This window comes from Mesorhizobium sp. WSM3879, assembly GCF_002294915.1.
In the GTDB taxonomy this organism is placed as follows: Bacteria; Pseudomonadota; Alphaproteobacteria; order Rhizobiales; family Rhizobiaceae; genus Mesorhizobium.
Genome location: NZ_NSFZ01000009.1, coordinates 166,045 through 221,440, shown reverse-complemented (window position 1 = coordinate 221,440; position 55,396 = coordinate 166,045). Strand labels below are relative to the sequence as shown.

At 64.6% G+C, this 55,396-nt stretch carries 55 protein-coding genes, 1 tRNA gene and 2 pseudogenes (2 of these 58 running past the window's edge); 35 read left to right on the top strand and 23 right to left on the bottom strand.

Annotation, left to right across the window (positions count from 1 at the left end; genetic code table 11):
* From CK218_RS21250 to CK218_RS21235, 4 genes are all read left to right on the top strand, one after another.
* Nucleotides 1-4,355, top strand: the 3' portion of a protein-coding gene (locus tag CK218_RS21250; protein ID WP_095828781.1) for a DUF4347 domain-containing protein. The gene continues 697 nt to the left of window position 1, outside the view; 4,355 of the gene's 5,052 nt are visible here — the last part of the coding sequence; its start codon lies beyond the left edge, outside the window; its stop codon occupies nt 4,353-4,355.
* Nucleotides 4,356-4,667: 312 nt separating this feature from the next.
* Nucleotides 4,668-6,899 (top strand): peptidase domain-containing ABC transporter, encoded by a 2,232-nt coding sequence (locus CK218_RS21245; protein WP_245435124.1) that lies wholly within the window; start codon nt 4,668-4,670, stop codon nt 6,897-6,899.
* A gap of 80 nt (nt 6,900-6,979) precedes the next feature.
* Entirely contained in the window at nt 6,980-8,386 is a 1,407-nt protein-coding gene (locus CK218_RS21240; RefSeq protein WP_095828780.1) for an HlyD family type I secretion periplasmic adaptor subunit, read from the top strand.
* Nucleotides 8,387-8,429: 43 nt separating this feature from the next.
* Nucleotides 8,430-10,157 carry an SEL1-like repeat protein gene (locus CK218_RS21235; RefSeq protein WP_095828779.1) on the top strand — a complete coding sequence of 576 codons (1,728 nt, stop codon included), beginning with the start codon at nt 8,430-8,432 and terminating at the stop codon, nt 10,155-10,157.
* A 44-nt stretch (nt 10,158-10,201) separates the two neighbouring features.
* Here CK218_RS21235 and CK218_RS21230 read toward each other — a convergent pair whose 3' ends face one another.
* Nucleotides 10,202-10,534, bottom strand: a complete 333-nt coding sequence (locus CK218_RS21230) for a hypothetical protein (protein ID WP_095828778.1) — start codon at nt 10,532-10,534, stop codon at nt 10,202-10,204.
* 425 nt (nt 10,535-10,959) lie between these two features.
* On the opposite strand from CK218_RS21230, the gene CK218_RS21225 reads away from it, so the two are divergent.
* On the top strand, nt 10,960-11,388 hold the full coding sequence (locus tag CK218_RS21225; protein ID WP_066999225.1) for a hypothetical protein: 429 nt from the start codon (nt 10,960-10,962) through the stop codon (nt 11,386-11,388).
* Between the two features lie 64 nt (nt 11,389-11,452).
* On the opposite strand, the gene CK218_RS21220 is transcribed toward CK218_RS21225, so the two are convergent.
* From CK218_RS21220 to CK218_RS21210, 3 genes are all read right to left on the bottom strand, one after another.
* Nucleotides 11,453-12,955, bottom strand: a complete 1,503-nt coding sequence (locus CK218_RS21220) for a PAS domain S-box protein (RefSeq protein ID WP_179294559.1) — start codon at nt 12,953-12,955, stop codon at nt 11,453-11,455.
* 322 nt (nt 12,956-13,277) lie between these two features.
* Nucleotides 13,278-14,447, bottom strand: a complete 1,170-nt coding sequence (locus tag CK218_RS21215) for an NAD(P)/FAD-dependent oxidoreductase (RefSeq protein ID WP_066999231.1) — start codon at nt 14,445-14,447, stop codon at nt 13,278-13,280.
* Between the two features lie 131 nt (nt 14,448-14,578).
* A complete protein-coding gene (locus CK218_RS21210) occupies nt 14,579-15,550 on the bottom strand; it encodes an NAD(P)H-dependent oxidoreductase (RefSeq protein ID WP_095828776.1) in 972 nt (323 codons plus the stop codon).
* Between the two features lie 287 nt (nt 15,551-15,837).
* On the opposite strand from CK218_RS21210, the gene CK218_RS21205 reads away from it, so the two are divergent.
* The 5 genes and pseudogenes from CK218_RS21205 (at nt 15,838) to CK218_RS21185 (ending at nt 18,943) form a co-directional block, all read left to right on the top strand.
* Nucleotides 15,838-16,143 carry an ETC complex I subunit gene (locus CK218_RS21205; protein WP_066999298.1) on the top strand — a complete coding sequence of 102 codons (306 nt, stop codon included), beginning with the start codon at nt 15,838-15,840 and terminating at the stop codon, nt 16,141-16,143.
* 117 nt (nt 16,144-16,260) lie between these two features.
* Nucleotides 16,261-16,337, top strand: a tRNA-Arg gene (locus tag CK218_RS21200).
* 303 nt (nt 16,338-16,640) lie between these two features.
* Nucleotides 16,641-17,300 carry an FkbM family methyltransferase gene (locus tag CK218_RS21195; protein ID WP_143749671.1) on the top strand — a complete coding sequence of 220 codons (660 nt, stop codon included), beginning with the start codon at nt 16,641-16,643 and terminating at the stop codon, nt 17,298-17,300.
* Nucleotides 17,301-17,630: 330 nt separating this feature from the next.
* Nucleotides 17,631-17,882, top strand: a pseudogene (locus CK218_RS31490) (DapH/DapD/GlmU-related protein); the annotation flags it as partial.
* Between the two features lie 95 nt (nt 17,883-17,977).
* Nucleotides 17,978-18,943 carry a glycosyltransferase gene (locus CK218_RS21185; RefSeq protein ID WP_095828775.1) on the top strand — a complete coding sequence of 322 codons (966 nt, stop codon included), beginning with the start codon at nt 17,978-17,980 and terminating at the stop codon, nt 18,941-18,943.
* A gap of 447 nt (nt 18,944-19,390) precedes the next feature.
* On the opposite strand, the gene CK218_RS21180 is transcribed toward CK218_RS21185, so the two are convergent.
* From CK218_RS21180 to CK218_RS21170, 3 genes are all read right to left on the bottom strand, one after another.
* Nucleotides 19,391-19,633 (bottom strand): DUF982 domain-containing protein, encoded by a 243-nt coding sequence (locus CK218_RS21180; RefSeq protein WP_066999301.1) that lies wholly within the window; start codon nt 19,631-19,633, stop codon nt 19,391-19,393.
* 476 nt (nt 19,634-20,109) lie between these two features.
* A complete protein-coding gene (locus tag CK218_RS21175; RefSeq protein ID WP_059186167.1) occupies nt 20,110-20,355 on the bottom strand; it encodes a DUF982 domain-containing protein in 246 nt (81 codons plus the stop codon).
* Nucleotides 20,356-20,470: 115 nt separating this feature from the next.
* Nucleotides 20,471-20,689, bottom strand: coding sequence for a hypothetical protein (locus CK218_RS21170; protein ID WP_245299680.1), 219 nt, complete (start codon nt 20,687-20,689; stop codon nt 20,471-20,473).
* A 424-nt stretch (nt 20,690-21,113) separates the two neighbouring features.
* Here CK218_RS21170 and CK218_RS21165 point away from each other — a divergent pair, with 424 nt between their 5' ends.
* On the top strand, nt 21,114-21,473 hold the full coding sequence (locus CK218_RS21165) for a metalloregulator ArsR/SmtB family transcription factor (protein ID WP_066999308.1): 360 nt from the start codon (nt 21,114-21,116) through the stop codon (nt 21,471-21,473).
* Nucleotides 21,474-21,999: 526 nt separating this feature from the next.
* On the opposite strand, the gene CK218_RS21160 is transcribed toward CK218_RS21165, so the two are convergent.
* The 5 genes from CK218_RS21160 to CK218_RS21140 form a co-directional block, all read right to left on the bottom strand.
* On the bottom strand, nt 22,000-22,806 hold the full coding sequence (locus CK218_RS21160) for an ABC transporter permease (RefSeq protein WP_095828774.1): 807 nt from the start codon (nt 22,804-22,806) through the stop codon (nt 22,000-22,002).
* Between the two features lie 4 nt (nt 22,807-22,810).
* Nucleotides 22,811-23,644, bottom strand: a complete 834-nt coding sequence (locus tag CK218_RS21155; RefSeq protein WP_066999251.1) for an ABC transporter permease — start codon at nt 23,642-23,644, stop codon at nt 22,811-22,813.
* Nucleotides 23,645-23,667: 23 nt separating this feature from the next.
* Entirely contained in the window at nt 23,668-24,780 is a 1,113-nt protein-coding gene (locus tag CK218_RS21150; RefSeq protein WP_095779108.1) for an ABC transporter substrate-binding protein, read from the bottom strand.
* 68 nt (nt 24,781-24,848) lie between these two features.
* Nucleotides 24,849-25,943, bottom strand: coding sequence for an ABC transporter ATP-binding protein (locus CK218_RS21145; protein ID WP_095828773.1), 1,095 nt, complete (start codon nt 25,941-25,943; stop codon nt 24,849-24,851).
* A 390-nt stretch (nt 25,944-26,333) separates the two neighbouring features.
* A complete protein-coding gene (locus tag CK218_RS21140) occupies nt 26,334-27,230 on the bottom strand; it encodes a LysR substrate-binding domain-containing protein (protein WP_066999260.1) in 897 nt (298 codons plus the stop codon).
* Between the two features lie 82 nt (nt 27,231-27,312).
* On the opposite strand from CK218_RS21140, the gene CK218_RS21135 reads away from it, so the two are divergent.
* Complete coding sequence (locus CK218_RS21135) at nt 27,313-28,899, top strand: amidohydrolase (protein ID WP_179294558.1); 1,587 nt, start codon at nt 27,313-27,315, stop codon at nt 28,897-28,899.
* A gap of 32 nt (nt 28,900-28,931) precedes the next feature.
* A complete protein-coding gene (locus CK218_RS21130) occupies nt 28,932-29,864 on the top strand; it encodes a dimethylarginine dimethylaminohydrolase family protein (protein ID WP_095828772.1) in 933 nt (310 codons plus the stop codon).
* Nucleotides 29,865-29,970: 106 nt separating this feature from the next.
* Here the strand turns inward: CK218_RS21130 and CK218_RS21125 are convergent, their stop codons facing one another.
* A complete protein-coding gene (locus CK218_RS21125; protein ID WP_143749670.1) occupies nt 29,971-30,465 on the bottom strand; it encodes a hypothetical protein in 495 nt (164 codons plus the stop codon).
* A gap of 56 nt (nt 30,466-30,521) precedes the next feature.
* Between CK218_RS21125 and CK218_RS21120 the strand changes: the two genes are divergently transcribed.
* Nucleotides 30,522-31,961 carry an FAD-binding oxidoreductase gene (locus CK218_RS21120; RefSeq protein WP_095828771.1) on the top strand — a complete coding sequence of 480 codons (1,440 nt, stop codon included), beginning with the start codon at nt 30,522-30,524 and terminating at the stop codon, nt 31,959-31,961.
* 14 nt (nt 31,962-31,975) lie between these two features.
* Here CK218_RS21120 and CK218_RS21115 read toward each other — a convergent pair whose 3' ends face one another.
* Nucleotides 31,976-32,176, bottom strand: a complete 201-nt coding sequence (locus CK218_RS21115) for a hypothetical protein (RefSeq protein WP_066999275.1) — start codon at nt 32,174-32,176, stop codon at nt 31,976-31,978.
* A 137-nt stretch (nt 32,177-32,313) separates the two neighbouring features.
* Between CK218_RS21115 and CK218_RS21110 the strand changes: the two genes are divergently transcribed.
* From CK218_RS21110 to CK218_RS21095, 4 genes are all read left to right on the top strand, one after another.
* Complete coding sequence (locus tag CK218_RS21110) at nt 32,314-32,574, top strand: hypothetical protein (protein WP_066999278.1); 261 nt, start codon at nt 32,314-32,316, stop codon at nt 32,572-32,574.
* Nucleotides 32,575-32,577: 3 nt separating this feature from the next.
* A complete protein-coding gene (locus CK218_RS21105) occupies nt 32,578-32,838 on the top strand; it encodes a hypothetical protein (protein ID WP_127334995.1) in 261 nt (86 codons plus the stop codon).
* A 123-nt stretch (nt 32,839-32,961) separates the two neighbouring features.
* A complete protein-coding gene (locus tag CK218_RS21100) occupies nt 32,962-33,441 on the top strand; it encodes a class I SAM-dependent methyltransferase (protein ID WP_095828770.1) in 480 nt (159 codons plus the stop codon).
* A 73-nt stretch (nt 33,442-33,514) separates the two neighbouring features.
* Entirely contained in the window at nt 33,515-33,730 is a 216-nt protein-coding gene (locus CK218_RS21095; protein WP_095828769.1) for a hypothetical protein, read from the top strand.
* Here the strand turns inward: CK218_RS21095 and CK218_RS21090 are convergent.
* The 3 genes from CK218_RS21090 to CK218_RS30725 all read right to left on the bottom strand — a co-directional run bounded on the left by CK218_RS21090 (nt 33,727) and on the right by CK218_RS30725 (nt 35,485).
* Nucleotides 33,727-34,431 (bottom strand): SOS response-associated peptidase, encoded by a 705-nt coding sequence (locus tag CK218_RS21090; protein ID WP_095828768.1) that lies wholly within the window; start codon nt 34,429-34,431, stop codon nt 33,727-33,729. The two genes, CK218_RS21095 and CK218_RS21090, sit on opposite strands and share 4 nt — an antisense overlap.
* Before the next feature lie 106 nt (nt 34,432-34,537).
* Nucleotides 34,538-34,756: a hypothetical protein gene (locus tag CK218_RS21085; protein WP_066999287.1), complete on the bottom strand. Its 219-nt coding sequence runs from the start codon at nt 34,754-34,756 to the stop codon at nt 34,538-34,540.
* A gap of 582 nt (nt 34,757-35,338) precedes the next feature.
* Nucleotides 35,339-35,485 carry a hypothetical protein gene (locus CK218_RS30725; protein ID WP_082954140.1) on the bottom strand — a complete coding sequence of 49 codons (147 nt, stop codon included), beginning with the start codon at nt 35,483-35,485 and terminating at the stop codon, nt 35,339-35,341.
* A gap of 232 nt (nt 35,486-35,717) precedes the next feature.
* Between CK218_RS30725 and CK218_RS30720 the strand changes: the two genes are divergently transcribed.
* The 4 genes from CK218_RS30720 to CK218_RS21060 all read left to right on the top strand — a co-directional run bounded on the left by CK218_RS30720 (nt 35,718) and on the right by CK218_RS21060 (nt 39,167).
* Nucleotides 35,718-35,876: a hypothetical protein gene (locus CK218_RS30720; protein WP_156751168.1), complete on the top strand. Its 159-nt coding sequence runs from the start codon at nt 35,718-35,720 to the stop codon at nt 35,874-35,876.
* A 242-nt stretch (nt 35,877-36,118) separates the two neighbouring features.
* Nucleotides 36,119-37,186 carry a type III polyketide synthase gene (locus tag CK218_RS21070; protein ID WP_095828765.1) on the top strand — a complete coding sequence of 356 codons (1,068 nt, stop codon included), beginning with the start codon at nt 36,119-36,121 and terminating at the stop codon, nt 37,184-37,186.
* A complete protein-coding gene (locus CK218_RS21065; protein ID WP_095828764.1) occupies nt 37,183-37,917 on the top strand; it encodes a methyltransferase domain-containing protein in 735 nt (244 codons plus the stop codon). The genes CK218_RS21070 and CK218_RS21065 overlap by 4 nt, the downstream gene beginning before the upstream one ends.
* Nucleotides 37,914-39,167 carry an NAD(P)/FAD-dependent oxidoreductase gene (locus CK218_RS21060; protein ID WP_095828763.1) on the top strand — a complete coding sequence of 418 codons (1,254 nt, stop codon included), beginning with the start codon at nt 37,914-37,916 and terminating at the stop codon, nt 39,165-39,167. Before CK218_RS21065 ends, CK218_RS21060 begins: the two co-directional genes overlap by 4 nt.
* A 29-nt stretch (nt 39,168-39,196) precedes the next feature.
* Here CK218_RS21060 and CK218_RS31185 read toward each other — a convergent pair.
* A pseudogene (locus CK218_RS31185) lies at nt 39,197-39,350 on the bottom strand (SAM-dependent methyltransferase); the annotation flags it as partial.
* Nucleotides 39,351-39,585: 235 nt separating this feature from the next.
* Here CK218_RS31185 and CK218_RS21050 point away from each other — a divergent pair.
* The 4 genes from CK218_RS21050 (at nt 39,586) to CK218_RS21035 (ending at nt 44,224) form a co-directional block, all read left to right on the top strand.
* Nucleotides 39,586-40,065 (top strand): DUF2231 domain-containing protein, encoded by a 480-nt coding sequence (locus tag CK218_RS21050; protein WP_245435123.1) that lies wholly within the window; start codon nt 39,586-39,588, stop codon nt 40,063-40,065.
* A gap of 282 nt (nt 40,066-40,347) precedes the next feature.
* Nucleotides 40,348-40,596: a hypothetical protein gene (locus CK218_RS30715; protein WP_179294557.1), complete on the top strand. Its 249-nt coding sequence runs from the start codon at nt 40,348-40,350 to the stop codon at nt 40,594-40,596.
* 507 nt (nt 40,597-41,103) lie between these two features.
* Nucleotides 41,104-42,690, top strand: coding sequence for a tlde1 domain-containing protein (locus CK218_RS21040; RefSeq protein WP_245435122.1), 1,587 nt, complete (start codon nt 41,104-41,106; stop codon nt 42,688-42,690).
* A gap of 292 nt (nt 42,691-42,982) precedes the next feature.
* The gene (locus tag CK218_RS21035; protein ID WP_095828762.1) at nt 42,983-44,224 is read left to right on the top strand and encodes a glycosyltransferase; all 1,242 of its coding nucleotides are present in this window, start codon (nt 42,983-42,985) and stop codon (nt 44,222-44,224) included.
* Between the two features lie 3 nt (nt 44,225-44,227).
* On the opposite strand, the gene CK218_RS21030 is transcribed toward CK218_RS21035, so the two are convergent.
* On the bottom strand, nt 44,228-44,983 hold the full coding sequence (locus tag CK218_RS21030; protein ID WP_095824652.1) for a DUF4239 domain-containing protein: 756 nt from the start codon (nt 44,981-44,983) through the stop codon (nt 44,228-44,230).
* Nucleotides 44,984-45,200: 217 nt separating this feature from the next.
* On the opposite strand from CK218_RS21030, the gene CK218_RS21025 reads away from it, so the two are divergent.
* From CK218_RS21025 to CK218_RS21010, 4 genes are all read left to right on the top strand, one after another.
* Complete coding sequence (locus CK218_RS21025) at nt 45,201-45,986, top strand: ThuA domain-containing protein (RefSeq protein WP_095828811.1); 786 nt, start codon at nt 45,201-45,203, stop codon at nt 45,984-45,986.
* A gap of 89 nt (nt 45,987-46,075) precedes the next feature.
* Nucleotides 46,076-47,134: a Gfo/Idh/MocA family oxidoreductase gene (locus tag CK218_RS21020; RefSeq protein ID WP_095828761.1), complete on the top strand. Its 1,059-nt coding sequence runs from the start codon at nt 46,076-46,078 to the stop codon at nt 47,132-47,134.
* A gap of 142 nt (nt 47,135-47,276) precedes the next feature.
* Nucleotides 47,277-48,269 (top strand): adenosine deaminase, encoded by a 993-nt coding sequence (gene add, locus CK218_RS21015; RefSeq protein WP_066992837.1) that lies wholly within the window; start codon nt 47,277-47,279, stop codon nt 48,267-48,269.
* A 78-nt stretch (nt 48,270-48,347) separates the two neighbouring features.
* Nucleotides 48,348-48,749 carry a GFA family protein gene (locus CK218_RS21010; RefSeq protein WP_095828760.1) on the top strand — a complete coding sequence of 134 codons (402 nt, stop codon included), beginning with the start codon at nt 48,348-48,350 and terminating at the stop codon, nt 48,747-48,749.
* A gap of 40 nt (nt 48,750-48,789) precedes the next feature.
* Here CK218_RS21010 and CK218_RS21005 read toward each other — a convergent pair whose 3' ends face one another.
* Both CK218_RS21005 and CK218_RS21000 read right to left on the bottom strand, forming a co-directional pair.
* Entirely contained in the window at nt 48,790-49,512 is a 723-nt protein-coding gene (locus tag CK218_RS21005) for a 3-keto-5-aminohexanoate cleavage protein (RefSeq protein ID WP_095828759.1), read from the bottom strand.
* Between the two features lie 26 nt (nt 49,513-49,538).
* Nucleotides 49,539-49,997, bottom strand: a complete 459-nt coding sequence (locus CK218_RS21000) for a helix-turn-helix domain-containing protein (RefSeq protein WP_095828758.1) — start codon at nt 49,995-49,997, stop codon at nt 49,539-49,541.
* 105 nt (nt 49,998-50,102) lie between these two features.
* On the opposite strand from CK218_RS21000, the gene CK218_RS20995 reads away from it, so the two are divergent.
* Nucleotides 50,103-50,690: a dihydrofolate reductase family protein gene (locus CK218_RS20995; protein WP_095828757.1), complete on the top strand. Its 588-nt coding sequence runs from the start codon at nt 50,103-50,105 to the stop codon at nt 50,688-50,690.
* 86 nt (nt 50,691-50,776) lie between these two features.
* On the opposite strand, the gene CK218_RS30710 is transcribed toward CK218_RS20995, so the two are convergent.
* A complete protein-coding gene (locus CK218_RS30710; protein WP_179294556.1) occupies nt 50,777-50,920 on the bottom strand; it encodes a hypothetical protein in 144 nt (47 codons plus the stop codon).
* A 184-nt stretch (nt 50,921-51,104) separates the two neighbouring features.
* A complete protein-coding gene (locus CK218_RS20990; protein ID WP_095828756.1) occupies nt 51,105-52,349 on the bottom strand; it encodes a cytochrome-c peroxidase in 1,245 nt (414 codons plus the stop codon).
* 207 nt (nt 52,350-52,556) lie between these two features.
* Here CK218_RS20990 and CK218_RS20985 point away from each other — a divergent pair, with 207 nt between their 5' ends.
* The 4 genes from CK218_RS20985 to CK218_RS20970 all read left to right on the top strand — a co-directional run.
* Nucleotides 52,557-52,979 (top strand): OsmC family protein, encoded by a 423-nt coding sequence (locus CK218_RS20985; protein WP_095828810.1) that lies wholly within the window; start codon nt 52,557-52,559, stop codon nt 52,977-52,979.
* 5 nt (nt 52,980-52,984) lie between these two features.
* Nucleotides 52,985-53,512 carry a hypothetical protein gene (locus CK218_RS20980; protein ID WP_095828755.1) on the top strand — a complete coding sequence of 176 codons (528 nt, stop codon included), beginning with the start codon at nt 52,985-52,987 and terminating at the stop codon, nt 53,510-53,512.
* Nucleotides 53,513-53,598: 86 nt separating this feature from the next.
* On the top strand, nt 53,599-55,029 hold the full coding sequence (locus tag CK218_RS20975; protein WP_095828754.1) for a patatin-like phospholipase family protein: 1,431 nt from the start codon (nt 53,599-53,601) through the stop codon (nt 55,027-55,029).
* 79 nt (nt 55,030-55,108) lie between these two features.
* On the top strand, nt 55,109-55,396 hold the beginning of the coding sequence (locus CK218_RS20970; protein WP_095828809.1) for a 2OG-Fe(II) oxygenase. 456 nt of this gene lie beyond the right edge of the window; 288 of the gene's 744 nt are visible here — the first part of the coding sequence; its start codon is at nt 55,109-55,111; the stop codon falls past the right edge of the window.

Here is a 55,396-nt window from a genome sequence, read left to right as displayed (position 1 = left end):
CTTATCAAATTTACACCAGCGGCTTCGAGCTATACGGTACGCTAACGCCTGCCGCCGGTAATACTTACAATTTTGCGACCGACGCTGGTAACAATGGTGACAATGGCGATACATTCAATGGGGGCAGTCTCGCCGTCACGAGTCAAGTAGGCCCGACCGGCCCGGCTGGCGCGACCGGCCCCACGGGTGCGACCGGCGCCACGGGCGCGGGTGCAACGGGCGCGACCGGCGCCACCGGAGCAACAGGCGCCACGGGCGCAACCGGCGCGGGTGCAACAGGCGCGACGGGCGCTACCGGAGCAACGGGCGCCACGGGCGCAACCGGCGCGGGTGCAACAGGCGCGACGGGCGCCACCGGAGCAACGGGCGCCACGGGCGCAACCGGCGCGGGTGCGACGGGCGCCACGGGCGCCACGGGTGGAACGGGCGCCACCGGAGCAACTGGCGCGACCGGTGCTACAGGTGCGACTGGCGCTACGGGTGATACTGGAGCCACGGGCTCGACTGGCGCGACCGGAGCAACAGGCGCTACCGGCTCCACCGGCGATACAGGTGCAACCGGCGCCACAGGCGCGACTGGCGCCACCGGTGATACCGGCGCCACTGGCGCTACAGGCGGTACGGGTGCGACTGGCGCTACGGGCGCCACCGGCGATACCGGAGCAACCGGCGCCACAGGTGCGACCGGCGCCACCGGCGATACCGGAGCAACGGGCGCCACCGGCTCGACAGGTGCGACCGGCGCAACCGGCGCCACAGGTGCGACCGGCGCCACGGGTGATACCGGAGCAACGGGCGCGACCGGTGCGACCGGAGCAACCGGCGCCACAGGTGCGACTGGCGCCACCGGCGCCACAGGTGCGACCGGAGCCACCGGCGATACCGGGGCAACGGGCTCGACTGGAGCAACCGGCGCCACAGGCGCGACCGGCGCCACCGGTGATACCGGAGCAACCGGCGCGACCGGCTCGACGGGTGCAACCGGCGCCACAGGTGCGACCGGCGCCACGGGTGATACCGGAGCAACCGGCGCGACAGGTGCGACCGGCGCCACCGGCGCCACGGGCGATACCGGAGCAACGGGCGCGACCGGAGCAACCGGCGCCACAGGTGCGACCGGCGCCACCGGTGATACCGGAGCAACGGGCGCCACCGGCGCGACGGGTGCGACCGGAGCAACCGGCGCCACAGGTGCGACCGGCGCCACGGGTGACACCGGAGCAACGGGCTCGACGGGTGCGACCGGAGCAACCGGCGCCACAGGTGCGACCGGCGCGACCGGCGCCACCGGCGATACCGGAGCAACGGGCGCCACCGGCGCGACGGGCGCGACCGGAGCAACCGGCGCCACAGGTGCGACCGGCGCCACCGGCGATACTGGAGCAACCGGGGCCACTGGCGCGACCGGCTCGACTGGAGCAACGGGTGATACCGGAGCAACGGGTTCGACCGGGGCCACTGGGGCGACTGGAGCAACCGGCGCCACTGGTGCTACGGGCGATACCGGCTCGACCGGCGCTACGGGTGCCACAGGCGCAACCGGTGCAACTGGCGCTACGGGCGATACCGGCTCGACCGGAGCAACCGGCGCTACGGGTGATACCGGAGCAACGGGCTCGACTGGAGCAACCGGCGCCACAGGTGCGACCGGCGCTACGGGTGCCACAGGCGCAACCGGTGCAACAGGTGCAACTGGCGCTACGGGCGATACCGGCTCGACCGGAGCAACCGGCGCCACAGGTGCGACCGGCGATACCGGAGCAACGGGCGCCACGGGTGCAACAGGTGCAACGGGCGCGACCGGCGCCACCGGCGATACCGGAGCAACGGGTGCCACCGGCTCGACAGGTGCGACCGGCGCCACCGGCGATACCGGAGCAACGGGTGCCACCGGCTCGACAGGTGCGACCGGAGCAACCGGCGCCACAGGTGCGACCGGCGCCACCGGCGATACCGGAGCAACGGGCTCGACGGGTGCAACAGGTGCGACCGGAGCAACCGGCGCCACAGGTGCGACCGGCGCTACCGGCGATACCGGAGCAACGGGCTCGACGGGTGCGACCGGAGCAACCGGCGCCACAGGCGCGACCGGCGCTACCGGCGATACCGGAGCAACGGGCTCGACGGGTGCAACAGGTGCGACCGGCGCTACGGGTGCAACGGGTGCGACCGGCTCGACTGGAGCAACCGGCGCCACTGGCGCGACCGGCTCGACTGGCGCAACGGGTGATACCGGAGCAACGGGCTCGACAGGTGCGACCGGAGCAACAGGTGCGACCGGCGCCACCGGCGATACCGGAGCTACAGGCGCCACCGGCGCGACGGGTGCAACAGGTGCAACCGGCGCTACGGGTGCGACCGGCTCGACAGGCGCAACCGGCGCCACGGGTGCGACAGGAGCAACTGGCTCGACAGGTTCGACCGGAGCAACAGGTGCGACTGGAACTACCGGTGCCACTGGAGCAACGGGTGCGACTGGAGCTACCGGAGCTACCGGCTCGACGGGTGCGACCGGAGCCACCGGTGCGACTGGAGCAACGGGCTCGACTGGAGCGACCGGCGCTACGGGTGCCACGGGCTCGACCGGCGCCACGGGTGCGACCGGCGCGACTGGAGCAACGGGCTCGACCGGAGCAACCGGTGCGACCGGAGCCACGGGTGCGACTGGAGCAACTGGCGCGACTGGAGCAACGGGTGCGACAGGTGCGACCGGCGCTACGGGTGCGACCGGCTCGACCGGCGCCACGGGTGCCACCGGCTCGACTGGGGCGACCGGCGCTACCGGAGCTACAGGTGCGACCGGCGCCACGGGTGCCACTGGCGCTACCGGCTCAACTGGAGCAACGGGAGCAACCGGCTCGACCGGAGCGACCGGCGCTACGGGTGCAACCGGAGCTACCGGCTCGACGGGTGCAACCGGAGCAACCGGTGCGACTGGAGCAACGGGCTCGACCGGAGCAACCGGTGCGACCGGAGCCACGGGTGCGACTGGAGCTACCGGAGCAACTGGCGCGACCGGAGCGACCGGCGCTACAGGTGCGACCGGAGCCACAGGTGCCACGGGCTCGACGGGTGCGACCGGAGCCACCGGCTCGACCGGAGCAACGGGTGCTACCGGCGCGACTGGAGCAACGGGTGCGACAGGTGCGACCGGCGCCACGGGTGCGACCGGCTCGACCGGCGCCACGGGTGCCACCGGCTCGACTGGGGCGACCGGCGCTACCGGTGCAACCGGCGCGACCGGAGCAACGGGTGCGACTGGCTCGACCGGCGCTACAGGTGCGACCGGAGCGACAGGTGCAACCGGCGCCACGGGTGCGACTGGAGCAACCGGAGCTACCGGCTCGACGGGTGCGACCGGAGCCACCGGTGCGACTGGAGCAACTGGCGCGACTGGAGCGACCGGCGCTACGGGTGCCACTGGCTCGACCGGACCAACCGGCGCGACTGGAGCAACGGGTGCGACTGGAGCTACCGGAGCAACGGGCTCGACCGGAGCAACCGGCTCGACCGGAGCGACCGGCGCTACGGGTGCAACCGGAGCAACCGGCTCGACAGGTGCGACCGGAGCCACCGGTGCGACTGGAGCAACGGGCTCGACCGGAACAACCGGTGCGACCGGAGCCACCGGTGCGACTGGAGCTACCGGAGCAACTGGCGCGACTGGAGCGACCGGCGCTACGGGTGCCACGGGCTCGACCGGTGCGACCGGAACTACCGGCTCGACCGGAGCGACCGGCGCTACGGGTGCAACCGGAGCAACCGGCTCGACAGGTGCGACCGGAGCCACCGGTGCGACTGGAGCTACCGGAGCAACTGGCGCGACCGGAGCGACCGGCGCAACGGGTGCAACCGGCTCGACGGGTGCTACTGGGCCGGGCGGCGCAACGGGCCCGACCGGAGCGACGGGCCCCGGCGGCGAGACCGGTGATCGCGACAAAGGCAACAACGGCCATGGCAATGATCCTGACCACAACGACAGCAGCAATCCTGGGAAGGGACATCCCAAAGATGGCACTGATGCCGATGGCTCGCCTGGCCATCGCACCGCCGCGGTCACGGCCAACTCGCTCGGGCTCAAGGACACGACGCAGTTCCTGCAATCCGGCTCGACCGACAGTGATGCCGTCAGCCATGCGTCGTTCCGTCAGCTTGTCAGCCAGGCCGCCGGTTCGGTGACGACCGACCTCCTGAATGTTCTCACCACGATCAGGGGATTTGGTCAGAACCAGAACAAGCCGTTGGGTGCAAGCACCGACCTGACCTCGGATCAGAACAAGCAGGGTGCCGGCTTCGCCAACAGCGACGACACGGTGAAGAAGGCGCTGAAGGACATTCTGAAGCCGCATGACTGAGCATGAGTGAAGAGGAATGGCGACCGGACAGACGACGATAGAAGCCGGTCCAAAGCTGAGAAGCGGGCGCGCGGGCTTTGCCGAAAGGCAAGGCCTGCGCGTTCGGCCTTTCCGAGTGGTTAAGGGGCTCGCGCGACCGACCGCCGTGGAGTATCATCAGCGCCACCAGAGATTCCGGCGGGACTGGTCCGCCGCGGGCAATGTCGAACCACCGCCTGCCTACCCGAAGGCGAGTCCATGGTGAACGTTCCTGGGAGTGCTGAAATCCAGCCTGTGGAGCTGCGTGCCGGGACCGCGGCCGACCCGACCGGCATGCCCGGCGGCACCAGCGAAACGGGGCGGAGCCCCGGTGGCCCCGCCGAGTTCGACCAGGTCGGGCCGCGCCTCAAGGCGATGCTCCGGGTCGCCCGCTATCACGGTATCGAGCTCGATCCGAACGAATTCAGGGCAGCGAGCGCAGGCCCGTTTCCAAGCGCTACCGACCTGTCGGAATGGGCGCAGAACGGCGGCATGTGGTCCCGGGCAGTGCGTGTTCGCTGGTCACACCTGTTGCGCTTTCAAGATACCGGACCGGTCGTTCTCTTGTTCAGCGACGGCGGCGCCGGTCTCCTCACCGGGGCGAGCGCCGAGCGCAACGTGGTCTTCCTCAAAAGTCCGGAAGCGCCCGACGATGGTCCATCCACCGCTGTCGACGAGTTGCGCCTGTCGCAGGTGTGGACGGGCGAGGCGGTGCTGCTGCGAAACGCGCGATCCTATGTTGCCGCGGATGCGCCTTTCACCCTTCGCTGGATCGCCGAACTGGTGCGGCTCGAAAGCCGGCCGCTTCGCGACGTGGCCATCGCCTCCTTCACACTCAGCGTTCTGACCATTTTGCCGCCGCTCATCGTCATGACGGTGGTCAACAAGGTATTGCAATTCAACAGTGTCTCGACGCTGATACTCTTGTCGGCCATCGTCGCTGTCGTCTTCGCATACGAGACGCTCCTGGGCCACGCGCGGCGACTGATCATCAACGTCGTCGGAGCCCGCCTGGACACCAAGCTGCAACTGCACGTTTTCAGCCGGCTGCTGCGCCTGCCGCTCGACTATTTCGAGCGCCATCCCGCTGGCGAGACAATGTACCACCTCGCGCAGGTCTATCGGATCCGCGAGTTTCTGACGGGCAAACTGCTCGGCACGTTCCTGGATCTGATCACCCTCTGCGTGCTGCTGCCGGTGATGTTCTATATCAACGTGACGCTTGCCTGGATCGTCGTTGCCTGCGCAGCGGTGATCATGCTGATCATCCTTGCCTTCCTGAAGCCGCTGCGCCGAAGGTACCAGCGGGTGATCGAGGCCGAGACCTGGAAGTCGGCGGCGCTGGGCGAAACCGTTGTCGGCATAAAGACCGTGAAGGCGCTTGGGCTCGAGCCGCAACGCAAGGCGCTTTGGGACCAGCAGGTGGCGGAGGCGGGAAGCGCGCGCCTCTCCTTCGGGCAGTTCGCCAGTTGGCCGCAGACCCTGGTTACGCCCATTGAACGCGTAATGGTGCTCGGCACCATGCTGATTGGCGCCTATCTCGCGATGAACGACAGTTCCGGCTATATGGTCGGCGGTCTGTTCGCCTTCATGATGATCTCCCAACGCGTCGCGCAGCCGCTGGTCGGGTTGGTGCGGCTGATCGAAGACTACGAGGAGGTGGGGGCGGCAATCGGCGAGGCGGCATCCGTCCTTAACCGGCCGTTGGAGACGAGTTCGAACTCCCTCGGTCTGCGGCCAAGGCTCCTCGGCGAAGTTACGTTCAGCGATCTGACGTTCAGCTACATCGGTACCAAGACGCCCGCCCTCGACCGGGTCAGCTTCCACATTCCGGCTGGGACCATGTTCGGCATTGTCGGGCGGAGCGGGTCGGGAAAATCGACCATCGCGCGGCTGCTGCAGGGGATCAACCGGGATTACAGCGGGTTCCTGAAGCTGGACGGCGTCGACCTCAAGGAAATCAACCTGCGTCATCTTCGCCAGGGGCTCGGCGTGGTCCTCCAGGACAATTTCCTGTTCCGCGGGTCGATCCGCGACAACATCATCGCCGGGCGCGCAGGCTTGACGCTGTCCGATGCCATGCGTGCCGCGCATCTGGCCGGCGCGGAAGAATTCATCGAACGCATGCCGAACGGATACGACACCTACATCGAGGAAGGTTCGCCCAACCTTTCGGGCGGTCAAAAGCAACGGCTGGCGATCGCGCGCGCCCTCATCCACGATCCGACCATCCTCATTCTCGACGAGGCCACCAGTGCTCTCGACCCGGAAAGCGAAGCGGTCGTCAGTGCCAATCTCATGCGCATCGCCAGCGGGCGCACCATGATCATCGTCTCGCATCGGCTGTCCTCGCTCACCGACTGCGACCAGATCCTGGTCATGGAGCAGGGCAAGGTTCTCGACGTCGCTTCGCACACCGTCCTGCTCGAACGATGCGCGCTCTACCGCCAGCTGTGGTCGCAGCAGAACCGACATTTGGACAATCGTGGCGGCCGGCCGGCGGCCGTACCGCCGCGATTGGTTTGACGATGTGGTGCCGCAACGGGATCGAGATTGAAATGGTGGTTCTCGCCAAAGATGAGTTGGATAACAAGGTCCGGTAAGCCATGAGTAGCACCTCGCTCACCGTCCGCCAGGCTCGCTGGGGCCGAGCGAAAACGAACGATCCGACGACGCCGGCCATACTCGAGTTCCAATGGCCGTCGACAGCAGTCTCCAATGCGCCGATTCCTCGGGCGGCGCGCGGCATCGTATGGATGATTTCGAGCCTCGTGATCGTCTTGATCACCGTGGCAGGACTGATACCGGTCGACCAGGTCGTGACGACGAGGGGGCTCGTGGTTTCACAATCGCCCAACATCATCGTGCAGCCGCTGGAGACGGCGATCGTCCGCTCGATCGAAGTGCGCGAGGGACAGCATGTGCAAGCCGGCCAATTGCTTGCACGTCTCGATTCGACCTTCGCCTCGGCAGACCTGCAGGCCCTGGCGATGCAGGTCTCTACGCTTGAGGCCGAAGTGGCACGGTTGAAGGCGGAGGCCGACGGCAAGGAGTTCAACTATGACGGCCTCGACCCCAGCTGGACCCTGCAGGCCTCGATCTTCGAGCGCCGCAAGGCGGTCTACGAGGCCAAGCTGGAGAATTTCGATCGGCAAAGCGATGAACTCAGTTCGGTGATCTCGCGCGCGCAATCTGATGCCGCTGGCTACCGGCAGCGGCTCTCCGTCGCGGCATCGATAGAACAGATGCGCAAGCAACTGGAAGAGAGGCAGGTCGGGAGCCGCCTCAATACCCTGCTAGCCGAGGACAATTCGGCCGAAATGTCGCGCGCGCTCGGCAACGCCGTGCAGACGGCGGAAGCTGCCAGGCGCCAGCAGGCTGCGGTGGCCGCCGATCGCGCCGGCTACATTCAAGGCTGGCGCGCGGAAGTCTCGCAAGGTTTGTCGGAGGCGAGCTCTCGCATGTCCGACGCTCGCGAGCTCTTCAACAAGGCAAAGCTGCGCAAGCAACTGGTCGAGCTGAAAAGCGAAGGAGATGCCATTGTCCAGTCCGTGGCAAAAGTGTCGGTCGGCTCGGTCCTGCAGTCGGGCGAGCGCCTGATCACGCTGGTGCCCGCCAAGGCGCCGCTCGAAATCGAGACAAATGTCGTCGGCCGAAGCAGTGGCTTCGTCCACGTTGGCGATCCCGTCGTCATCAAGTTCGACACCTTCCCCTATTCGCAATACGGCCTCGCTCACGGCACCGTGCGCACGCTCAGTCCGGATTCCTTCTCCGCTCAGGAGAAAGCCCGCGATCCAGACAGTTCGCTGGCAATGCTGCCCTCGAACACAGAACCGTTCTATCGGACGCGCATTTCCATCGATCAGGTCGCGCTGCATGACGTACCCGCCGGGTTTGCCCTCACCCCCGGCATGCCGGTGACCGCCGATGTTCAGGTCGGCCGGCGCACGGTGCTCAAATATATTCTTGGGGTGATGCTCCCGATCGGTCAGGAAGCGATGCGCGAGCCGTAGTCCGCAGCTCGACAGGAACCGGAGCAGTCAAAGGCTGGCCTCGATGACAATTCTGGATCGCCTGACTGGTTTGGCTAGCCCGTCCCTAGCATTGCGCCGGGCGATCCAGCTTTCTGAAAATGGCAAGCCCACGGAGGCCTTTCCGCTCTTCGCCGCGGCTGCGCGTGCGGGCATCGGTCATGCCGAGTATCGGGTCGCGCGTTGCTATCTCGAAGGTTCCGGCGTGCCGCCGAGCCGGGCAGAGGGGACGCGCTGGCTGCGGCGAGCAGCGGATCACGAGAGCGCTGATGCGCAGGCGCTCCTCGCCGCGCTCTACGTGACCGGGATGGCGGCAGCCGAAGCTGACAAGGGCTCCGAATCGGAACGCCTGTTCTTCGAGGACACCACGAGCGAGCCAGACTTTGCGTCAGCGCTCGACCTTGCCACGAAGGCGGCCGAGGCGGGCTCCGCCACCGGCCAGGCACTCCTCGGCTACATCCTGACCAGCGGTCCCGAACCAATGCGCGATGCGGATGCGGCCTACAGGTGGTACGAGCGGTCGGCCGCGGCCGGCTGCGCCGAAGGAAGCCTTGGTTTTGCCCTGTCGCTGGCACGGCGGGGTTTGTCGGCAGACCGGTCCAGGATTGCCGATGAGGTCCGGCGGGCGGCGGACGCTGGCTTGCCGACGGCAATCTATCTTCTCGCGATCCTGACCGAACACGGCCGCGGCGTCGCAGGCGACATTGCGGGTGCGGCGCGATTATACCAGTCAGCTGCGGAGAAAGGGCTTCCTGCGGCCCAATTCCGATTGGGTCTGGCGCTTATCGACGGAAGCCTCGGCGATCAGGATCCTGTGACCGGAGAGGCCTGGATACGGCGTGCGGCATTGGCGGGCAACGTCGAGGCGGCGAATCTTCTCGGGGATCGTAACGTGAAGAGCCGGCCGCCGGACTTTTCAGAGGCGGCAATTTGGTATCGTCGTGCGGCCGAGGGGGGTCACCAGGCCGCCGCTCGCGCGCTGGCCTCTCTCTACCTGACGGGAAACGGTGTCGCCAGGGACGAGCAAGAGGGGGCGCATTGGCTGCGCACCGCCGCAAGCAGCGGGAACCGGGCAGCGCAAGTCGATCTGGCCAATCTTGTTCTTCAGGGAGCCGGCGAGCCGGACGATATCACGAGCGTAGCGGGGTGGTTCGAGGCGGCCGCATTATCGGGCGACCTTATCGCCGCCTTCAATCTCGGGCTGTGTTTCGCCAAAGGCGTCGGCGTGCACCAGGATGAAACTCGCGCCGCGCAATGGCTGAGGCGCGCGGCTGAAGGCGTGGCTGAGGCTCAGTACATGTATGCGCGCATTCTCAGGGACGGGCGCGGCGTGGCTGCCGACGCGCAACAGGCTCGTGCCTGGTTTGCCCAAGCGGCCGAAGGCGGCATGCTCGATGCGCAAGTGGCACTTGCTGAGATGCTGCTCAATGGGAGCGGAGGCAAACGCTCTCCCGAAGCCGCAATACAGCTGTTCCGACGGGGTGCTGCCGACGGCCATGCCGGCGCAATGTTTGCTCTCGGCGCGCTGCAGAGCTCCGGCGAGGGACTGCCGGTCGATCACGTGGCGGCGCAGAAATGGTTTGCGGCCGCGGCCGAGCGTGGGCACGGGCAGGCCCAACTGATGCTCGGCCGATATTTCTCGAAGGGCCTAGCCGGAGAGCACTACCCGGCAGTCGGCCGCCTTTGGCTCGAGCGAGCGGCGGCGCAGGGTCTTGAGGAAGCGGCCGACGAACTTTCCGAATTGGCCGGCTGAGGCATTCATTGCCAAGGCTTAGCACCGGCATCGGCCGCGCCCGACTACTGCGCGCCGGGCGTCCACTCAGGCAGCGGCGCAAGGCTGTGGTTGAACTGTTTCCACCACATGGACTTATCTATCTCGCAGCAGGCGAGAAGCAGGGCGTGCGCCTTCTCGAAAGCCTGGGTCGCGATTTCATCAAACGTCATCTGCGCGTCGTACGGGACCGACACCACGAGTTCCTGACCGGTTTGCGTGCCGCCTTCGTCGACCTGAAGATAAAGCCAAACGACAAAATGCGCGCCCTGGCCACTCGCGTCGGCGTTGCCGATCTTGATACGGTCGATGCCTGCTGCAGTGACTTTCATGCCGAAGTCCTTCACTTTGGGATTCATGGAATTCCAGAAGTTCGCAGCAATCAGAAAGGTTCCGGGACCGCTGTTGCTATGGTGAAGCATTGATAAAGAGGTACCACCTGGCTACCGGGCGGGACGCAAGCGGCTCACGCGCGCTCAACCTCGGTCCGAACCCTGGACGTCCGATCGTCGCCGACGCAGAAGCGGTCGTTCGACCATGCGCGTTGCAATGGACGCTGACGGCGCGATCTAAGACAATCCAGCGTCTTGCCCTACCGGCGGCGCCGTATGATGACGAGCCAGGAAGCAAAGCTTCGCGCTCGCCCCCGTCGACCCATCAACCGCGCCGCGAAGGCTTGTTAGCGGTCATTGCAACGCACTGCGATGGCACGCGTTTTATTGATTGGCAGAGCGGTGACCCTTGTGAGCACCGCTTCATAGGCTGACAAAACGGAGGCGATTAGGTGGCTAAATTCAAAGAAGCCCTTGAGCGCGGCAAGAAAGCTCCTCGCCATGAAGAGGAGGATGCGAATGCCACGGTGCCGGATTTCGGCACCCAAGCCAGGGCCTGGCTGGACGATGTCGTTGTTGCGTCGTTGGTAGCGGCCAAGGCAGAAGTGTCGGGCGAGATGACGATCGACATAGACACCGCTCCGCGGGGCCGTGACAAAGCGCTGACGCCCTCTGTTCGGTTTCGAATCTACCGAAAGCCGGAAGTGAAAAACACCGCCGGAAGGGTATTCACCGTCAACGTTCACGTCAGTGGGGAGGTTTCGGTTTCTTCACCCGGTATGGTGGCTGAGGATGTTGGAAATATAGGGAACAGGTCCGGCGAGAGGTTTCGCAATTTGGTTGTCAAGCTGATCGAAGACGCTGCTAGGGACTTGAGCTAGCCCGACTGTCATGCTCGATTGGTCGACCCGGCCGAGATCCCACCTCAGCTCGGCCTTCTGGTCGTCAGGCAGAAAATCTTTCACCGTCAAGCGTGACTTCGATAGTGACGCCGGCCGGGTCCCAGTTTCGCTCGACTTGGCCAAGCTGGCTCGCGGCGACGCGGACCAGGCGGCTCCCGAAACCTTCTTCTTCGGTTGCGACGGGAGGTGGTCCTCCAACCTCTCGCCATTGAATAAGCACCTTGCCGTCCCGATTGGCGCAAGCGATCTCTATTGAGCCGGCGGCCGCCGAGAGGCTGCCATGTTTGGCGGCGTTGGTGGCGAATTCGTGCAGCAGGAGGGAAAGTGGCGTGATCATTGCCGCGGGCACGGGAATATCGATGCCGGTGATCGCGAAGCGGGGATGCTCATCGGCCGCATGGCGGTATGGCGCGAGGATCGCGTTCACCAATGTATGCAGGCTCGTGGAGACCTGAGCAGAGCGGCCACCAGACGTGAGCATCGTCAGCGCATGCGCCCGCGCCAAGGCGCCGAGGCGGTCAGACACGATCGAGGCGAGCGCCGCCGGCGTTTCGGCGGCCGAAGCGCTCAGCTTGACGATCGAGCTTGCGATGGCGAAGAGGTTCTTCACACGGTGGTCCATCTCGCGGAGCAGTATCTCCCGCTGCTCTTGCGCGCGCAGCCGCTCGGAGATGCCGCGGGCGATCTTGGAGGCACCGACAATTGCGCCTGACGCGTCCGCGATGGGGGAAACGGTCAAAGAGATGGGAACGATGCTGCCGTCCTTGCGCAGGCGAACGGTCTCGAAATGCTCGACATGCTCTCCATCTCGAATGCGCGCCAGAATATCCCGGTCCTCGTTCCGGCGATCGGGCGGTATCAACAACATGAGCGAACGACCGACAATTTCCGCGCGGGGGTAGCCGTAGAGCCGCTCGGCGCCACGGTTCCAGTCCGTGACGATGCCGTCCGGATCCGTCGCGATGATCGCATCATCCGAGGATTCGACAAGCGCGCTCAGCCGCGCCGCAGTGGTTTCCGCCTGGTCCCGTTCGATCGCAAACCCGAGCTGGCGGGCAATGGTCAACGCAAGTTCGCGTTCACGATCGGTGAAGCTATGGGGTGCTGGGTAGTAGACCATGAACTTGCCGATGAGCTCGCGGGAGCTGGCAAGCGGGATAAAGGCCAGCGCTTCGATGCCTTCGCCGAGGACCGTGTCGATGAGTTGCTGAGATTCACCGCTGAAACGAATATCCTCGACAAAGATGGGCTCGGCGTCGCGCTGATCGGTTGTCCACGGCGTGTGGCCGTTGACAGCCTTGCGGTATTCTTCAGACAGTGAGCGCCACGCGACGAAGCTCATGACGCCGTGGTTGTCAAATCTCAGGATCGAGGCGCGCGACGAACCGAGGGCGTCGCATATGGCATCGAGGGCCGCATCGTAGATCTCGACGAGGCCATGGGCGCGGTAAAGTCGGTCGGTGAGGCGAAAGAGGACGGTTTGCTCGCGGGCAATATCGCCGTCGGCTTGCTCACGCTGGCCGCGCCCTGTGGCCGTAACACTCATAGCCCCTTGCTGCATCGAGTCCTTGACCCAACCGCCTAACGCAGCACCGCGTCGATCGCCCCCTTCGACCGCCGGGTACGATCCCCGACCATGCCCGACAATATGCGCTTTGCGCGGTTTCGCAATAGGACTTGTCGCGTTGCGGCGCGGCGGCTGGTGTCGCCGACGAGCCGCGAGCGGCGCGCGTCTAGCGGCTTGAGCCAAATGGCAATTCGCGATCCCAAATCAGGTGCCTACCAGGCCGCGCCGTACTCCGACGCTCGCGGCATTTAAAGCTTCCGCGGCCGGCCCAAAACGGAAGCCTCGCGCGCAGACTGGCGCCTCAGCGCCTTTGCTTGGCAATCCTGCCGGCGATCGCCGCGCCCTGGATGCGCGCATTGGCGAAGCAGCCGCGAATGCTCGGCCGCATGCCGGTGAACCAGAGGCCGGGCAGTTTCGGGTCGTTCGCCGGGCCGTTGAACAGCGGCACCCCCTTGGCATCGAGCACCCCGAGCCTGCCCACCATCGCCTCCAGCCCGGTGCGGTAGCCGGTGGCGGCAATGACGATGTCAGGCGCGATCGACTGGCCGCTTTCGAGAACGACGCCGTCGTGCCTGAATTCCTTGACCTGCGGCACGACGATGATGCGGCCGGCCTTGATCGCGTCGACCGCACCGTCATCGGCGGCGATCGCCGTATAGTCCGAGCCGAGGCGGCTGGCGCCGCCCGACGGGGCGGGGGGCAGGCCGTACCTCCCGAGATCGCCGAAGACCAGCCGCTGCGTCGCCGCCATCACCGCATCGGCGAGCCGGGCAGGCAGTCTCGCCATGACGGGCGAGAAACGATGCACGGCGATCTTGCCGATGCGCTTGGGCAGCAGCGACGGCCCGTTGCGCGCCGAGAGCCACATCTGCCCGGTCTCGACCCCGGAAAGATGGTTGAGCGCGTCGAAGCCGGAATTGCCGGCGCCGACCACCAGCACTTTTGTCCCAGCATAGTCGCTCGCCCGGCCGAAATGCGCCGAATGGACGATCTTGCCCGAAAAATCCTTCATGCCTTTCCAGGCCGGGATAAAGGGTTGTCGGTCGCGCCCGGTGGCGATCACCACGTGGCGCGCCGCTCGCGGTCCCGTGCTGGTCTTCAGCAGCCAGTGATCGCCGCGGAAATCGATTTCCTCGACGACGACGCCGAAGGCGATCGGCAGCCGGTGCGTCTGGGCGAAGTCGTTGAACAGGCGGATCACCGCGCTGCGGTGCGGAAAGGCGGGCGTGCCTTGCGGAAATGAAACGCCGGGCAGCGTTGAGAGGTCGCGATGCGTGTTGAGATGCAGGTTCTCATGGCGGTGGTGCCAGGGCTCGGCCAGCCGCCCCTCGCGCTCGAGGATCTCGGTGGCGATCCCGGCTTCGATCAGGGCGTAGGCCGCCGCCAATCCGGCCGCGCCGGCACCGATCACGATCGCGCCTTCGAGGATCGCCGGCTCGCCGGTCCAATCCGACGAGATTTCCGCTTCCATGCCCATTCTTGTCTTTATCGTCGTCATGGCTCTCACGTGCCACGGCCATGTATCCGACATATGCCGCTGACGAGGCAATGGGAATAGGCCGTGGTTGCAAAGAGCCCGGCATTGTGTCGCGGATAGGGAGATTATCCGTTGGCGGGGTCGGCGTGGCGATGCACCAGCTTGAAGGCGCCGTCCTCCAGCCGGAACACTTCCGTCACCCGCAAGGTCATCTCGGCCGGCTGTCCGTTCTTGCCCATGCGCGCCTTCGCATGCTGCAGTCCAGTCCAGAAGGCGAGATCGCCGCTCGCGGAGGCCTGCAGCACCTCGATGTCGGTGCTGCCGCCTTGGTGGAAGCTGGCGGCGTCGCGCTCGTATCGGCCGGCAACGGCATCGGCGCCTTCGAGATGGTCGCCGCGCGGCGAAAAGAAGGTGGCCGGCTCGCTATGCGTCACGATTGCCTTCAACGACGTAGCATTGCCGTTGACATAATCCTCGGCGATCTTCTCACGCTGCTTCATGAAGGCGTCGAAGGACGAGCCGCCCGGCCGCACGGTTCTGATCCACGTCTCCAGCGCCTCGATGAAATCTTTCAGGAGGGCGGCCGTGTCGCTGTTCTTAACCGCGCCGCTGTCGTCGAGCAGCTCGGCGACATTTCCGATATAAGCCTCCGGCTGCTGCATCACCGGCATGTCGAGGAAGACGAAGGTCTGCCTGAGTGCCTGGTTGGAACCGAAGGCGCCGATCTTGCCCGGGCTGACGCTGACGACGCCGGCGGGCAGGCCTTTGAAGACGCTCTTGCCAGAGGGGCGTGAGCCGACGTCGAGGGCGTTCTTCAGGCAGCCCGGGATCGAACGGTTGTATTCCGGCGTGACGAACAGCACCGCGTCGCATTCCCCGATGGCGGCGCGGAACGCCGACCAGGCGGCAGGCGGCGTCTCGCCGTCGAGATCCTGATTATACAAAGGCAGCTCGCCGATCTCGATGAAGCGGCAGCGCAACGAATCCGGTGCGCGGGCCGCCAGCGCCTTGGCGATCTTGCGGCTGTAGGATTGGGCCCGCAGACTGCCGACAAGCAGGGCCAGCTGCAGGACGGGATGTTCGGTTGTCATGGTCATGGCGGACTGTCCAGGCTTGTTGACGGGGATCGCGACGCAAGGCGCACAGGGCGACGGCCCGCGACCTTGGACCTTTGGTCGGAGCGGTTGTGCTGGTCGCCTCTCTTTTCGGTTAATGTCCGGGCTAGCGCGAGGTTCCGCCCTCCGCTGGCCGAGCCCTGGCTGCGTATGGCCTTGCCGCCGGCGCCGTTGCACAGTATTGACGGGCTGGTGCGCGGTCGAGGGTTCCGGCCTTTTGGGCGCGCGGCTAAATGATTGCCCGGTCTTCGGGCGGCAAAGAGGTGGCCATGTCCGCGCGCATTTTCAGCCCAGCCAAAACCGCGATGCAGTCCGGCAAGGCCAAGACCGGCCACTGGGTGCTGGAATTCGATCCAGCCCAGCGCAAGAAGATCGACCCGCTGATGGGTTACACCTCGTCCGGCGATATGCTGAGCCAGGTGCGGCTCACCTTCGATACCAGGGAAGAGGCGGTCGCCTATGCCGAGAAGCAGGGCATTGCCTATCGTGTCGAGGAGCCGAAGGAGCCGAAGCGCCGGCAGATTTCCTATTCGGACAATTTCCGCTATGACCGCAGGACGCCCTGGACCCATTGACCAATCCGAGCAAAAGTGCACAGCGGTTTTCCGTCCGGAATTGCGTAACAAAATCGGAGCGGATCATCCTTTTAGATCGATCCGCATAGTCGCATCAGCCGGCTCCGGCCGGCCAGCGGTCCCGTAGCTCAGCTGGATAGAGCACCGGCCTTCTAAGCCGATGGTCGCAGGTTCGAATCCTGCCGGGATCGCCATTAATTTCAACCACTTAGCACTTCCTGGCTAAAAGGTTCCAACTCGAAAAAAGAACCGATTTCCAACTTTCAATCCGTTTCGCGGTTGCGGCCGAGGCGGCGGCGAGTTCGCGCTGAGTGCCTCCTTCGACACCCACCGAACGGTCGATGATGGCATGAAAGCGATCGTTCCCGAGGTGATCGCCCACCGCCGATGACCTGAATGTCTGATCCAAGTGGAAACACGGCGCCTTGACGAATTTGGATGCTTGAAGACGCGCGCGGTGCCCAGTATATCCGCGCCGAAGGGCAGACGGACTTAGAGTGTTACAGGAAAGTTATCTCGAATTTGTATTGCGCTGGCATCTGTATCGCAGATGGCATCGTCCGCCGCGTCCGAAGAGGCAGGCTGAGTTCGACTTTCATCAGCTGATGAAATCCCTTCCGCGCCATGGCCTTTTCATCGACCTCGGGGCCAATGTAGGCGACGTTACCCGGCACGCTCTCAGCTACGGCATGAAGGTAATCGCCTTTGAGCCGGACCCTAGGGCTCTCAAGATCTTGAAGGGCCGGTTCGGCAATGACGAGCGGGTAACGATCATTCCAAAAGCGGTAGGCGGCTCCGCGAGGACGGCAATCCTTAATCAGAGGCCCGACACGAAAAATGTCCGGATGACCGAGTGGTCATCTCTGTTCGAGGTGCCCGAGCACGCGAACGGCCCCGCCGTTGAAGTCGAAGTGATCGATCTCGTGCAGTTTCTGAGAGGGATCGAGGAACCGATTGCCGTTATTAAGATGGACATTGAGGGTGCGGAAGCGGAATGCATCGAGTCCATGCTCGATGACGGCATCTATCGGTCCATCGGTCATGTTCTGGTGGAGACGCACGAAAGGCTTTCGCTGGATTTGGCCAATCGGATCGCCGTGCTTCGCGACCGCATCAGTAGAGACGGGATTACCAATATAGACTTGGGCTGGGGCTGATCTCAGGCTGAGAATCACGAGAGCTATGGCTGGCTCATTTACTGCTAAATCGCAGAAGGGCTGCGGGGAGCTCTGCATATGTCTATCTTTTCCAAATGGTTGCGGGATGCCAGCTCTAAACTTCCGGAGAATGTTGCTATCGGCCGCCACACTTACGGCGTGACGTGGCGAAAGGTTCTGTTCCCATCGAAGGAATCACCTTTGCAAGTAGGGGCCTTCTGCTCGATCGCGGGTGACGTGCTTTTCATGTGCTCCGGTCAGCATTCGACCGGCAGCGCCACCTCATTTCCAATCCACAGCCGGATACTGAACCAACCGGAGCCGATCGGAAATGGCGGCAAACCAGGCGGCATCACGATCGGCAACGACGTCTGGATCGGCCACGGCGCCATAATTTTACCAGGAGTTGAGGTCGGCGATGGCGCGGTGGTAGGCGCCGGGGCGGTGGTCACTAGGGCCGTGCCGACCTATGCGATCGTAGGCGGGTCTCCGGCCCGGCTCATCAGATATCGCTTTTCGCAAGACGTCATCTCGAAGCTGCTGGCAATCCGGTGGTGGGAGTGGGAGGACGATAAAATAAAAAGAGAGGCGGGCGCCCTCACTGGTCCCATCGAAACTTTCATCGAGAAGCATTTTGTGACAGGCACCAGGCCTAAATAGGCCTACAAACGGTTCAAATGACCAATTCGTGTTTTTTTCTGGCGGCAGATGCCAAGTACTTTCCGTATGCATGCCTAGCAGCGCGCAGAATTCTCGACGTTTCGCGCAAAACGACGCCTGGTTTCATCATGCATCTCGGGGCAAATGAGGACGATGTCCGCATTGCGTATCGGTTGCTGAAAGACCGTGTCCGGATCGTGGACGTGACGAACTTCATGGCTAACTCGGGCTACCGTTTTCGGCCGGGGAGCGTCGCCACCTTCATCCGCCTGTTCGCCGACCGGTTCAGCGAATTCGCGGTATACGATCGCATCGCACATATCGACTGCGACGTTCTGTTCAACCGCGACATTGCCGATCTGGTGGACCAGCCTATCCACGCGCACCTGCTAGCGGCCCACGACGACTACATGTACTTCCGCCCGGGTTACCGAGACGAGATGTCGATGCAACCGGGCGCGCCCTATTTCAATGCCGGCATTATCGTCTTCAACATGCGGCCGGTGCGAGAGGAAGACCTGTTGAAGCAGGCCCGAAAGCTCGCCGTTGACGGACAAATGAACGACCAGAACGCGCTCAATGTCGCCTTCGAGGGCAAATGGCAGACGATGCACCCGAACTGGAATCTGATGTCGAACGGGGCCCGGGATTATCGGTTTTCTCAGGCCTATGCACGGCATTTCGCGGGCGGCAAGCCTTGGGGCAGCCAGATTGGAGTCGAGCTTGAAGCCCTCAAGATCTGGCGTGATCTGGCAGAGGATACGCCTTGGAATAAGCCCTTCCGGCAGCGGCTGCCGTTCGAGCGCGGGATAACGAAACGCTTCCTCCGCCGCTTCGATGCCGTCGGCGGTCTCTTCGGTAACGACGTGCATCGCCGCCGCGCGCGTTACGACGCGGCGAAAATGCACCAGATCTACGCAAGGCAAGCGGAAGAGGGCGCGATGGCCGTACAATTCCCGGAGGTGCTCGGCGGGTTTGGCTGATCTTCTTTCCAAATCGGCCGCATCCTGTGGATATTAGCCGCCCGTTCACCATGCCTCTCGCTTCGCATTGAGCGCCGGCGGCCGGCTCGTTGAAATGGTACGGCCTGAACAACAGGCGCCCCGAAAGTCCAGCGGCCGGCGTTTTCATGTATCCCCGTCAGGATGTCCGCAAGGGCGTGCTGAAAAGTATGCGTCGGTCGCTGCTCTCACTCGCTGGGATGCCGCGCAACCAATACCGGACAAAATCAAGCCCGCCCCGGCGATGGGAGGCCGGAACGGGCTCGGCTTGGGTCTGGAACCCTGTAGTCAGGAGACTACGGGGAAGGAACAGGTCGGCGGCTGCAATGTTCCGAAGTTTCTGGCTTACGGGCCGCCGGGAGCAAGTCCTTGGCGGTAATTCGAGACGATCCGGGTGGCGGATTTTTCCGCACGGGATCGCGACACGCTTCAGGCCAGCAGGCCGGCGGCCTTCGCTGCCTTGCGCAGGGTTTTGCGGGCTTCGGTAGGACTTCTCAAGCCGTCGAGCGCGTCGCGGCAGACGCGGCTTGCCGACCGCCAGGCGCGGTCGCGCGCCCGCCTTGGCCAGCGCAGGTCGAGGCATTCGACTGCCTCGAAGCAGCTTGAGACCTTGCGATGTCCGCTTGGTTCGAAATCGATCACGACCGGCTCGGAAAACCAGACGTCGTTCATCACATGCTCCGTTCGTATGTTGGTCTTTTGATAAGCAACGGCGCCGGCAGGCGCCTGTTGGGATGCGGGCCCCGGATGATCGGCGGACCCGCGCATTAACCAAACACTCCCGATAATGTTCCGGAAAATTTTAGAGATTAGCGATGGGCCGGCCGGAGTTGGCTCACGCAGCGGATTCATTGCGCCGGCGCGCCGCGCAAAAAACGTGTGACAACGTCACTGGCCCCGCTGTCGCCCGCGGCGAGATCGGAGCCGACAGGCGGATGAATGCGGGAAGCCTGGTGATTGCCGCGCCCGCACCCACCATTACCGTCGCCACGCTGATGGGGACCGCTTTCGGGCTCTATTGGGAGGTTGGGCGCAGCCAGTTTTACACCGAACCGGACAGCAAGCAGCGGTTTCGGCCGGCGCGGAAGCGTCCGGTCAATTCGCGCGTCGTGTCGCTCTTCTACAGAAGACAGGATGCCGCCTTGGGACTATTCGACCAGCACATGCGCTTCGCGGGCAGCGCTGATGAAGGCTTCCCTGGCATTGTCGGCCGGAACGTCGCCGCTCATAGCCCGGCGGCAGGCGCGCAGCGCCGCGCCATGCTGCGCGCTGCCGGCGTCGCGCCATTGGCCCGTCAGCAGTTCCACAGCCTGCTGGGCGTTGGAGATGTGTCGGATCGAGCCTGCCACGCCGACGGCGACTTCGACCGGCCTGGAAAACCATCCCTGGATCATCGCGAAACCCCTGATGCGTTGTGAGCGGATGATAAACGCGCCACCGCGCGGCAAGTTTCATCCCGATATTTCAACAGGATGTGAGCAGCGCGCCGATAACGGGCGTGGCTGCCGGCTATCTTCCGAGCGGCTTGCGGGACAGTTCGATGAGTTCCGTCTCATCGGTGATGCCGGCCATGTAATTGGCGATGATGCGGGAGGCGCGCGCCTCCTTCTGCTCTTCGGTTTCTCCATCGATGCGGCCGCTCTCGAAGACACGCCCCAACAGCGCCGTCTCGGCGGGCGTGAATGTGTTTCGCGACATGTTGGACACGGGCTTCTTCCTCCAGCTCATGTCCCCCTTGCTCCCTGGCTAAACATTAGCACGGGTTCGGAAACGAGGGTGAGTCCTCAAGGAAACGGCGACAACGTGCGTCTTTCGCGGCGCCCTGCCGGCCAGGTTTTCGTCTCGTTGTCTGCCCGACGGCATGCCGGAGACTGGGCCAGCTTCGCTATCTTGCTGAAAGGACGAAGCGCTGATACTCATTAGCGGCGCGGAATTATTCCGAGTCTGCGCCAACTTGCGTCGCGCAACAACGCGGCGCAGGCTGTCCGAGACCAAGATCCCGACGTGGTGGCAACCGGGTTACGGAGGGTATTGGTCGAACAAAGAAGCAGGGCAGGTTCCGACGGCGTGTCGGAGCAGGCCCATCAAATGCTCTGGAATTCCGAAGCCATTGCCCCCGTGGCCTCGGAAGAGCATGAACATGGGGAAACCGATGGTGACCAAGAAACTTACCGCCAACGCAGAAAGCGCGGCAGCCTTTCTTGCGGTAATGGGCAACGAGAAGCGTTTGCTCATCATGAACTACCTGGCCGAGGGCGAATTGTCTGTCGGCGCGCTCGCCGACAAGGTCGAACTCAGCCAGTCCGCACTCTCCCAGCATCTGGCCAAACTGCGCAGGTTTGGCCTGGTCGACACCCGCCGCGACCGCCAGATGGTCTATTATTCCTGCAAGTCGTCCGCAGCGCGTGAACTCCTCGTTCTGCTCGACGGGCTGCTGACGATGGACAGGCCGCTCGCCGGCCCGGCCCGGCAGGCTCTTGTCGAAAGAATGCGGCCGCCGCAGGCCGCCTGAACGGCTCCGACGCGGGCGAGGGCGAGCAGCCTTCGCCTGCTTCGCCTGCGCGGCGCGCCCCCTGAAGGCGCGATGCAAACAGGATGGCAATGCGCCGGCCAGGCATACCTGCCCTGGCGGCACTTTATCATCACTTCATTCGCCGGGACGCGATCCTGGCCAGAATGCTGCTGCCGGAGAAACCGGTAGCGGCCGGATTTCGTCATGTCGTCACGGGCTGGCCGCCGTCGTCGCCGATCCGGCCCGACTTCTCGCAGTCCTCCCATCACTTTTGATTGAAGGATGATGCGCCGGCGCGGTCGCGGATGCTCACAAGCCGATGATATTATAGCACTTTTCTGCCGCCGCCGCCCGCTCCCGGCACGCCGAGGTTTACGGATTTGTAAATCGCGCGCCGGACTTCGGGTGGCTAGACTTTTGCGCGATCCACACCCCCGGATCACCACGGGCCAGACTTCCACTTTGGCACCGTCAGAGGCTCGCCGCTCCCGGCGGGCCTCTTTCGTTTTGGGACAAAGCCGCGGATTTACGGTGCGGCTCGCCGGCGCGTAATCACGCTGCGCACGGCGAGCACCAGCACGGTGATAATGATCAGGATCACCGAAAGGGCTGCGATCGCCGGATCGATGTTGTCGCGCAGGCCCATCCACATCAGGCGCGGCAGCGTGATGGCGTTCACCGAGGTGATGAACAGCGTCACGCCGATCTCTTCCCAAGAGAGCACGAAGGAGAGGAGCGCCGCGGTGACGATGCCGAACTTGATGTTGGGCATGATGATGCGCGCCGCGCGCTCCCACACGCTGGCACCCAAGCCTCGTGCGGCGAGGTCGATGCGCCGATCGAACTGGCTGAGCGAGACCAGGATCAGAACGGTGGCGAAGGGCACCGTCATCACCGAATGCGCCATCGCGACACCCAGCCAGGTGTCGTAACCGAAGAAGGACGAGATGCCGGAGACCGAGGTGAGCAGGAAATAGAGCGTCACCGCCGAGACCACCGGCGGCACCACCATCGGCAAAAGCACGAAGCCGACCAGGACGGCAGTGAAGCGCGGCTGGAACATCCACACGCCGAGGCTGAAGGTGAGCGCGAGCACCGTGGAAAGCGCGCTGCTGACCACACCGATGCGGATCGAGAGCAGGATGGACTCCAGCCAGCGCGGATCCTCGATCAGCGAACGGTAGTGGCGCAGCGACAGTTCGCCGGTCGGCATGGTCAACATGCGGCTCGGCGTCAGTGACACCGGGATGACGGCGAGCAACGGCATAAGCAGAAATAGCGCCACCAGGACGGCGAGGATGAGCGAGACGGGACCGGGGCGGTAGGTCGGCATCGCCCTACACCAATTGCTTTGGTTTGACGTAGCGGAACAAAAGCGCCATCAGCGCGCCGACGAAGACCACCAGCACGACGCTGATTGCCGCGCCCAGTCCCCAGTCCGGACTCTGGAAAATGCGGAGATAGATGAGTTCGGCGATCATCACGCTGCGGCCGCCGCCGAGGATCGCCGGCGTGACGAAGAAGCCCAGAGAGAAGACGAAGGTGATCATCGCCGAGCCGATGATGCCCGAGCGCGTCATCGGCACGAACACCGTCCAGAAGGTGCGCATGCGGCTTGAGCCAAGCCCGCGTGCCGCGAGCAGCACGCGCTCGTCGAGGCTGCGCATGGCCGAAGCCAGCGGAAATACCGCAAAGGGGATGAGGAAATGCGACATGCCGACGATGACGCCGAACTCGTTGCGCACGAGCGTCAGCGGCTCGGAAATGAAGCCGATCGATTGCAGCCAGGTGTTGACGAGGCCGCGGTTGGACAACAGCGCCACCCAGCCGAAGGCGCGCGTCAGCACCGAGATCCAGAACGGCACCAGGATGCAGAATTCCGCAAGCACGCGCTGCACCGGGCTGCCGCGCACCCAGACGACCGTGATCGCATAGGCGGCGGTGACGGAAACGATGGTGACGATCGCCGCGATGCGCAACGTGCGGACGAATACCGACTGCACCAGCGGGTCGCTGACCAGCGCGCCATATTGGCCGAGTCCCGGCGTCGGCAAGGTGAAGCTCCACTTCACCACGCCGAGGAAAGGCCAGGCATAAGCAAGGACCAGGAACAGGAGCAGCGGCGCCATCAACAGCGCCGCGCCCGTCCTGTCGGAGAGGGTGCCCCTCATGTCAGTTCAGCATCTCCGCCCGCTCAAGCCGAGATGATCTTGGTGTATTCGTCGAGCGCCGCGCCGTAGTTCTTGGCGTACCACTCCATGTCGAGCGGGATCTGCTTCTTCATGTTTTCCGGATCGACCGGGTTGATGCGCTTCTTGTCGGCCGGGATCAGCGCGTCGGCCGCCGGGTTGGCCGGGCCCTGGCCGAGTTTGTCGAACATCACCAGTTCCTTCTGCGGATCCTGCGTGCTGGCGATGAACTTCATCGCAGCTTCCTTGCCGCCGGGGTTGTTCTTCAGAACCGCGAGCGCGCCGGGCGAGATCAGGCCCTGGTCCCAGATGAACTTGATCTGGCCGCCCGAGTCCTGCTCGATCAGCGAGGCGCGCGTCGACCAGACGATCGCCATGGAAGCCTCGCCGTTGAGCAACACGCTCTGGCTTTCGGCACCGCCGCCCCAATAGGAGACGACGTTTTCCTTGAAGGCGGCGATCTTGTCATGCGCGCGCTTGAGGTCGAGCGGATAGAGCGAGGCGGGTGCCACGCCGTCGGCGAGCAGGGCGGCTTCCCAGCTCGACACGCCCCATTTGTAGAGCGAGCGCTTGCCGGGGAATTTCTTCACGTCGAAAAAGTCGGCCATGCCGGTCGGCGCATTGGAGCCGAACTTCTGCGAGTCGTAGGCGATCACGTAGGAGAAGAAGTAGGTCGACGCGGCAAATTCCCAGCCGAAGCCCGGCCGCATCTTGCTCTTGTCGACGATCTTGTAGTCGATCGGCTCGAGCATGCCCTGGCCGCCCAGCGTAATGGCCGAGAACGGATCGACGTCGACCAGGTCCCAGGTCGGCGCGCCGCTCTTGAACTGCGCGGCGATCGCGCCCTCGGTCGGGCCCGAGCCGTCCATCTTCACCGGGATGCCGGTATCCTTGGTGAAGGCCTGGCCGTAGGCGGCGTCGTAAGCGGTGATGGCGTCGCCGCCCCAATTCACCAGCACCAGCCCCTTGGTCTCGGCTTGAGCATGGGTCGAGCGCAGCAGCATCGGCGTGCCGGCGAGCACGAGGCCTGCAAGCTGCGCGAATTGCCGGCGCGAAATCTCGCCGCGTTTTGCCCTCTCTGCGAGGGAGTCGATGGTCTGTTTCTTGGTCTCGTTCATGTCAGTTCCCCTTGTTTTAATTGATCTGATCCGGAAACCGGCGCGGCGAATTCACGCCGCTTCGGCGCTCATTGTCCTCCGTCCGGCAGGAGGAAGCCCTTTTCCGCCGGCCAGGTCAGCCAGACGGAATTGCCCTTGCTCAACGCTGCCGCGGCCACCTCGTTCGGCACCGAGACGGTGACCTTCGCACCCTGGCGCGTGGTCAGGTCGAGCTTGGTCGCCGCACCCAGATAGGTCGAAGCGACAGCAGTGGCGGCGATGCCGTTTTCGCCGGCCGCTGCCTCCGGCGCGATCGACATGTGTTCCGGCCGGATTGCCAGGATAGCGTCGCCGCGGACCTTTTCTGCTTTGCAGCGCATGTTGACCGCCCGGTCCTCGCAGACACCGGTGGCGCCATTATCGGCGGGCTTGACGCCCTTCACCGGCAGCATGTTGATCTCGCCCAGGAACTCGGCGACGAAGCGGTTGGCCGGCCGGTCGTAGACCTCGTCCGGCCTGCCGACCTGCAAGAGCTTGCCGTGATTGAAGATGGCGACGCGCGAGGAAAGCGCCAGCGCCTCGCTCTGGTCGTGAGTGACGAAGACAAAGGTGGTGCCGGTCTCCTGGTGCAGCCGCTTCATCTCGGCCTGCATCTGGCCGCGCAGGCTTTTGTCCAGCGCCGAGAACGGCTCGTCGAGAAGCAGCACGCCCGGCTCGAACACCAACGCGCGGGCGAGCGCCACGCGCTGCTGCTGGCCGCCGGAAAGCTGCGCCGGCAATTTCTTCTCGTGGCCTTTGAGACCGACGCGCTCGATCATCTCGCCGACACGGCTTTTGATCTCGGAAGCCGATTTCTTGCGCACCTTGAGCGGAAAGGCGATGTTCTGTTCCACGCTCATATGCGGGAACAAAGCATAGCCCTGGAATACCATGCCGGCGGCGCGCTGTTCGGCCGGCCGGTCGGTAACGTCGGTGCCGTCGCTGAAAAGCCTGCCCTCGCTCGGCTGCACGAAGCCGGCCAAGATCATCAGGAAGGTGGTTTTGCCGGAACCGGATGGCCCAAGCAGCGTCAGGAACTCGCCGCGGCCGATATCGAGCGTGAGATTGTCCAGCGCCCGGAACGAGCCGAAGCTCTTGCCTATCCCGTTCGCCTTGATCTCTGCGGCCCGGCCGGGTTGCTGCATCCTGCCTTCGTCCTCACGCTTGTTTCAAATCGTATGCACGGCGCGCGTTCACCGCAACCGAATAGTTTTCGTCTGTTCGGCAAATTTGATTCACGGATGGGCAGGTGGCGGGAGCGTCTCCCAAACTTGGGCGTTCGGCGGGCTCGCCAACCTTCGCGATTGGCGAAAGCGTTCATGCCGTCGTCATTTCAGGGCGGAGCAAGGAGCGAAGCGACGCGCGCAGACCCTGGTTGCATGCCGTGACCTCTGGGAGCTGCAACGGTGCAGAATTCTGATCGAGCGTGCCTTTCGCGATCGCCACGGAATGGATCCTCGGGTCAAGCCCGGGGATGACGACCGGACGGTTGGCACTCCGAGGGACATCCTAGGGCGTGCCGGCGTCCCCCGCCTTCAATACTTCGCCAGCCTGCTTTCCAAAAGCTTCGCCCGCAGCCAGTCGCTGAAGGCATTGAGTACCGGGTGGCCCGCCTTGGCATGCTCGAAGACCAGATAGTAGGAGCGCGGCGAGGGCACCGTCGCTTCGAACGGCTTGACCAGCCTGCCCTCGCTCAGCGCCCGGCGGCCGGTCAGCTCGTCTCCCATGGCGATGCCCTGGCCGGCGATTGCCGCCGAGAAGACGAGGTTCATGTCGGAAAAGAAGATGCCGCCTTCGGTGTCGGGATTCTCCACCTTCGACAGCGCCAGCCAGCGCGCCCAGTCCTCGGTATCGCTGAGATGCAGCAGGTTGGCGCGCAGCACGTCGGCGGGCTTGGAAAAGCCGCCCACCTTGTTGAGCAACGTCGGGCTGCAGAGCGGGGTGAAGGAGACCTCGCAAAGCAGCTCCACCGCGCGGTTCGGCCAGTTGCCGACGCCGAAGGCGATGAAGGCGTCGGCCTCCGGATTGCTGACATCGTCGAGCCGCCGCGGCGTCAGCACCGAGAGCGCGACGTCCGGATACATCTGCTGGAACTCGCCGATATGGGTGCACAGGAACATCGAGGCGAAGCCCGGCGGACAGGAGATGCCGAAGGAGCCGCCGACGCCGGCGCCGCTGTTTTGCGTCCCCGCGTCGCCGAGCACGGTCAGCGCTTTCCTGACATCGGCGGCATAGCGCTGGCCGCGCGGCGTCAGCGCCACGCCCTTGCCGATGCGCTGCAAGAGATCGAAGCCGAGGTCGCGTTCGAGCAGCCTCAGCTGATGCGAGACGGCGCTGCGGGTGAGGTGGAGTTCATCGGCCGCGCGCCACACGCTGCCGTGACGAGCAAAACTGTCGAGGGCGCGAAGCGCCTGCGTGGAAGGTATGCGCAAGAGGCCTCAGGTGAACCGAATTTGCACGAGCCGGGAAAACATATCACTTTTTGAAGAGCCGCTTCACTGCTTTCTTTGCGGCATGGAGAAACCGGTGACGACATCAGCGCAGGAAACGGCACTGGCCTGCATCGACGGCATCCAGCCGCTCTTGTCGGCCTGGACGCGCACCATCTTCGACCTCGGCGAGACCGCCTGGCGCGAGTACCAGTCCGCAGCCTGGTATGTCGACCGGCTGAAGCGTGAGGGCTTTTCGGTGGAAGAGGGCTCGGGCGGCATGCCGACCGCCTTCTGCGCGCATTGGACGAATGGCGAAGGACCGACGATCGGCATGTATGCCGAATACGACGCCGTGCCCGGCAACTGCCAGGATGCCGTGACGGTCAAGCAACCGCGGGCGGGGCTCAGCGTCGAGGCGGGTGGCCATACCGATCCGCATTCGGGCCTCGGCATTGGCAGCCTCGGCGGGCTGCTCGCCGCCAAGGCCGCGATGCAGCAGCATGGCATTCAAGGCACGCTGCGCTTCACTGGCGAGCCGGCAGAGAAGGTGAGGGGCTCGAAGCCGATCCATGCCGCCAAGGGCTATTATGACGGCCTTGCGGGCATGATCTCCTTTCATCCCTTCTATATGCTGCCGCTCTGCAACACCTCGCGCTGGGACACGCATTGCGGCGCGGCCTATGCGATGATCTACCGCTTCATTTGCGACGAGCCTCAGAACTGGGGCCGCGCAAGCGATGGCGCCCCGATCCCGCAGGCGCATTCCGCGGTCAGGGCGCCAGGTGCCAACGAAGCGCTGATGATGATGTACATGGCTTCCAAGGCGCTGCGCGATTCCATGCTGACGCACCAGGGCGGCTGGTCGATTAGCGAGGCGATCCTGACCGCGGGCCAGGCGACCGCCGACAATCTGCCGGCGGGCCTTGCCGAGATCCAGTACATGATCCGCGTGCCGACCATCGCCATGGCCGAGCAGGTGACCGCCGTGCTCGACCGAAACGCGGAAGCGGCGGCGAAGATGAGCGGCTGCCGCTACGAACGCCACTGGGTGTCGAAGTCGCGTCCGGGACTGGCCAACCACGCCATGGCCGGCATCACCTATGAAGCGCTCTGGACCGTCGGTCCGCCACAGTGGAACGAAGAGGCGAGGGCGATCGCCCGCGAGGTCCAGGTCAATGCTGGCGGCGAGGCCACCGAGAATCCGTTCATCGACGAGCTGGAGCGCCTTATCACGCCGCAGGAGGCCGAGGCGATCCTGCGGCGCGACCTGCCGCCCTCGCAGGTGAACTCGACCTCGGACGACTATACCGACATGAGCTGGCACGCGCCGACATCGCGCTTGTACGTCGCCCGCCCGGCGCTGCGCTCGGCAAACGGCCACGTCTATCCCGCCTGGGCGATGAATGCGTTGGGCGGCATTGCGGCCACCATCGACCCGATGGTGACCTGCGCCTCCAAGACCGTCGCGCTCACCGCGCTTCGGCTACTGGAAGACAAGGCGGCGCGCGATGCGGCCATGGACGAATTCGTCAAGCGAACCGGCGGCGGCGTCGGCGGCTCGAGCTGGATCGCGCCGCTTTGCGACTACGAGCCGCCGATAAACTTCCGCTGGCCGGAATATGTTACCACGCCGCGCGGGCGCGACTGGTGGATACCGAGCAGCCAATGATCTCAGGCAGACCGACCCACGAGGAGAACACCATGACCGTCCATGACCGCATCGTCGCCGAGCCGTTCTCGCTGCAGCGCCGCAATCCCAATGGCGGCACCAAGCCGCTTACTGCCTGGGGCTTCGCCAACGAGACCGATGTTCTGACCGACGTGCTGCTCGGCTCGCCCAATTTCCTTCGCCATCTTTCGACCAGTTCGCTGTCCAGAAAGCATTTGCGCGAGGCGCCCTGCAACATCCAGATCGCCCAGGCGCAGCACAAGGACCTCGTCGCCGCTTACGAGCATTTCGGCGTCACCATCCACTGGCACGAGCCGACGCCGGAACTGCCGATGCAGGTCTATTCGCGCGACTCCAGCGTCATGACGCACTACGGCGCGTTCATCACCGCAATGGCCAACTGGTGGCGGCGCGGCGAGAACTACGCCGCCATCCGCACCTATGAGAAGCTCGGCATCCCGATCTACGACATGGTGACCGCCGGCACCTTCGAGGGCGGCGACTTCAACGTCATCGAGGAAGGCGTGGTGCTGATCGGCTGCGGCGGCGCCCGCACGCAGGAGGAGGGCGCGCGCCAGGTGCAGGCCTGGTTCGACAAGGAAGGCTGGGAGACGCGCATCGCCTTCATCGACGAATACTACGTGCACATAGACCTGATGGTGGTGCCGATCGCCGAAAAGCTCACCGCCGTCTGCCTTGCCTGCACCGAGCCCGGCATCGTCGACTGGCTGAAGGGCAAGGGCCACGAGATCATCGACGTGCCCTTCCAGGACACGATGGCGCTCGGCTGCAACTTCATGTCGCTGGGCAAGGACAGGGTGATCGCGCCGACCTCGAGCAAGACGCTGATTGAAAAGCTGAAGGCACGCGGCTTCGAGGTGGCGGCCGTCGACATGAGCGAGATCTCCAAGACCGGCGGCGGCATTCACTGCATGGCGCAGGCGCTGAAGCGGGTGAAGGCATAGGAGCACGGCGCCGAAGCTGCCAATCTCCCCCCTTGAGGGGGAGATCTCCAGCAGGACAGAAGGGGGCGCGAAAGAGCGTCGATCTGTCCCGTTTCGCTCTCTCTCTCTACGCTGCGCCGGTCCACTCAGCGTATCGCCTCAGGCCCATGCCGGCGAACAGCATAATCATCATGATGGTGAAGAAGAAGGCCATGCCGAGGTAGAAGAAATTCGCTATGGGCGAAATCTTCACATACCGCACCTGCTTGAACGGCACGCCGCTCGGCTTTGTCGCCGCCAGTCCGAGCCAGAAGAAGAGGGTGACGGCAACGAGCACGCCGATATAAGGATCCATCCAGTCCGGCACTCTGACGAAGCCGAAATTGAACGCAAACGCCCGGTTCGCTGACAATAGCAGAACAGGCGATATCGAACAGGCAAACAGCATGCGTTTCATGCGGCGTTCCCCATATCCGCAGCGATAATCTCTCTTGATTGAAAGCCTGTTATTCCTGCCCGTCAAGATTGCAGGCAAGGCGCGTGCCGTTCTTGCCAATCGTTTGTTGAGCAAGGCCCGCACGGCCGGCTCGCTGCCCGCGATAACTTGCGGGATGCTTAACATGAGCGCACACTAAAATTCGGGCGGAGGGGGCTCATCAACAAGAACGGGAGGAATTCATGAATGCCATGAGCTTCACTGCCCTTGAGGGCGGCAAGACCACGGTCGATGCCGCCGCCCTGGAAACGCTTTCGACGCAAATACGCGGCACGGTGCTGCGGGAGGGTGACGCCGGCTACGACGGCGCGCGCAGCATCTGGAATGACATGATCGACCGGCGGCCCGGGCTGATCGCGTGCTGCGTCGGCGCCTCCGATGTCGTTGTCGCGGTGAATTTCGCCCGTGAGAACGGACTTCTCGTCTCCGTGCGCGGCGGCGGTCACAACATTGCCGGCAGCGCCATCTGCGAGGGCGGCCTCGTCATCGATCTCTCCATGATGAAGTCTGTGCGGGTCGATGTCGCGGCGCGGCGCGCCTGGGTCGGACCCGGCGCCACGCTTGTCGATGTCGACCGGGAAACACAGGCCTTCGGACTGGCGCTGCCGACCGGCATCAACTCGACCACAGGTATTGCCGGCCTGACACTGGGCGGCGGCTTCGGCTGGATCACCCGTAAATACGGGCTCACCATCGACAATCTCGTTTCGGCCGACGTGGTGACCGCGCACGGCAAGCTGCTGCGCGCCAGCGAGACCGAGAACGCGGACCTGTTCTGGGCGCTGCGCGGCGGCGGCGGCAATTTCGGCGTCGTCACGGGGTTCGAGTTCAAACTTCACCAGTTCGGGCCGCAAGTGCTGTCGGGCCTTGTCGTCCATCCCTTCGCCGTTGCCGGGAAGGTGCTTCGGGAATACCGCGCCGCGCTCGAAACCGCTCCCGACGAACTGACCTGCTGGGTGGTTATGCGGCAGGCGCCGCCGCTGCCCTTCCTGCCGGCCGAATGGCACGGCAAGGAAGTGCTGGTGCTGGCCATGTGCTATTGCGGCGATATCGAGGCTGGCGAAAAGGCGACGCAAAAGCTCCGCGCCATCGGCACGCCGATCGCCGACGTCGTCGGTCCCAACCCGTTCACGGGCTGGCAGCAGGCCTTCGATCCGCTGCTCGCACCTGGCGCCCGCAATTATTGGAAGAGCCATGACTTCACTGAGCTTTCCGACAGCGCGATCGAGATCACCACGACCGCGATATCCAGGCTTCCGGGTCCCGAATGCGAGATATTCTTCGGCCATGTCGGCGGCGTCGCTGGCCGCGTCCCGGCGGATGCGACGGCGTTTCCGCAGCGGAGCTCGCATTTCGTCATGAACGTTCACGCCCGCTGGCGCGAACCGGCCATGGACAAGGCCTGCATCGAATGGGCTCGAGACATCTATGAAGCATCAAAGCCTCATGCTGCCGGAACGGCCTATGTGAACTTCATGCCGGAGGATGAGATCGACCGTGTCGAAGCGGCCTATGGCGGCAATTATCGCCGGTTGCTCGAGATCAAGCAGCGCTACGATCCGCAGAACCTGTTCCGCATGAACCAGAACCTGCGTCCGAAGGAAGGACTGCGGGCCGCCTGACGGGGCAGCATGCCTCAGCCGCGCCGTCGCGACGCGTCTCGTTGACGAAGCCTTGAAGCCTGGAGCGCGTCGAGCCGTTGCTGGAGATGGCCGTTGAACACGATCATCTCCTTCAGCGCCTTCACCGGGTCGCCCTTGTGGCGGGCGATGAACCGCTCGGCGATTGCCTGAAGCGCCGCTTCCTCGCGGCTGTCGAGCCTGACGATGTGATCCATCTCGGGTGCTCTGCAGGTTTCCACTAGCATGTGAACAAAAAGGGAACAAAATTGTCAACGACGAATTGACTCAGCGAGGAACGGGTTCCTATTTTGTCAGCAGATGGGGCGGTTGCTCAGGATCACGGAGAGCCGCGTTGGGCAGACGGAAAAGCCGCTATGACAAATTGTTCCGGTCGGACGCGGAGGCGATCATTCGCGATGCGTTGGAACTGCGCCAGACCGTCCTGGCGGCGCAGCTCAATCTCAAGACCAACGGCGAAATGTACTGGCGGCTCAACGGGTTGGTGGAGAGGCTGCATGAGGTGATGAGCGCGGTGGCGGGCAGGGACCTCGATTTCCGCGCCGCCTGGCTCGACCTGCTGCCGCTGCCTGAGGATTATTCAGACCGGACATGAGAAATGGCCGGACCCATGGACAGCGTCGGCCGGGCGGCCAAGGCCAACATGCTGCTGATAGTCGAATGCCGCCACTGCTACCACGCCGGCCGCTTCAAGGCGAACGACGTGGCCAAGGTGGTCGGCTGGAACAAGCCGCTCGAAACCATCCGCTTCCGCTGCAAGCGCTGCGGCCGCAAGGACACTGAGGTCAAGACCCAGTTCATCGACCAGGATCACCCGCCCAAGGGTTATATCTGGGTGCTGCAGAAGGCGAGGGGATAGCAGCTGTCACTCAACACGCGAGCTATTTCTGAGACCTGGTTTTGCCGCGTTCGGGATCGACGGTGTCCCTGGCCGAAGCTACAGTGGCGGCCCTCGACACCATCGAGCCTGCCCGGAGCGCCCATGGACAGCCGCCTCGACCGCATGATCGCCCGCCTCACCACCCAGCGCCGGGCGCTGGAGCGGGCGGCGGAGGAGACCGGGGACTTGCCCGGCCCGGTGCTGGAGATCGGCCTGGGCAAGGGCCGCACCTACAGCCATCTGCGCAAGCTGTTCCCGGACCGCCGGATCATCGCCTTCGACCGCGACCTGCACGCCCCGGCTGATGCGGCGCCGGCCGGCGCCGACCTTGTGCTGGGCGAGTTCCGCGAAACGCTGTCCGCCTTGTCCGGCTGCGCGCCCGCAGCCTTGGCCCATGCCGATTTCGGCAGTGAGGACCGCGCCCGCGACACCGCCCAGGCCGGCTGGCTGGCGGCGTTGATCGATGCGTTGATGGCACCGGGTGGCCTGGTGGTCAGCGACCGGGCAATGCAGTCGCCGCGCTGGACCCCCTTGCCCTTCGACACGCCGGACTGGCCTTATTTCCTCTGGCGTGTGAACTAGCCGCCACCCCAGCTCACTTCACATCCAGCCATCCGTTCCGCGCGGCTTCGTCGGCCGGGCGGCCAAGGCCAACATGCTGCTCACAGTCGAATGCCGCCACTGCTACCACGCCGGCCGCTTCAAGGCGAACGACGTGGCCAAGGTGGTCGACTGGAACAAGCCGCTCGAAACCATCCGCTTCCGCTGCAAGCGCTGCGGCCGCAAGGACACTGAGGTCAAGGCCCAGTTCATCGACCAGGATCACCCGCCCAAGGGTTATATCTGGGTGCTGCAGAAGGCGAGGAGCTAAAACAACGACCCCTGCGCCGGCGGTTCCGCCGGAAACTTGATCTGCGTCGCCGGCTTGTCCACGATCACCAGCGCGTCGTCCGGCGCCGGCCGCTGCAGCGTCTTCGCCTCCGACCACGGCGCTGTCAGCCACAGCTCGGTTTCCGCCTCGGTGGTCAGGATCACCGGCATCGCCTTCTCGTGGATCGGCGCGATCAACGCGTTCGGCCTGGTCGTCAGGAAGCCGTAGAGCTCGTGGTCGCCCGGACCTTCCTTCACCTTGCGCACGCCATGCCAGGGCGTCCACATCCCGGCGAAGAAGAACAGCGGGCGGTCCTCGCCGAACGCGAACCAGAAATTCTTCTGCACGCCGGTTTCAGGATCCTTGTCGCCGGGCTTTGGCGAGGGTTCGGCAAAGCTCGTCACCGGCACCAGGCAGCGGTTCTCGACGCCGAGATAAGGCAGCCAGTGGGCATATTGGGGGTTGCGGATGTTGGTCGTGCCGGGATCGGCATTGCCGCGCACGCGTTCTTGCGGCGTCGGCATGCCCCAGCGCAGCCGGGCGAGCTCGCGGCTGCCGTCGGCGGCATTGCGCACCACCGGCGCCGGCTGGTTCGGATAGATGTCGACCGAAGGTTCGAGATTGCCCGAAATGTCGCGCAGCGCTCGCGTCCACTGGCGGATCGCTTCCTGGCTTGTGGTGATGTTGTAAAGATTGCACATCGGCAGCACTTCCCCGTCCCGCCGATTGTTCCCGCATTTTCCGCGGAGCGCAAACTGGTTGCCGGTGAGGCGATGGCAAGCCACACGAATTGAGGATATCGGGCGCTCAGCGTCTGCGCCCGCCGCGCCGCTTTGGCTCGGCCGGCTCCGCGGCCGGCGGCTCGCCCGGCAGGCCCAGCCGGTGGCGTTCCTCCTCGGCGAAGGCTTCGGCTTCCGCGTGGATGTTGAACAGCTGATGGGCCAGCCGGCCGCCTTCGACGACGCGCACCAGCCATTGGCCGTTGATGAATTTTACGCGGACACTGTCTGGTTCGCCTGCCACCATGTGCAGCTCCAGGCTCGTCGCCCTAAGAATTGCATCCTCGAACAGCAATACGATTTAACGCACGAAGGGTCGCCGCAAGCAACCGCTTATTATCCTCAGCAGGAGAATAGTTGCAAGGCACGAGCACACTTGATGTCGAAAATACAGATTTCCGGTAAGGGCCGTTCAAAATGGATAAAATCCAGACACTGAAAGCTTGAAGGACACCCTAGGTAGAATTCGACTTCGATGCGGCGCCCGGTCCGCGCAACGATACGCCTCTCGAGCGCTTTGGAGCGATTGTGAGCGCGTGCAGGTCCACCGCGGCAGCAGCGCTGGTTGCGGACCGATCGGTGGTGTGGAGGGCTTGCTTGCAAGGCGCGCCGACGGCCCGGCAGCCTGGGGGGGGTGTTTGGGTTCGGCGGCCGGGCCTGACCGGAGTTTGCGAGCCTGCCGGCTACTTCGAACATGCGCTTGTACTAATGCAAGGGCAAGAACGACCTAGGCCCTAGGACCAAAGCAGTGGGAGGGGCGCAAACGGCCGAATACGAGCACCGGCCCGCGCGAGGCTCCGGCCCGCCTCCACAGAACATTTGCCCAGCATCAGAAACCGAAGAACTGCTTGCCCACGAGGTAGCCCAGCGCCACGACTGCCAGCGGGAACAGCGCCGGCGCTATCCTGCCGAATGGCGAGGATCTTATCTCGCCCGCAGGGGCGTTGGGCTTGGCGTTGCCGAGGTTCTTGGTCATGGGTCCGTTACCGGAATTCGTTGCCGGGTGACCAACAATATTAGAAAGCGCTGATTAATTTTCTCACAATTCGATTGATGCAATTTGCAGCTATCGCCGGTGGTCGCTATTCGCTCGCTGGGGTGCGCTTCCCGCTTCCTTGCCGATACCGTTCAATGTCGGACCGGGTGAGCGTTACACGTGCCTGGGAACCCTTCCCGCCTTCGCTAGGTTGATATGGGAGGCGAACCACATGCTAGATAGACCGCCTGCCGAAAACCCGGGAAGGACCCTCGCCATCGTGCTGGCGGTTGGCCTTATCATCATTGCCTTGTTCTTTATCGGCTTCAGATATTCAGAGCGCGATCAGGGAGCCTTGATCGTGCCCGGAACGGTGCAGGGCAGCAAGTGATCGAGCCGAAATCCTTGCCTGCTGCTAGGGCGCGGAAAAGGCTGTAACACTTTGATTTGCCTATTATCCCCTTCAAATCTTTTAGTTTCGGGATCACACGCCAGGGAAGAAACAGGTTTTCCGAAACGTTTATCGAACAGGCAACAGTCAGCGCTTGGCGCCTGCCATGCCAAGGCGCGCTCTTGAGCAAGGAACCCCTCCGGCAACAGCGCGCACCGCGCCGAGGCCCAGGGAGACAGTAAATGTCCGCTAACGCCTACATCAACCGGATCGCGACGGCGGTTCCGGAGCATGAAGTCCACCAGTTCTACCTGCGCTACGCGGCCTCCATGCTCTGCAGCGACCGCAGGAAACTATTCGAACGCATGGCCGGGCTTGCCGGCATTGACCACCGCTTCTCCTGCTTTGCCCCGGCTCTCGACCCCGAAGGGCCGTCGGTCGATCTCGGCGGGATCTTCAAGCGGGGGGCATTTCCCGGGACGGCCGCCAGAATGGCTATGTTCGCAGAGGCCGCCCCCGCGCTGGCGCAAAAGGGCGTCGACGGGCTGCATCTCGGCAACGAGGCTTCGCGCATCACACACCTCATCGTCACCACCTGCACCGGTTTCTCCGCGCCCGGCATCGACCTCGACCTGGTTCAGCGCTGCGGCCTTGCGGACGGCGTCGAACGCACGATGATCGGTTTCATGGGCTGCTACGCTGCGGTCAACGGCCTCAAGCTTGCACGCCACATCGTACGCTCCGATCCGGGGGCAAGGGTACTGCTGGTCAACATCGAGATCTGCACACTGCACATCAGGGAAACCACCGAACTGGAAAAGCTGCTCTGCTTCTGCCTCTGGGGCGACGGCTGCGCTGCGAGCATCGTCACCGCCGAGCCGCCCGGCATCGAGCTCGACTCCTTCCGCTGCGCCGTCGCGAACGAGCAGCGCGAACTGATGACCTGGGATATCCGCGACCAAGGTTTCGACATGGTTCTTTCCGGCAAGGTGCCGGCCGCTGTCCAGGAAGCCCTGCGCAGCAACCGGGACGCGATCCTCGCAGGCCGGGCGCCGGAAGCGATCGACCTCTGGGCTGTGCATCCCGGCGGCCGCAGCATTCTCGACGCCGTCGAAAGGGCGTTTGAACTCGAGCCCGCCGCGCTCGAGCCCTCGCGCGAGGTGCTTCGCCAATATGGCAACATGTCGTCGCCAACCGTCATGTTCGTGATGGAGAAGATGCTGAAGAAGCCGGGCGGGCTGCTCGGCTGCGGCATGTCGTTCGGGCCCGGGCTGACGGCCGAGACCATGCTGTTCAGGACCGTTTCATGAGTGCGCTCGCTGAACGCAGCCTCGTTCCGGAAATCCTGGACGGGCTCGCGGCCGACGATGCGCGGGCAATCCGCTCGCGCCGCGATCTCGCCCGCATCAACGCGCTGATGTTCCAGGCGCCGATCATGGCTTTGCTCATGCGGAAATTTTTGCCGAGGCCGCCGGGCCGCATCCTGGAGATCGGCGCCGGTGACGGCACCTTCATGCTCAAGGTGGCGTGGCGCATGGCACGCGATTGGCGCGAGGTGGAGCTGACGATGCTCGATCGCGTCCGCCTCGCCACGCCGAAGCTCGCGGCGGATTTCGCCGGGCTGGGATGGAGGGTCGAAACCATCACCGCAGATGTCTTCGATTGGGCGGAGAGGGCCGATGGCAGGGCCTTCGACGCGATCACGGTCAACCTGTTCCTGCATCATTTCAACGATGCTGCACTGCTTCGCCTGTTCTCGCTTTTGCGGCCCAAGGCGCCGCTCATCCTGGCGACGGAACCGCTGCGGGCGGGCTTTGCACTGGTCGCGGCCCGGCTTCTGCCGGCAATTGGCGTCAACGACGTCACGCGACATGATGCGGTTGAAAGCGTCCGCGCCGGCTTTCGCGGCCACGAGCTTTCCGATCTTTGGGCTGCCGCCGGCGGCAACCCGCTCGAGGAACGGCGCGTAGGGCCTTTCTCGCATGTCTTTGTCGGGGCCTCGGCGATCCAGGTCGGGGATGCGCCCAGGGATAAGCCGTGAAGCGCGCATCCACCCACGATGCGATCATCATCGGCGCCGGCCCGGCGGGCACGTCGGCGGCGCTGGCGCTCGCCCGGCGCGGATGGGCTGTCGCGATCGTGGAGAAGAGCGCGTTTCCGCGCCACAAGGTATGCGGCGAATACATCTCGGCAAGCAACCTCGCGCTCCTTGACCGGCTGGGTATCGGCGATGCCTGGCGCGGCGAGGCCGGTCCGGAAATACGCCGGGTCGGCCTCTTTTCCGGCAATGCCAGCATCGAGGCGCCGATGCCGGGCGCGCGATCCGGACCCGCGGCAAGAAACGGCTTCGGCCGCGCGCTTGGCCGCGACATATTGGACACGCTGCTGCTCGACGCGGCCCGCTCGGCTGGCGTGGAAGTGTTCCAGCCCTGCCGTGCCGTCGCCATCGAAGGGGACGGCGACCGCCAGGCGGTGCGGATCCAGGCTACAAGCGGCAGTCCCGGCGAGGAGGGGATGATCCTGCGGGCATCGGTAATCGTCGCTGCACACGGTTCGTGGGAGCCGGGGCCGCTGCCGAGCCAGCTCGGGAAGCAAAGCCGCTCCTCGGACCTGCTCGGGTTCAAGGCACATTTCACCGGGTCGGCGCTGCCGCCCGATCTGATGCCGCTGCTCACTTTTCCCGGCGGCTACGGCGGCATGGTGCTCGCCGACCGTGGCCGCCTATCGATCTCGTGCTGCATTAGGCGCGACGTGCTTGCCCGGCTGCGCGGCAGCCTTACCCGCGAACGCGGCGGCCATGTTCCGGCGGCCGAAGCCGTCGAGCGTCACATCAGGGCGACATGCCGGGGCGCACGGGACGCGCTGGCGGATGCCCGTCTTGACGGTCCGTGGCTCGCCGCAGGCCCGATCCGGCCGGGCATCCGCGCAGGCTACGAAGCGGACATCTTCCGCGTCGGCAATGTCGCAGGCGAGTCGCATCCGATTATCGCCGAGGGGATATCGATGGCGCTTCAGTCCGGCTGGCTTGTGGCTCAGGAACTCTGCGGGGCGGCGAGCGGGCGGGCGGGACGGGAAGCGGCCGGCAAACGCTACGAGGCGGTCTGGCGAAGATTATTCTCCACGCGGGTCCTAGCCGCCGAAGCCCTGGCTCGGCTAGCCCTCGGCCCCGGCGGCGTCGCGTTGATGGAGGTAGTCGTCCGCAATTTTCCACGCACGCTCACCTTTGGAGCGCGGCTCAGCGGCAAGACAAAACCTGTCCCTGGTTTGGCCGATGCGCGCCTGGCTCGATAGGTTGGCCTAGAGTTCAGCCACGATGATGTCGACTGAATTTTGGCGGCGACCTCACCGCTGCCGTGCCTGTCCGCAATCACCGAAGTGGCGTAATCCGTTGCTGCTCCAGTTTTGCCGATCCCTGGCTTGGATTTCGTTGCGAAGAAGAGTGCCGTGACAATAAGCCACCGCCGGGATGCGTGGCATTGGATCGCGCGCGCCAAGAGCACACTATCGTTCAGCTCGCTTTCGAGTCGAGCCCACACTGGCATACGCGCCTATAGCGGTGCGTGAATTCCGTTCCGCGCAGCGCAGTCGGGTTATGGAACATTCCGGCTCAACCGGAGTTTGCATATATCCGGCTTTCTGCCGCCGAGCCCCTGATGCGTTGTGAGGTGGCCTGAGGGCGGCGCTCGCCACGCCTCGAGGAGGCCCTACGATGGTCCAGCACACGATCCCTCGCAATCCGCACAGCACGGCAAGCATTGCCGGCCATCCTGTTCATGCAATGCTGATACCGTTCCCGATCGCCTTCTTCGTCGCGACCTTCGTTTGCGACCTTATCTTCTGGCGAACCGGTAATCCGGGCTGGGTCACCGCTACGCTCTGGCTGCTGGGGGCCGGTCTGACCATGGCCGTGCTGGCGGCTCTTGCCGGCTTGACCGATGTCCTGGGGGACACCCAGATCCGCAATCTCCAAGACGCATGGCTTCACGCCGGCGGCAACGTGGTCGTCGTTCTCATCGAACTTTACAACTGGTACTCGCGGTATGCCGACGCGGAGGCAGCGGTAGTGCCGGTTGGACTTGTCCTGTCGCTGATCGTTGTCCTCATCCTTCTGTTCACCGGCTGGAAGGGTTGGGGAATGGTCTATCGGCATCACGTCGGCGTTGCCGACGATTCGGACCAAATGCGCTGAATGCGCCCGTTTGCCGGGGATTGAAGCAGCTCCAGGATTTCGCTGGAAGCTGTATAAAAACAATCGGCTGGATTGGGCAAGCGATTCAAAGGTTGAACAGCTCCAAGCGACGTTGGCCGACGGAAGCGGGTTCAGCTTGAACAGTCCGATCTACGACTACGACGGAATCGATAGGCCGGCCGGAAAGGTGTAGGATGCCTTGTCGTCCGCACCCAGACGAGGCACACGGACGCTTGAAAGAGTAGATCGCGCTTTCGCCCATCTAAGGGGCAGGGAGGCGTCATGGCTTTCACCAAACACAGCGGAATATTCACGCCAGTCGAGCTGGAGCTCCTCCAGAAAGTATTCGATCAGTTGTGCAACGATCGCCGTCTGGCGTTAAAAGACGGGGGCGAAAGAGAACAGCTTGCCTCCGACGTGCTCGAAGCCTTCCAAAACGGCTTCAGCGCCGAAGCGGAGTTGTTGCAATCGCTTGCGGAGCGCCGCACCGCACCGTCGCGACGCAATCCGGCTCGACAGCTCCGTCCTTGATTGTCTGGCGCGGCGAAGGCTGTCTTCCCGCATCGGGGTTGACGTTGCGATCTGCCGCCCTGGAAGAGATGCCGCAGCTGGTCGCGCCAGGCTCTTCCTGCCGTTTTTTAACCTCAATCCGTTCTTAGCTGGCGATCGCCCGAAAGGGTAGAACCTTCGCGCTTGCTTGACTCGGCCCGCAAAAACGGGCAGCAAAGCGGCTGAGGGAGAGCATTTTTACCGTGGCGCAGACCATGGAGGGCTCTTTTTTCGTATGGACCGTCGCCACAATGGCGATTGGTGGAGGGATTGGTTAACCATCTTTGTCCATCTTTTGAATCAATCGGCAACAGACGCGTGAAGGTGCAGGGGGCACCAGGCGAACTGTGATCGTGACGGGTGCCAGGTCCGCAAACCGGCATGCCGATTGAGAGTGGTCGTATGGCGTTTTTGCGTTTGAAGAACCGGGGTGACGCTCCTGAAGAGGGGGTAACTTCGAAGAAATCTGGTGGTCATCGTTGGGTTGTGGTGCCTGCTGTCGGCGCTGCCCTGGCCCTGTGGTCGGTCGCGACCATGGCCGGCCTCTATTCCGTGAGTACCTCGCTCACCGCCGCCTCCAACGGATTGCCGCAGAGCCTGCTTGCGCCGCATAGCATCGTGCTTGGCGACCAGCGCCGCAAGGTCGCGAACGCCTGGGCGCCGCGCCTTGCCGCGAACGGTGCGCACAAGACGGGCTCGCTCACCCGCGGCTGCGATGCCGGCTGCCTCAGTCTCGCAGCCAGCTTTGCGAGCTCCACGCCAAACCCCTCCAGCTTGGTGCATGACGGCAAGGCCGCGCGGCTGAAACCGGCACCGGATAGCGTATCGCATGAGAAGGTTGTCGCGGCTTCCGCCGCGGACGTCGCCGACCGTTTCGACAGCGTCATCAAGCGCGCCGGGCTTTCGCCGCAGAAACTGGCCGATGCCTTCCGGCGCGCCGAGAACGCTCCGGTCCTGCTGGCGAGCTTGCCGTCGGCAAGCCGCTTCGGCGGCGCGGCCGACAGCGGTTCGGCCCGGAGTGGGCTGACCTTGAGCGGCCCGGCCGAGTCACGCTTTGGCGGAAATCAGGTCGACGTTCAGCGCGCGTCCGAACTGGCGCTGGCGCTTGCCAATGTCATGCCCGAAGAGACGGTCGACGTGCCGACCGCCGTCGCGCTCGCCAGCGGCGACGCGCCTGAGATGACGGCCGGCGCTTCCGGCGACGACGGAAAAGCTGAAGTGCAGGTCGCTTCGCTGCCGCCGCAGGATGGTTTGCCCGACAGCATCGCAGTGCCTGGTTTGAGGCCGCGCACCGCCCTCGAGCGCGTGACGGAAGAGCCTGAACAGAATGCCGCGAGGAAGCCGGAACCGGCCAAGCCGCAGGCAAGCCAGGCGGCAAGGCCCCAAATTGCCAAACCGGAGTCGGCCAAACCGCAGCCGGCCAAGCCGCAGCCGACCGTTGTCGACTCCGCCGAAGGTGCGCAGACGCCGCGCTCGCTGAGGAGCTCCGACCAGGCGCTTCCGGGTGTGCAGGGTGCGAAGCCGATTGAGGCCGCGCCGGCCAAGCGCAGCAAGGCGCAAGCCTCCGAGATGCTCGCCTACGCCAAGCCGGACACGCCCGAGCGCGGCGGTCTCGGCAACGCCTTCAGGGGTCTGTTCAACAGTCCTTCGACGGGCAATGGCGTCGCCGTCTATGACATCTCGACGGCGACGGTCTACATGCCCGATGGCTCCAAGCTGGAGGCGCATTCGGGGAAGGGCGCCATGGCCGACCAGCCGCGCTTCGCCAACCGCAAGAATTCCGGCCCGACGCCGCCCGACACCTACAATCTGTCGCTGCGTGAATCGCGCTTCCACGGCGTCGAGGCCATCCGGCTGACGCCGACCAGCGGCAGGAACAAATATAACCGCAACGGTCTGCTCGCCCATACCTATCTGCTGCGCGGCGCCCCAGCCCAATCCAGCGGCTGCGTGGCCTTCAAGGATTATGGCCGCTTCCTCTCTGCCTTCAAGAAGGGGAAGATCAAGCGCCTGGTCGTTGTGCCGCGCCTGAACGGGTCGCCCACCCAGGTCGCCCAGGAAGGCCGCCAGGGCTGACCCCGCCCGCCACTATGCCGGCAGCAGCTTGTTGCCGGTAGGCTGCCTTTGATCTCTTGACGGTTTGCGGTCTTTACCGCCGTTGACGCGCGGCGCGGTCGACGCACGCGCTTGATGTCTTCGCCACGTCTCTTGCAACAGCGGCAGTGACCGGTTCCATCGAATTGCGGATGAGGAAAGGGAGAACTCCCTCTCCCAGAAAGCATATATGGCGCAGCCCGGGCTTGCGGCAAGCCCCCGGCAATGCCGTATGTACGCTGCCCTTGACCTCAGTTTAGGAAAGGGAGTTTGCATGCGGATTTTACTGTCGACTTACGGTTCGCGCGGCGATGTCGAGCCGGTGGTGGCGCTGGGCGAGCGACTGCAGGCGCTCGGCGCCGAGGTGCGGGTGAGTGTCCCCGGCGATGAAGAATTTGCAGCGCTGTGCGCCCGTGCCGGTGTGGAGCTGGTGCCGGCCTTCGCACCGGTGCGCGAATGGGTAAAGGAGATGACGCGGCGCAGGGCATCGGAATCGCCGAAGGACGTGGCCGCGCTCATCTCCGGCCAGGCGGCCGAGATCCTCGCCAGGCAATACGATACGCTCATGGCGGCCGCCGAAGGCTGCGATGCCGTGGTGGCCTGCGGCCTGTTTCCGTCCTGTGCCGCCGCGCGGCTGGTCGCCGGGCAGCGGCACATGCGCTACATCCTTGCCACCTTCTGTCCGATCTGGCTGCCGTCGGTGCACAACCGGCCGCATGAATATCCGGGACATCCGCTTCCAGCCGGGGTGACCGACAACCGGCTGCTGTGGGAGACGGATATCGCGACCAAGAACGCGCTGTTCGGCCAAGCGATCAACAGCTGGCGCGCGTCGCTCGGATTGCCTGCGGCGGAGAATGTCCGCGATTATGTCTACGGCGATCCGGTCCTGCTCGCCTGCGACCCAGCGCTCGGGCCGTGGCTGCCATCGGACCTGACCGATGCCAGGCAGACCGGCGCCTGGATCCTGGCCGACGAGCGGCCGCTGCCCGACGGGCTGGAGGCATTCCTCGAAGCCGGCCCGCCTCCGGTCTATGTCGGCTTCGGCTCCATTGCCGTGGCCAAGGAGGCCGGCCGTGCGGCCATCGAGGCGGTCCGTGCCAAGGGCCGGCGCACGGTGATCGCGCGTGGCTGGGCCGAGCTTGGCCTTACCGACGACCGGGACGATTGCTTCGCCGTCGGCGATGTCAACCAGCAGACGCTGTTCCGCCGCGTCGCCGCGGTCATGCATCACGGCGGTGCCGGAACGACCGTCGCCGCCGCGCGGGCAGGAGCGCCGCAACTGGTGGTGCCGCAGATCGGCGACCAGCCGTACTGGGCGCGGCGGGTGGCCGAGCTCGGCATCGGCGCAGCTCATGACGGCCCGGTTCCGACAGCGGGGTCATTGTCGGCGGCGATGGAGACGGCGCTGGCGCCCGAAACCCGCATCCGTGCGAGCGAGGTTGCCCGTTTGGTCCGCGCCGACGGCGCGGCGGTAGCGGCGAAGCTGTTGATCGAGATGTTCGGTCGTGCCTGACCTTCACTGCGTCAGTTCCGCCAGCGCCCTCTGCAGGGGCGCCGGCGAGACCTGGATCGGGCCGGAGAAAGGGCTGTCCATGTCGATGATCAGATAGATTGCCGCGGCCACCAGCGCTCCCGACATGAGGCACGTGAAGATGATGGTTCCATTGCACGGTGCTCGGAAGCCGAAGCTGGCGAAGATCAGCGTCAGCCAGGCAACGAGCAGCGCGATCAGCGGCGCGGGGATGGCACCCTCGGACTGCTCGGCCAGGATCCAGCGCTGCGCGATCACCTTCTGCAGCTGCTGTGTCGCCGCCTGTTGCGCGGCGGTCTGCCTGGCGTTCGCAGGGGTCAATCCGCCCACGATATCGCCGACCTGATTGAGCAGCAGTTCCGACAGCCTGTTTGGGACGACCGTCGTGTCGCTGTCGGCGGTCGAGGTATCGACGACGCGCTGCACATAGGCGGTGAGCGATTGCCGGGCGCCGTCCGCCTCCGGTCCATAGTGTCGGAGCGTTCTGTCGAGCAGAATGAGATCGGTGGCGAAGGTGTGGACGTTGACGTTGATGGATTCGAACGTGTTCTTGGCCGAGTTGATCATCAGGCCGAGGACCAGCGAGGACATCACCATGAAGAGGTTCGCGGCGAGCCGCACCACCGCGCTGGTATCGTCGCCAAGGTGGTGAGCAGGGAAGCGCTCATGCACCATCAGGCTGACCAGCGACGCCCCGGCCAGACATGCAAAAATCGCCGCCCCTATAAGCACTTCGCCCATAGCTGATATTGCGCACGGGAAAGGACGGTTGCCAATTGGGTGGAGGTGGTTGAATCAAAGCGGAAGCATACAGGCGTATGTGGTTGTTCGCCAACGATGCTTTCGGGCTCGTCGTAATGTGCAGCGGAGCGAAGGGCAAAATCCGCTTCCAATGCCGGCCGAAGACGCTATCTATTGCGCCGGGCGGCTCCACCCTCTCACCATCACGAGGCAATCCATGACAATTCGCGCTGTCGTCTGGGGCGAGAACATCCATGAGCGGACCAATGAGGTGGTCGCCGGCATCTATCCGCAAGGCATGCACACGGCCATCGCCAACGCGCTCAACGCCGACAAGGCGATCTCCGCCTCGACCGCGACGCTGGAGCAGCCGGAGCATGGGTTGCCTGAATCCCGCCTCGCCGAGACCGACGTGCTCGTCTGGTGGGGTCACAAGGACCATGGCGCGGTGGCCGACGATGTGGTCGAGCGCGTCGCACGCCGCGTCTTCGAAGGCATGGGACTGATCGTGCTCCACTCCGGCCATTTCTCGAAAATCTTCAAACGGCTGATGGGCACGCCCTGCACGCTCAAATGGCGCGAGGCCGGTGAGCGCGAACGGCTCTGGGTGACGAGCCCCAGCCACCCGATCGCCGAAGGCATCGGCGAGTTTTTCGAGCTCGAGAACGAGGAGATGTATGGCGAGCAGTTCGCCGTGCCGGAGCCGCTGGAGACAGTCTTCATCTCCTGGTTCCAGGGCGGCGAGGTGTTCCGCTCAGGCCTTACCTACCGGCGCGGCGCCGGCAATGTCTTCTACTTCCGCCCGGGCCACGAAACCTATCCGACCTACCACGACGCGACCGTGCACAAGGTGCTGCGCAACGCAGTGAAGTGGGCGCACAACCCGCAGGGCAGGAATTCCGCCATCCTCAAAGCACCCAACGTGCCGGTGGAGAAGGCGCTGGAGCCGATCGTCGAACGCGGCGGCAAGCTGCATGCGCCCGGCGAGGCTGGTTTCCGCTAAAACGTTTTCTGTTTGGGATTGCGTGCAAGCAACAATTAGATCGTCCGCCTAATATCATTGAATCGAACCAATTCCTCTGGAGGAGCAAAATGCGGCTTTTGATACTCGGTACCGGCTGGATGGCGCAGGAGCATGCCCGCCGCTTCGGCGCCATCGAAGGCGTCGACATCGTCGGTGCCGTCGATGTCGATCCGGCCCGCGTCGGCGAATATGCCGACGCCTACAAGATCGCGAAGCGCTTCACCTCGCTGGAGGCGGCGCTCGACTGGGGCGGTTTCGACGCGGTCGCCAATGTCACGCCCGACCGCATCCACCACCCGACCACCATGGCGCTGATCGGCGCCGGCAAGCCGGTGCTGTGCGAGAAGCCGCTGGCCGAAAATTTCGGCAAGGCAAGCGAGATGGCCGAGGCGGCGGAAGCCGCCGGCGTCGTCAACATGGTCAACCTTACCTACCGCAACGTCGCGCCGCTGCAGAAGGCGCGGCAAATGGTGCAGGCCGGCGAGATCGGCACGGTGCGACACGTCGAGGCCTCCTATCTGCAGAGCTGGCTGGTATCGAAATTCTGGGGCGACTGGCGAAGCGACCCCAAGTGGCTCTGGCGGCTCTCGCGCGGCCACGGCTCAAACGGCGTGCTCGGCGACGTCGGCATCCACATCCTCGACTTCGCCAGCTATGGCGCCGCCCTCGATATCGACCACGTATTCTGTCGGCTGCGCGCCTTCGACAAGGCGCCGGGCAACCGCATCGGCGACTACCAGCTCGACGCCAATGACAGCTTCGCCATGACGCTCGATTTCGCCAACGGCGCCTTCGGCGTGGTGCATGCCAGCCGCTGGGCGAGCGGCCATCTCAACGAGCTCAGGCTGCGCATCTATGGCGACAAGGGCGGCATCGAGGTGGTGCACAATCTCAATGGCTCGATGTTGAAGGGCTGCATCGGTGCCAATGTCGAGGACGCCAAATGGGAAGAGCTCGACGCCGGCACCGTGCCGACCAACTACCAGCGCTTCGTCGAGGCGGTGAAAAGCGGCGTGCAGGCCGAGCCCAATTTCCGCCATGCGGCGGGTCTGCAGAAGGTGCTGGATCTGGCGGTGGTGTCGGACGAGAAGCGCGCCGAGCTGAGAGCCCACGCGGACACGCAGTGAGGCCCAACCTGCCGATCTCCCCCGCAACGGCCCGCAACGGGGGAAGACTGGCGGCCATCACACACAAATCTTTCAATCATTTCTTGAAGCCTTGATCTCGCCTTTCGTGATTTGATGCGGCCACAAAGCTCGGGAGGCTTCATTGACCGACTATATCGGGTTGCCGAAGGCCGAAGTGCACATCCATGTCGAGGGCTGCTTCGAGGCCGACGACGTGATCAGGAATTGCGCGGAGGCTGGCATGCCGCTGCGCGCGCCGCGCGACAGGCTCTTCGAGGCGCATGATCTGAAGAGCTTCCTCGAAATGCTCGACTGGCTGTGCGGCACGTTTCGCACGCGCGAGCAGCTGGCCATCGCCGCCTATAAATTTGCGCGGCGCATGGCCAAGAGCGGCGTGCGCTATGCCGATGTCATCGTCAACCCGACCCACTGGCCGCACTGGCACCGGAACATCGCCGGGATGATCGACGCCTTCGATGCCGGGTTCGCGGCGGCCGAGCAGGATGGATACCCGCCGGTCGGGCTCTGCGTTAGCCTGCTGCGCACACAGTCGGCCGAGGACGCCATCGAACTGGTGGAGTTGCTGAGCAGGATCAGGCACCGGCGCGTCGTGGCCCTTTCGATCGACGGCAACGAGGCGGCCGCCGGGCGCACCGGTCCGCGCTTCGCCGAGGCGTTCCGCCGCGCCGCCACGGCCGGATTGCGACGCACCGTCCACGCCGGCGAGTCGAGCGGTCCCGAGGGCGTTCGCGACGCCATCGAGCTGCTTGGCGCCGATCGCATCGACCATGGCGTTCGCGCGATCGAGGAGCCGGCTCTGGTCGACCTGCTCGCACAGAGGCGAATTCCGCTCGGCGTCTGCCCGATCTCCAACATCGCGCTCGGCGTCTATCCTTCGCTTGCCGAGCATCCGATCGACGCTCTGCGCAAAGCCGGCGTTCCCGTCTCCATCAACACCGACGATCCGGCGCTGCTCGGCACGACGCTCGAAGCCTCTTACGCCGCCTGCGCCGAGACCTTCGCCTGGGAAACTGAAATAATCCGCCAGCTCGCCGCGACATCGGTGCATGCGAGCTACGCCGACCCGGCGGTGAAGGCGCGGATACTGGCGGATCTGACGGCCTGGCAGGGGTAGGCGACGCTCGGCGGATAGGTGCTTTCACCGCGCCGCCGAACTGCATAAGGTGCCGAGACTCGGTCGAAAGGAGCCAGCATGGTCACGCGACGCGCCGAATGTTCCTGCGGTCAGCTGTCGGCCACCTGCGCGGGCGAGCCGGTGCGCATCTCGGTGTGTCATTGCCTCGACTGCAAGCGGCGCACAGGCAGCGCCTTCAGCTACAATGTGCGCTTTGCCGAGGCCGATGTGACGATAGACGGGCGCGCGCTGCAGTTCACGCGCACCGGCGAGCAGGGCGGGCAGATAACCTACAGCTTCTGCCCTGATTGCGGGACCACGGTGCACTACCGCATCGACACGCAGCCCGGCCTTACTGCGATTCCGGTAGGGACGTTCGCGGATCCGTCGTTCCCGCCGCCCTTCCAATCCTTCTACCACCGCAGCCGGCGCTGCGAATGGGTCGAGATAACCGCCAAGCCGCTGACGAAGTTCGGCTGACTTTTGGCCTTGGGTCCTCCCCATGAGGCGAGGAACCAAGTCACGCCCGGCGGTAGATCCTCACCGCCGCCTTCACCAGCGTCGCATTCCCGTCCGCCACCGTCCCATCAGGCAACTCTTTGCCGTCCTCAAGCCCGACACGGGTCGAAAACTTCCGCACCGCCGCCCGCTCGACGAAGGGCCACACGGTCGCGTTCTCGCCATGCAACAGGATCGAGCGGTGAATGCCTTCGCGTTGCAGCAGCTTTTCGATGCCGTCGGCGACGGCAAAGGCCTCCTCCAGCGTCTGCTCCGAAATCTCGATCAGCACGCGCAACACCCGGCGGCCATGATCGAGGCTGGCCAGCCTGAGCGCATCGCCGATCGACGCCAGCCCGGCCTCGATGCCGACGCCGCGGTCGCGCAACGCTTCCATCACTTCGGGCGCCGCCGCCTCGCTGAGATTGACCGAGGCGTAGTCGGGCAGCTCATGCCAGCCGGCGATGGCGGCAATCGTGCGCCTGTCGTCCTTCTCGATCCAGGCGCCGGTCGAAACGCCGATCAGCGTGCCGGGGCAGGCGCGGCGCAGCGCCGTCACCGTCCGGTCCATCGCTTCCGGGGCAAGGCTTTCCTGCCGGTCGGCGCCGCGCGCATGCACATGCAGTTCGGCGGCACCCGCCGCAACCGAGGCCGCGCCGTCGCGTGCCATGGCATCCGGGTCGAGCGGCAGGGCGGGGTGGAAATCCGCGGCGCGGGCGCCGTTGATGCAGGCCTGGACGATCATGGCGGTCGATCCTGTTCAGGCGGAGCCTAGCGCAGGGGAGCATAGACTGGAAACGGAACCTGCGGGCGGGATCCCAAATGCTCCTTCCTCAACCTCTTTTTCATCCGCTCCAGCGCCGGCTGGCCGCCTGCCGCGAGTTCCTTGGCAACCCGCGCCAAATCCTCATCCGCCTTCCGATATTTGCTGCCCCAGGCGCCAAGCGTGGCGAGTATCGGCAAAAGGTCGATGCCGGCCTCGGTCAGCCGGTAAATCGCTTTCAGCCTGTGGGTCGGGTCGTCGCTGCGGGTGAGGACGCCTTCGTCGACCAGGGTCTGCAACCGCTCGGCCAGCGTGCGCGACGAGATGCCTTCGTCCGACTGCAGGAACTCGCGAAAATGCCTTTTCCCGGCGAAGGCCAGGTCGCGGATGATGAGCAGCGTCCAGCGGTCGCCGATGAGCTCGAGCGACAGGCTGATCGGGCAGCCGGACCTTTCCTTCGTCGACATGAAGTTAGTTCCATTTGTAAATCACTTTTCAATTGACAGCATTCCTTCCGTGCGTCAAATGATTTCAAAAGTAAACCGTGTTTGGAGATGCGAGAGGACCGCGCAATGAAAAAGCTCATCCTCCAAATGCAGATGTCGGTCGACGGCTTCGTCGGCGCCGACCAGAACCGTCGTTGGCAGCTTTGGGAATGGGGCGACGAGAGCGACTGGGACGACGAGCTCAAGCAGGACTTCAATGCCGTGTTCGCAACCGTCGACACGATTCTGCTCAGCCGCAAGATGGCCGAGGAGGGCTACCTCAATCACTGGGGCAATGCGGCGAGGAAATTTCCGCGAGACCGTTTTTATGCCTTTGCCCAACGTATCATCGCAGCTGACAAGGTGGTGCTGAGCGACAGGCTGAAGGCGTCGCGGTGGGAGCGTACCAGGGTCGCGAGCGGCGATCTGCCGCGCGAGATCAATGCGCTGAAGGCGGGCGAAGGCGGCGACATTGCCGTGTTCGGCGGCGCCGGCTTCGCCTCGGCGCTGATCGCCGCCGGGCTGGTCGACGAGTTCCAGCTCTTCATCAACCCGGCGGTGCTGGGGGCCGGCCGTCGCATCTTCGATCAGGCGGGCTTCGCCAGGCTGAAGCTCACCGGCTCGAAGGCCTATGCCTGCGGCATGGTGGTGAACCGCTACGCGCCGGCCGGGTGAGGCTTGAATCGATCTGGCAGCACGCCGTCTCAACCGCTTGTTCGCTTGTCGTTTCCCGGCCAATTGCGAACCGTCAGTGCCATGCCTTATCCGCCTGGATGCGACCCCAGCGCGTTGGTTTCCCGATACCCCGCTTCGTCGTTGGCCGCGGCGGCGAACCGCCGGGCTTCGTGCGACGTGAGACCGATGAGCGCGCGCCCGGCATGATCGGCGGGCTTGTCATTGGCCATGTCGAACACCGCCCAGCTATGATGAGGCGGTTCTTGCACCGCTACGAATCTCATTTGAGCCCCCGCTCTGACGAGATGCTAATGTAGCAGATGCTTTCTGTCGGTCTGTGACTGAAGCCACACAAACAAGACGCGTCCACCGATTATTTTGGCCGGGGAAGTCCGCGGTGAGCTTTCAGCCGCCCTACTGCCCGGCCTGGTCCGCGTCCGTCAGCGTGCCGAGGAAGGCGACGATGTCGTCGATCTCGGCGTCGGTCAGCGCCGGCTTCTCGCCTGGTTTCCTGCCGTTGAAGGGCGGGTCGGTGTTGAGGTTTCCCCAGTAGGCCTTTGGCAGATCGTCGAATTTCTCGACCGTGCCGTCCGCGTTCTTCGGATACCAGCGGCCGGGATCTGTGTCGCGAGTGGCGTAGAAGGCGACCGCCTCGCGCAGCGAGTGGACATAGCCGTTGTGGAAGAAGCTTTTGCGCAGCGCGACATTGCGCAGGGTTGGCGTCTTGAACAGGCCGCAATACTCGCTCCGGCCCTTGAAGTCGGCCCGCAGCGGCCCGCACAGCCCGAGGTCGAGATAATTGGGATCGGCGTTGGCCGGGATCGCCTGGTTGCGCGGCACGGCGATGGCGATCAGGCCGTAATCGGTGAATTGCGGCGGCTCGCCGTCATTTGCCGGCTCGCTCAGATGGCAGCTCGCGCAATTGCCTTTGTTTGCGTCCTCGAACAGCGCACGGCCGCGCAACTCCTGCGCGGTCAACTGCGCCTTGCCGGCAAGGAAGGCGTCGTAGCGGCTGGAATAGGGGTAGAAGTCGGCGCTGCTCTGCTCGAAGGTGCCGAGCGCCTCGACCGCCGCGTCGAAGGCATCCTGCTGATGGTCGAAAATATCCGCGCCGAACGCCGCCTTGAACGCGTCGGCATAGGGCGCTTTGCGCAAGGCGGCGACCACGGCGGCTTCATCCTTGTTGCCCATCTCGAACGGCGACAGCAGCGGGATTCTCGCCTGGTCCTTGCCGTGGTCGGCGCGCCCGTCCCAAGTCAATCCGCCGGTCGGGCCATTGTCGACGCTTTCGTCGCCCTCGTCCTCGGAGTCGTAAAAGTGCTCGGTGAAGGCCGGCGCCGCCTGCAGGTAGCGCAGCGACGGCACCGCGCGCAGGCCAGGCCGGTCGAGGTTCGGCCCGCCCATCTCGACCGGCGCGGCGGAGGCCGGACCGAAGGCGTGGTTGGGATCGTGGCAGGACGAGCAGGCCTGTCTGCCCGAAGCCGACAGCGATGGGTCGAAGAACATTCTTCGCCCGATCGCTGTCAGTGCTTCGGCGCGTGCGAAGGCTTGCGTGCGTGACATCGGGCCAGGATGGACGCCATCTGCCGGCTGGCCGGCGGCGGGCCAAAGGACGGCGACGGCGAGAGCGGCGAGCGTGGCAAATCTCCGTGGTGTCATGACCCTCAATCCCGTTTGCCATTGGCCCGGCAGCGCGTTGCCACGGATAGTTGACTGGCGGAGCCAAATTGCCAAGCCGGTACGCGGCAAATCCGCCCTCCACGCACATTTCCTCGCACGAAGAGAACCGCAGCTGCACCCTGGATGGTTGCCGAGATAAATTCCCGTCCGCTATCAATGGCCTCCAAACCGGACGAAGGACTTTCGATGAGCGAGCTGAAGATCAGAACCCGTGCTACCGGCGCCTGCGCCGTGCTGCCGCCGGGCGGCTTGCCGGCGGTAACGACGCCAACCGGCGGCACGGTCGACGTGGTGACTGCGGTCAGCGCGCCGGGCTTCAACCCGCTCGACCTGCTCTATGCCTCCTTGGCCGCCTGCGTGGTGCTGAGCGCCCGCATCGCCGCCACCCGCCTCGGCGTCGCCGACCGGCTTGGCGAGGTGAGGGCGGATGTCGGCGGCGAGAAGGCGAAGGACGAGCCGTCGCGGGTGGAAAGGTTCAATATCCGGTTGGAGATTGCCGGCGACCTCGACGCGGCGACCAAGCAGCGCATCGTCGAGGACGCCGAGACGATCTGCACCGTCTCCAACACGCTGCGCGGCGCGCCGGCGCTGCACGCGATGCTGGGGTGAGGGGCGTGGCGCATCTCTCTGCGATCGACTATGCGACCGCCTCCGACGAAATCCGCGCCGACCATGATCGGGAGCTTGCGCTGCGCGGCCGCATGACCAACATGAAGCGCATCCTGCTTCACTCGCCGGCCGCGCACCGCATCTATGCCGAATGGTTCACGCTGCGCGATCTCCTGCGTCCGACGCTCGAAGACCGGGCGATCTGGCTGTTTTCGAAGGCGATCGCCGAGACGATGCGCGCCGAGGTCCCGGTCACCTTCTTCCGTCGCGCGCTGATCGATTCCGGCCTCGATCCGGATCTGATTGAACCCAGCCCCGACGAAGCGCGGCTGATGTCCTTCGGCAGGGCGCTCGCCGCCGACGCCAATGCCGTTGCCGACGAGACCTGGGCCGCGCTCAAGGCCCGCTACGACGAAACGTTGCTCGTCAACCTCGTCGCCTTCGCCGGCATCATGGTGGCGACCTGCGTCTTCACCAATGGAGTGAAGGTGGATCTCGATCCGGAACTGGAGGGGTACCGCCGGAACGCTTGAGGTGAAGGACCCCGGGGCTGGCCGTTGCCTTGCTCTGCCTCCTGCGCATAGACTGAGGCCGGGAACGGGCGATCGGGGGGACCTCGATGCGTTGGCGTGTGGGCTTGCTTGTGTTGGCAGCAGCGCTGCTGGCCGGATGTGTCGCCAATGATGTCGAGCCCATCAACACCCATGTGACGCAAGTCGGGCCTGGCTCGCCGGACTACATTCCCGATGCTCCCGCCGACGGGTCGACCGTGGTCGCGCTGTCCTTCTCTGGCGGCGGCACGCGCGCCACCGCCTTCAGCTATGGCGTGCTTCAGGCGCTCGACGATGTCGTGGTCGGCAGCGGCGGGCGAGCGCATACGCTGATCGACGACGTGAGCGTCGTCGGCGGCGTTTCTGGCGGTGCGGTGACGGCGGCCTTTCTCGGCTACAAAGGGCGTGGTTACCGCGAGCTTCGCGAGCGCTTCTTGCTGCGCGATGCCGAGAGCTCGCTGCACACCGCCAAGCTCGCTCCGGCCAATCTGGCGCGGCTGTGGAAAGGCGGCGTCAACGACCGCAGCACCTTTGCTGCGTGGCTGGACAGGAACCTGTTCGACGGTGCCACTTACAGCGCCTTTAGACGTCCCGGCGCCCCGCTGGTCTGGATCCACGCATCCGACATCTACAACGGCACGGCCTTCGGCTTCACCTACGACCGCTTCGCGGCCATCTGCAGCGATCTCGACAAGCTTCGTATCGCCGATGCGGTGGCGGCCTCGGCGGCGTTCCCCGCGGTGTTCGCGCCGGTCGTCGTCTCGACGACCACGCCGACAACCAGATGCAACTACAAGCAGCCGGACTGGATCCAACGCGGTCTCAACGATCCGGAGGCACCGGAACGGGTCAAGGCCGCGGCTCGCGCCATGGAGTCCTACCAGAACAACGACCGCGTCAACTACATCAAGCTGCTCGACGGCGGATTGACCGACAACATCGCGGTGGTCGGCTTCGCGGAATCGCTCGACATCGCCGGCAGTCCGCACAGCCCGTTGTCGCCGCAGGCGGCGGTGAGGATGCGAACGCTGATCATGATCGTTGCCGATGCGGGCCGCAGGAAAGAACCCGACTGGGTCAAGGTCAAGCAGGGACCGGGCCTGGTCGACATGATCGACGCCACCGCCGGCACCTCGATCGCGTCCTCGGTGCGCGACGAATTCGATTCCCTCAAGCTCGAATTCCGGCTGTGGCGCGAAAAGCTGGTCAAATATCGCTGCAGCCTGCCGGCGGCGGCGGTAGCGCGCTACCGCGGCAGCCTGTCCGGCTGGAAGTGCCGCGACGTCCAGATGGTGGTTGAACTGGTCTCCTTCGCCGACCTGCCGCCAGACGAGGCAGCCGCGCTGAACGTCATCCCGACCCGGCTGAGGCTGACGCCGGAGCAGGTCGAGCGGACCATCCAGGCCGGCCGCGACGCGGTGCGCCTCAACCCGCGCCTGCAGCAGGCATTCCGCCGCGCGCAGGGCCGCGCGGGCTTCGTTGCGGCTGGTTCGCCGTAAAGGCCGCGCCATTTCCGCAGGAATCGGGTGGCCGCCGCTTCGCCTCCGCCCCACTTTGATGGCATCGAAGGAGGCGCTCATGACTGTCCATTCCCTCAACACCAAACGCGCCGGACGCTCCGCCGAATCCCGTGTCGCCGCGCAGGACTGGCACGCGCTCGTCTCCGAGCTCAACGCCCAGGGCTGCGCTGTCATGCCCGGCCTGCTTTCGCCGGAGGAATGCGCCGAAATCGCCGCGCTCTATCCGCACGAAGAACATTTCCGCAGCCATGTGGTGATGGCGCGCCATGGCTTCGGCAGGGGCGAGTACCGCTATTTCCGTTATCCGCTGCCTGATCTGATCGAGGGCCTGCGCACTACGCTTTAT

What these genes read in the sequence shown, in the direction of transcription:
- CK218_RS21125 (WP_143749670.1), bottom strand. Translation starts at nt 30,465, where the DNA reads ATGTTAAGCATCCCGCAAGTTATCGCGGGCAGCGAGCCGGCCGTGCGG.
- CK218_RS21135 (WP_179294558.1), top strand. Translation starts at nt 27,313, where the DNA reads ATGGAGAAACCGGTGACGACATCAGCGCAGGAAACGGCACTGGCCTGC.
- CK218_RS30720 (WP_156751168.1), top strand. Translation starts at nt 35,718, where the DNA reads ATGCTAGATAGACCGCCTGCCGAAAACCCGGGAAGGACCCTCGCCATC.
- CK218_RS21170 (WP_245299680.1), bottom strand. Translation starts at nt 20,689, where the DNA reads ATGAGCTGGAGGAAGAAGCCCGTGTCCAACATGTCGCGAAACACATTC.
- CK218_RS21185 (WP_095828775.1), top strand. Translation starts at nt 17,978, where the DNA reads ATGACCAATTCGTGTTTTTTTCTGGCGGCAGATGCCAAGTACTTTCCG.
- CK218_RS21030 (WP_095824652.1), bottom strand. Translation starts at nt 44,983, where the DNA reads ATGGGCGAAGTGCTTATAGGGGCGGCGATTTTTGCATGTCTGGCCGGG.
- CK218_RS30710 (WP_179294556.1), bottom strand. Translation starts at nt 50,920, where the DNA reads ATGGCCAATGACAAGCCCGCCGATCATGCCGGGCGCGCGCTCATCGGT.
- CK218_RS21100 (WP_095828770.1), top strand. Translation starts at nt 32,962, where the DNA reads ATGGACAGCCGCCTCGACCGCATGATCGCCCGCCTCACCACCCAGCGC.
- CK218_RS30715 (WP_179294557.1), top strand. Translation starts at nt 40,348, where the DNA reads ATGGCTTTCACCAAACACAGCGGAATATTCACGCCAGTCGAGCTGGAG.
- CK218_RS21155 (WP_066999251.1), bottom strand. Translation starts at nt 23,644, where the DNA reads ATGAGGGGCACCCTCTCCGACAGGACGGGCGCGGCGCTGTTGATGGCG.
- CK218_RS21160 (WP_095828774.1), bottom strand. Translation starts at nt 22,806, where the DNA reads ATGCCGACCTACCGCCCCGGTCCCGTCTCGCTCATCCTCGCCGTCCTG.
- CK218_RS21005 (WP_095828759.1), bottom strand. Translation starts at nt 49,512, where the DNA reads ATGATCGTCCAGGCCTGCATCAACGGCGCCCGCGCCGCGGATTTCCAC.
- CK218_RS21165 (WP_066999308.1), top strand. Translation starts at nt 21,114, where the DNA reads ATGGTGACCAAGAAACTTACCGCCAACGCAGAAAGCGCGGCAGCCTTT.
- CK218_RS20985 (WP_095828810.1), top strand. Translation starts at nt 52,557, where the DNA reads ATGAGCGAGCTGAAGATCAGAACCCGTGCTACCGGCGCCTGCGCCGTG.
- CK218_RS21235 (WP_095828779.1), top strand. Translation starts at nt 8,430, where the DNA reads ATGACAATTCTGGATCGCCTGACTGGTTTGGCTAGCCCGTCCCTAGCA.
- CK218_RS21130 (WP_095828772.1), top strand. Translation starts at nt 28,932, where the DNA reads ATGACCGTCCATGACCGCATCGTCGCCGAGCCGTTCTCGCTGCAGCGC.
- CK218_RS21215 (WP_066999231.1), bottom strand. Translation starts at nt 14,447, where the DNA reads ATGGAAGCGGAAATCTCGTCGGATTGGACCGGCGAGCCGGCGATCCTC.
- CK218_RS21010 (WP_095828760.1), top strand. Translation starts at nt 48,348, where the DNA reads ATGGTCACGCGACGCGCCGAATGTTCCTGCGGTCAGCTGTCGGCCACC.
- CK218_RS21115 (WP_066999275.1), bottom strand. Translation starts at nt 32,176, where the DNA reads ATGGATCACATCGTCAGGCTCGACAGCCGCGAGGAAGCGGCGCTTCAG.
- CK218_RS20995 (WP_095828757.1), top strand. Translation starts at nt 50,103, where the DNA reads ATGAAAAAGCTCATCCTCCAAATGCAGATGTCGGTCGACGGCTTCGTC.
- CK218_RS21050 (WP_245435123.1), top strand. Translation starts at nt 39,586, where the DNA reads ATGGTCCAGCACACGATCCCTCGCAATCCGCACAGCACGGCAAGCATT.
- CK218_RS21240 (WP_095828780.1), top strand. Translation starts at nt 6,980, where the DNA reads ATGAGTAGCACCTCGCTCACCGTCCGCCAGGCTCGCTGGGGCCGAGCG.
- CK218_RS21245 (WP_245435124.1), top strand. Translation starts at nt 4,668, where the DNA reads ATGCCCGGCGGCACCAGCGAAACGGGGCGGAGCCCCGGTGGCCCCGCC.
- CK218_RS21150 (WP_095779108.1), bottom strand. Translation starts at nt 24,780, where the DNA reads ATGAACGAGACCAAGAAACAGACCATCGACTCCCTCGCAGAGAGGGCA.
- CK218_RS21095 (WP_095828769.1), top strand. Translation starts at nt 33,515, where the DNA reads ATGCTGCTCACAGTCGAATGCCGCCACTGCTACCACGCCGGCCGCTTC.
- CK218_RS21065 (WP_095828764.1), top strand. Translation starts at nt 37,183, where the DNA reads ATGAGTGCGCTCGCTGAACGCAGCCTCGTTCCGGAAATCCTGGACGGG.
- CK218_RS21070 (WP_095828765.1), top strand. Translation starts at nt 36,119, where the DNA reads ATGTCCGCTAACGCCTACATCAACCGGATCGCGACGGCGGTTCCGGAG.
- CK218_RS21120 (WP_095828771.1), top strand. Translation starts at nt 30,522, where the DNA reads ATGAATGCCATGAGCTTCACTGCCCTTGAGGGCGGCAAGACCACGGTC.
- CK218_RS21090 (WP_095828768.1), bottom strand. Translation starts at nt 34,431, where the DNA reads ATGTGCAATCTTTACAACATCACCACAAGCCAGGAAGCGATCCGCCAG.
- CK218_RS21175 (WP_059186167.1), bottom strand. Translation starts at nt 20,355, where the DNA reads ATGATCCAGGGATGGTTTTCCAGGCCGGTCGAAGTCGCCGTCGGCGTG.
- CK218_RS21025 (WP_095828811.1), top strand. Translation starts at nt 45,201, where the DNA reads ATGACAATTCGCGCTGTCGTCTGGGGCGAGAACATCCATGAGCGGACC.
- CK218_RS21205 (WP_066999298.1), top strand. Translation starts at nt 15,838, where the DNA reads ATGTCCGCGCGCATTTTCAGCCCAGCCAAAACCGCGATGCAGTCCGGC.
- CK218_RS21000 (WP_095828758.1), bottom strand. Translation starts at nt 49,997, where the DNA reads ATGTCGACGAAGGAAAGGTCCGGCTGCCCGATCAGCCTGTCGCTCGAG.
- CK218_RS30725 (WP_082954140.1), bottom strand. Translation starts at nt 35,485, where the DNA reads ATGACCAAGAACCTCGGCAACGCCAAGCCCAACGCCCCTGCGGGCGAG.
- CK218_RS21180 (WP_066999301.1), bottom strand. Translation starts at nt 19,633, where the DNA reads ATGAACGACGTCTGGTTTTCCGAGCCGGTCGTGATCGATTTCGAACCA.
- CK218_RS21020 (WP_095828761.1), top strand. Translation starts at nt 46,076, where the DNA reads ATGCGGCTTTTGATACTCGGTACCGGCTGGATGGCGCAGGAGCATGCC.
- CK218_RS21035 (WP_095828762.1), top strand. Translation starts at nt 42,983, where the DNA reads ATGCGGATTTTACTGTCGACTTACGGTTCGCGCGGCGATGTCGAGCCG.
- CK218_RS21105 (WP_127334995.1), top strand. Translation starts at nt 32,578, where the DNA reads ATGGCCGGACCCATGGACAGCGTCGGCCGGGCGGCCAAGGCCAACATG.
- CK218_RS21085 (WP_066999287.1), bottom strand. Translation starts at nt 34,756, where the DNA reads ATGGTGGCAGGCGAACCAGACAGTGTCCGCGTAAAATTCATCAACGGC.
- CK218_RS21145 (WP_095828773.1), bottom strand. Translation starts at nt 25,943, where the DNA reads ATGCAGCAACCCGGCCGGGCCGCAGAGATCAAGGCGAACGGGATAGGC.
- CK218_RS20990 (WP_095828756.1), bottom strand. Translation starts at nt 52,349, where the DNA reads ATGACACCACGGAGATTTGCCACGCTCGCCGCTCTCGCCGTCGCCGTC.
- CK218_RS21220 (WP_179294559.1), bottom strand. Translation starts at nt 12,955, where the DNA reads ATGAGTGTTACGGCCACAGGGCGCGGCCAGCGTGAGCAAGCCGACGGC.
- CK218_RS21210 (WP_095828776.1), bottom strand. Translation starts at nt 15,550, where the DNA reads ATGACCATGACAACCGAACATCCCGTCCTGCAGCTGGCCCTGCTTGTC.
- CK218_RS20975 (WP_095828754.1), top strand. Translation starts at nt 53,599, where the DNA reads ATGCGTTGGCGTGTGGGCTTGCTTGTGTTGGCAGCAGCGCTGCTGGCC.
- CK218_RS21230 (WP_095828778.1), bottom strand. Translation starts at nt 10,534, where the DNA reads ATGAATCCCAAAGTGAAGGACTTCGGCATGAAAGTCACTGCAGCAGGC.